Here is a 55,397-nt window from a genome sequence, read left to right as displayed (position 1 = left end):
TCGCGGGTCAGTCGAGGTCTTCCTTGGCCTTCTGGGCTCCGCCCTGGCTGCGGATGATGGCCCGCACCAGGAATCCGAAGCCGATCGCCATGACCAGCGGCGGCACGATCGCGCTGACGTAGTCCATCAGGTCACTCCTCCTCGGTCTTCTCCGCCGTCACGGCGGAAGCCTTCGCCTCCGGCTTCACCAGCGGGAAGAGCACGGTCTCCCGGATGTTCTTGCCGGTCAGCAGCATGATCAGGCGGTCCACCCCGAGGCCGAGGCCACCGGTCGGCGGCATCGCGTACTCCAGGGCCCGCAGGAAGTCCTCGTCGATCTGCATCGCCTCGACGTCGCCGCCGGCCGCCAGCAGGGACTGCGCGGTCAGGCGGGCGCGCTGCTCGACCGGGTCGACCAGCTCGGAGTAGGCGGTGCCGATCTCGGTCCCGAAGATCACCAGGTCCCACTTCTCGGCCACGCCCGGCACCGAGCGGTGCTGGCGGGTCAGCGGGGAGACCTCGGTCGGGTAGTCCTTGATGAAGGTCGGCCGGACGGCGTTCTCCTCCAGCAGGCGCTCGACCATCTCCAGCACGATCTGGCCGTGGCCCCAGTCCTTCTCGAACGGGATGCCGTGGTCGAAGGCCAGCTTGCGCAGCTCCTCGACGCCGGTCTCCGGAGTGACCTCGACGCCCAGGTGGGCGGAGATGCCCGGGTACACGGAGACCTCCTCCCACGGCTCGGCCAGGTCGATCTCGTGCTCCACGCCGTGCGCGTCCACGCCCTTGATGACCGTGGTGCCCAGCGCGTCCCGGGCCGCGTTCACGATCGTCTCGCGGATCAGCTCGGCCTGGGTGTCGTAGTCGCCGTACGCCTCGTACGACTCCAGCGAGGTGAACTCCGGGTTGTGGGTGGAGTCCGCGCCCTCGTTGCGGAAGTTGCGGTTGATCTCGAAGACCTTCTCGGCGCCGCCGACCACCAGCCGCTTGAGGTACAGCTCGGGGGCGATGCGCAGGTAGAGGTCGATGTCGTACGCGTTGATGTGCGTCTTGAACGGGCGCGCGTTGGCACCGCCGTGCACCGGCTGCAGCATCGGGGTCTCGACCTCGATGTAGCCGCGGTCCTCGTAGGTGCGGCGGATCGAGCGGACCACCTTGCTGCGCAGGTGCAGGATCTCGCGGGCCTCGGGGTTGACGATCAGGTCGACGTACCGCTGGCGGACCCGGGCCTCCGGGTCGGTCAGGCCCTTGTGCTTGTCCGGCAGCGGGCGCAGGCACTTGGCGGTGAGCTCCCAGCGGTCCACCATCACCGACAGCTCGCCGCGCTTGGAGGTGATCACCTCGCCCTCGACGCCGACCTGGTCGCCCAGGTCGATGTCCGCCTTCCAGGCCGCCAGCCGCTCCGCGCCCAGCTTGTCCAGGGAGAACATCACCTGGAGGTCGCCGGTGCCGTCGCGCAGCGTGGCGAAGCAGAGCTTGCCGCCGGTGCGGGAGAGGATCACCCGGCCGGCGACGCCGGCCCGCTCGCCGGTCGCGGTGTCGGGCTCCAGGTCCGGGTGCTTGGCGCGCAGGTCAGCGATGGTGCTGGTCCGGGGGAAGCCGACCGGGTAGGGGTCGACACCGGCCGCCCGAAGCCGGTCCAGCTTCTCGCGCCGGACGCGCATCTGCTCGGGAAGGTCGTCGGTCGCGGGGATGGGGCTCTGATCGCTCACCCCACAAGGGTAGCCAGCCACACACCGTGCTCCGCCACGGGATAACGCAAGAGGGGAGACCGCGTCGGCGGTCTCCCCTCACGGGCGGGGGCGGCTCAGCCCGTGCCGGTGGCGAGTTCGATGTCGTCGGGGGCCGGGGTGGCGGGGGGCGTGGGGTGGGTGGGGGGCTTGGGGCGGCGGCCGAAGAGTTCGGCCGGGGTGGGCATCCGGCGCGTCCGGGGCGGGGTCTGGGGGGCGGCGGGCCGCTCGGCGGGGGAGTCGGTGCTGCTCATCGTGATCCGTCCTCCAAGAGGGGTGGGGAAACTGCTCGGGGGTGCGGCGGGGCTCGGTACGGCGACGAGGTGGCGGTGCTGCCCGGTGGTGAGGGCGAGCCGCTCGCGGACGGCGGCCTCGGCCAGCGCGTGGCAACGGCCGGCCAGCCGGGAGCGGCGGGCGCGTTCGCTGTGGCCGCAGGGCTGGCGGGTCAGCCCGCGCAGCGCGGTGAGGTCCTCGGGGCCGGGCAGGTAGCCGTCGGTCACGGCCTCCTCCAGACGCTCCAGGTAGCCGGGGGCGCTGCCGGGCAGGGCGGCCCGGTAGCGCCCGAGGTCGGCGAGCAGGAAGGCGCGCAGTCGGCCGCCCTCCTGGACGGCCTCGTCGATCGCCTCGGTCAGACGCAGCGCGTCCTGGACGTCCTCCGCCCACAGCTCGGCGCCCGGACCGGCGAACACCGGACGGTCGGGCCCCTGGAGGTGGACGGGGACGGCGGGGTGGAGGGCTTGGGCGAGGGCGCGGCGCAGCACGCGGACTTCGTCGGCGCTGAAGGCCATGCCGCCGCGCGATCCGTGTGGCGTAGGCATGGGCTGACACTACGTGAGGAATATCCGATTTGTCGGTAACGTCACGCCGACGCCCCGCGTTCGGCCCGGTGGAATCGGCCGCCGGAGTGGGAGGACGTCCTGGGGCGGGGGTCCTGAGGCCTGCTCAGGTGGTGGGGCGGTTGCGCTCGTAGACCAGGCGCAGGCCGATCAGGGTGAGCCAGGGCTCGTGGACGTCGATGGTGGTGGCCTCGCCGAGGACCAGCGGGGCCAGGCCGCCGGTGGCGATCACCTGGACGTCGTCCGGGTCCTTGGCGAGTTCCTTGGCCATCCGGTCGACCAGGCCGTCGACCTGGCCCGCGAAGCCGTACAGGATGCCGGACTGCATGCCCTCGACGGTGTTCTTGCCGATCACGTTGCGCGGCCGGGCCAGCTCGATCTTGCGCAGCTGGGCGCCGCGGACGCCGAGCGCCTCCACCGAGATCTCGATGCCGGGGGCGATCGCGCCGCCCACGTAGTCGCCGCGGGCGTTGACGGCGTCGAAGGTGGTGGCGGTGCCGAAGTCGACCACGATGCACGGGCCGCCGTACAGGTGGTTGGCGGCCAGCGCGTTCACGATCCGGTCGGCGCCGACCTCCTTGGGGTTGTCCATCAGGACGTGCACCCCGGTCTTCACGCCGGGCTCCACGATCACCGCGGGGACGTCGCCGTAGTAGCGGCGGGTCACCTCGCGGAGCTCGTGGAGCACGGCGGGAACGGACGAGCAGATTGCCAGGCCCTCCACCGAGGCCTCCCGCACCGCGGTGTGGTTGCCCATCAACCCCTGCAGCAGCACCGCCAGTTCATCGGCCGTGCGGCGCGGGTCGGTGGAGATCCGCCAGTGTTCGACCACTTCCTCGCCGTCGAACAGGCCGAGCGTGGTCTGGGTGTTGCCGACGTCGATGGTGAGGAGCATGGGGCGCTTTCTGCGAGTCGGGACGAAGGTCAGGCGCGCAGGTCGAGGCCGATGTCCAGGATCGGCGCGGAGTGGGTGAGCGCGCCCACGGCCAGGTAGTCGACACCAGTCTGGGCGACCTCGCGCGCGGTGGCCAGGGTCAGACCGCCGGAGGCCTCCAGCTTCGCCCGCCCGGACACCAGCTCGACGGCCTCCTTGAGCTGCGCGACGGGGAAGTTGTCCAGCAGGATCAGGTCGGCGCCGGCCTCCAGCACCGGCGGGATCTGCTCCAGGGTGTCGACCTCGACCTCGACCGGCAGGTCGGGGTAGGCGGCCTTGACGGCCCGGAACGCCTCGGCCACGCCGCCGGCCGCGACCACGTGGTTGTCCTTGACCAGGGCGGCGTCGGACAGCGCCATCCGGTGGTTGGCGCCGCCGCCGCAGCGCACCGCGAACTTCTCCAGCGAGCGCAGGCCCGGGGTGGTCTTGCGGGTGTCCCGGACGACGGCGCCGGTGCCCTCCAGGGCGTCCGCCCAGGCGCGGGTCGCGGTGGCGATGCCGGACAGGTGGCAGAGCAGGTTGAGCGCGCTGCGCTCGGCGGTGAGCAGGTCGCGGGTGCGGGAGCGGACCGAGAGCAGCACCTGGCCGGCCTCGACCCGGTCGCCGTCCTGGACGTGCCGCTCGACCTCGAACTCCTCCTCGCAGACCAGCGAGACGACCGCCTCGGCGACCCGCAGGCCGGCCACCACGCCGGCCTGGCGGGCGGTGAAGTCGGCGGTGGCGACGGCCTCGGCGGGCACGGTGGCCACCGAGGTGACGTCCTCGCCGCCGGCCAGGTCCTCGGCCAGCGCCAGGGTGGCGATGTCCTCGACCTCGATCGGGTCCAGTCCGGCCTGCTCCAGCAGCTCGGCCAGCTGCGGGTCCAGGCCGGTCTCGTAGCCCTCGCCGTCCCCGCAGGCGCAGCCGTCGCCGCAGCCGCCCTGGTCGTCGGCCAGGGGGAGTTCCTCGTGGGAGTGGGTCATGGTTCTACTGCTCCTCAGGGGTGCTGACGGGGTCGCCGGAGGCGGTGAGGGTGGTGATCAGGTGGCGCCGCCAGTGGGCGTCGTCGCGCTCGGGGAAGTCCTCGCGCCAGTGGCAGCCGCGGGTCTCCTCGCGCTGCGCGGCGGCCGCGACCAGCGCGGTGGCGACCAGCAGCAGGTTGGCGGCCTCCCAGGTCTCCACCCGCGGGTCGGCCGGCTTCTCCTCGGCCACGTGGAAGTGGGCCTGCTCGGCGAGCATGGCCAGCCCGGCGGCGGTGTCGGCCATCGAGGCGGCGGAGCGCACCACGCCCGCGCCGCGCGACATCAGCCGCTGGATCTCGGCCCGGGCCTCGGACGGCGGCAGCGGCACCGCCTGCGCGGCCCGCGCCGTGGCGACGTCCACCGTGCGCTCGGGCAGCTCGCCGGCCGTGTGCCGGCCGGCCAGGTCGGCGGCGATCCGCTCGGCGAAGACCAGGCCCTCCAGCAGCGAGTTGGAGGCCAGCCGGTTGGCGCCGTGCACCCCGGTGCAGGCGACCTCGCCGCAGGCGTACAGGCCCGGAACGCTGGTGCGGCCCCGAGGGTCGGTGCGGATGCCGCCGGAGGCGTGGTGGGCGGCCGGGGCGACCGGGATCGGTTCGGTGACCGGGTCGATGCCGTGCGCGCGGCAGGAGGCGAGGATGGTGGGGAAGCGGTGCTCCCACATCTCGGCGCCGAAGTGCCGCCCGTCCAGGTACATGTGCTCGGCGCCCTGCTCCTGCATGCGCCGGGTGATCGCCTTGGCGACGATGTCGCGCGGGGCCAGCTCGGCCAGCTCGTGCTGCCCGACCATGAAGCGGACGCCGTCCGCGTCGACCAGGTGGGCGCCCTCGCCGCGGACCGCCTCGGAGACCAGCGGCTGCTGGCCCTCGGCGTCCGGGCCGAGCCAGAGCACGGTGGGGTGGAACTGGACGAACTCCAGGTCGGTGACGGCGGCGCCGGCCCGCAGGGCCAGGGCCACGCCGTCGCCGGTGGAGACCGCCGGGTTGGTGGTGGCGGAGAAGACCTGGCCCATGCCGCCGGTGGCGAGCACCACCGCGCGGGCCCGGACGGCGCCGACGCCGTCGCGCTGGCCCTCGCCCATCACGTGCAGGGTCAGCCCGGCGGCGTGGCCCTCGGCGTCGGTCAGCAGGTCGAGGACGAGCGCGTGCTCGATCAGCTCGATGTCGGGGTCGGTGCGGACGGCGGAGACCAGGGCGCGCGATATCTCGGCGCCGGTCGCGTCCCCGCCCGCGTGGACGATCCGGCGGCGGTGGTGGCCGCCCTCGCGGGTCAGCAGGATCTCGCCGTCCTCGCCCCGGTCGAACAGGGCGCCGGTGGCGATCAGCCGGCGGACGGCGTCCGGGCCCTCGGTGACCAGGGTGCGGACGGCCTCCTCGTCACAGACCCCGGCGCCGGCCACCAGGGTGTCGTCCAGGTGCTGCTCGGGGGAGTCCCCCTCGCCCAGGGCGGCCGCGATGCCGCCCTGGGCCCAGCGGGTCGAGCCCTCGTCCAGCATCGCCTTGGTGACCACCATGGCCCGCAGGCCGGCCTTGCGGACGTTGAGGGCGACGGTGAGACCGGCCACCCCGGAGCCGACCACGACCACGTCGGTGGTGGCGGTCCAGCCGGGGGCGGGGGCGGTGAGGCGATGCGTGGCGGACATGACGTCAGTGGCTCCTTCAGCGCGCGGCGGTCGGGGCCGCGCCGTTGCCGTCACCGTACGCCTTGTCGCCGCGGAGCAGTCCGGTGCCCTCCGCGGCCTCGGCCGGGTCGCCGCCCAGGCCGGTGATCCGGTTCCGCTCGTCCACGAAGACGATCCGCGGCTCGTAGCCCTTGGCCTCGGCCGTGTCCATCTGCCCGTAGGCGATGAGTATGACGAGGTCGCCGGGGTGGACCAGACGGGCGGCGGCGCCGTTGATGCCGATCACGCCGGAGCCGCGCGGGCCGGCGATGGTGTAGGTCTCCAGCCGGGCGCCGTTGTTGATGTCGACGATGTGGACCAGCTCGCCGGGGAGCAGGTCGGCGGCGTCGAGCAGGTCCTCGTCCACCGTGACCGAGCCGACGTAGTGCAGGTCGGCCTGGGTCACGGTGGCCCGGTGGATCTTGGACTTGAGCATGGTGCGGAGCATGGGGTCACGCCTCCTGTGAGTGCATGCCTGGGGGAACGAGCTGCCGGACGACGGTGGGGACGGGGTCCCGGCGGACTAGCGGACGATGATGCGGACGTTGTCGATCAGGCGGGTGGTGCCCACCGTCGCGGCGACGGCCAGCACCGCCTCGCCCTGGAAGTCCTCCGCCGCCTCGGTGAAGGCGTGCGGGTCGATCAGGGCGAGGTAGTCAAGGGTGACACTCTCGGCCGCGTCCAGGACCGCCGAGGCGGCCTCGCGGACGGCCTTGGGGCCCTGGGCGGCCGCGTCCCGGCCGGCGAACAGGGCCTTGGAGAGGGCGAGGGCCTGCTCGCGCTCCTCGGCGGAGAGGTAGCGGTTGCGCGAGGAGCGCGCCAGCCCGTCCTCCTCGCGGGCGGTCGGCACCCCGACGATCTCGACGTCGAAGTCCAGGTCGGCGACCATCCGCTGGATGACCGCCAGCTGCTGGGCGTCCTTCTCGCCGAAGAAGGCGAAGTCCGGGTCGGTGATGTGCAGCAGCTTGGCCACCACCGTCAGCACGCCGTCGAAGTGGCCGGGGCGGGTGGCGCCCTCGAAGCGCTCGCCCATCGGGCCGGCCGACAGGCGCACCTGCGGCTCGCCGTTCGGGTACACCTCGTCGACGGAGGGCGCGAACACCACGTCGGCGCCGTTCTCCTCGGCCAGCCGCACGTCCTCGTCCAGGGAGCGCGGGTAGCGCTCCAGGTCCTCGGCCGGGCCGAACTGCAGCGGGTTGACGAAGACCGTCACCGCCACCCGGCCGTCCTGGCCGACCTGCTTGCGGGCGGCCCGGATCAGGGCGGCGTGGCCCTCGTGCAGCGCGCCCATGGTCATCACGACGGCGTTGTCGACCGGTCGCTCGTCCGGCCAGAACGCGGCCTCGAAGTCGTCCACGGTGTGGGTGACGACGGCCCGGTGGACCTTCGGCGCCCGCTGGGGCTTGCTTCGCTGGGCCTTGCCCGCCATTCCTGCACTCCTTCGCTCATCGGCTGCGCGAGGTTCCGCCGCCTTGTTGCGCTCCGTCCCGTGCGGTGACGCACCGGGCAGGGCTTGTCCGTCATGAGGCCGCTCCGGCGGCCGGGTGGGAAGCCCGGTCTCGGCCGGGGCGGAGTCACTGGCGTTTCTCCTCGTCGAGGGCGTCCAGCACGGCGGCCGCGGAGTCGGTCGAGAGGGTTCCGTTCGCCACCGCCCGCTGGGCGGTGGCGCGGGCCATCGCCCGGTAGGCCGCCGGGATGTCCGGGGACACCGTACTGAGCTGCGCCAGGTGGCGCCGTACGGTCCCCGCGTCGCCCCGGGCGACCGGTCCGGTGAGGGCCGCGTCGCCGGAGCGCAGGCTGTTGTCCAGGGCGGCGCCGAGCAGCGGGCCGAGCAGCCGGCCGGGCTCGGCGACGCCGGCGGTGCGCAGCAGGTCCATCGCCTGCGCGACCAGGGTGACCAGGTGGTTCGCGCCGTGCGCGAGGGCCGTGTGGTAGAGCGGGCGGACGTCCTCCGGCACCCACTCCGGCTCGCCGCCCATCTCCACCACCAGCGCCTCGGCGACCGGCCGCAGCTCCTCGGGGGCGGTCACCCCGAACGGGCAGCCGGCCAGCCGGTCCAGGTCGACGGAGGTGCCGGTGAAGGTCATCGCCGGGTGCAGCGCCAGCGGCAGTGCCCCGGCCAGGGTGGCGGGCTCAAGGATGCCGACGCCGTGCGCGCCGGAGGTGTGCACCAGCAGCTGCCCGGGGCGGACGGCGCCGGTCGCGGCGAGGCCGGCCACCAGGTCGGCCAGCGCGTCGTCCGGCACGGTGAGCAGCACCAGGTCGGCGGCGGCCAGCACCTGCGGCGGGGTGACGATCCGCACCCCGGGCAGCAGCGCCTCGGCGCGGCGGCGGGAGGTGGTGGACACCCCGGAGGCGGCGACCACGGTGTGCCCGGCGAGGCGCAGGGCGGCGCCCAGCGCCGGGCCGACCCGGCCGGTGCCGACCACGCCGACGGCCAGCCGGGCCGGGCGGTTGCCGGGGTCGCCCGGGTCGCCGAAGCCGTCGGCGAGCGGGGCGAAGTCGCCGTAGGCGGCGCGGTCGGCACTGTCGGACGTGTTCACGGCCCGGCCCTCGTCCTTAACTCCTCGTTCCGGTCCTCTTCGGGTACCGGACGTACCGCGCCATTCTACGGGCGCTCAGCCGGTCCTCGACGGGTGCTCAGTCCGTCGCCCCGGCCCGGATCAGCCCGGCCTCGTAGGCGAGCACCACGGCCTGGACCCGGTCGCGCAGGCCGAGCTTGGCCAGGATCCGGCCGACGTGGGTCTTCACGGTGGCCTCGGAGAGCACCAGCCGGGCCGCGATCTCGCCGTTCGACAGGCCTTGGGCGACCAGCAGGAACACCTCCCGCTCGCGCTCGGTCAGCGGGCCGAGGACGTCCTGGCCGGGCGCGTTCTGCGGGGTGGGCAGCACCTCGGCGAAGCGGTCGATCATGCGGCGGGTGGTGGTCGGCGCGACCACGGCGTCCCCGCCGTGCACCGCGCGGATCGCGGCCACCAGCTCGGTCGGCGGCACGTCCTTGAGCAGGAAGCCGCTGGCGCCGGCCTTGAGCGCGGCGAAGGCGTACTCGTCCAGGTCGAAGGTGGTCAGGATGAGCACGTGCGGGGCGTCGGGCAGCGGGCTGCCGTCCTCGGCCAGGCAGATCCGGCGGGTGGCCTGCACCCCGTCCAGGCGCGGCATCCGGACGTCCATCAGGATCACGTCCACCTGGGTGTGCCGCAGCCGTTCCAGGGCCTGGGCGCCGTCGCCCGCCTCGGCGGCGATCTCGATGTCGCCCTGCGACTGCAGGATCATCCGGAATCCGGTGCGCAGCAGTTCCTGGTCGTCGACGAGCATCACGCGGATGGTCAAGGTGGCTCCTTCGGGGGGCGTCGGGGCGACGGAGGGGGGTTAGTGGGCCGCCTTGAGCGGCAGGACGGCGCGGATCCGGAAGCCGCCGCCGGGGCGGGGGCCCACGTCGAGGCTGCCGCTGACCATGCCGACCCGCTCGCGCATGCCGATCAGGCCGTGGCCGAGGCCGTCCACACCGCCGGTGGCCAGCTGCTCGTCGGTGCTGCCGCGGCCGTCGTCCTCGACCAGGACGGCCAGCTCGCGCTCGCCGAAGTCGACCGCGACCCGGGCGTGCACGTCGGGGCCGCCGTGCTTGCGGACGTTGGTCAGCGCCTCCTGGACGATCCGGTAGACCGTCAGCTCGACGCCGCGCGGCAGCTCGCGCGGATGCCCGGAGGTCGCGTAGTCCACCTGCAGCCCGGCCGTGCGGACCTGCTCCAGCAGCTCGGGCAGCTCCTCGACGCCCGGCTGCGGCACGTACTCCTCGGCGGTGTCGGCGGTGCGCAGCACGCCCAGCAGACGGCGCATCTCGACCAGCGCCTGCCGGCCGGTGGACGCGATGGTGCTGAGCGCCTCCTTCGCCTGCTGCGGCGAGTTGTCCAGCACGTACGCGGCGCCGTCGGCCTGGACGATCATCACCGAGACGTTGTGCGCGACGACGTCGTGCAGCTCGCGGGCGATCCGGGCGCGCTCGGCGGCGACCGCCACCTTGGCCTGGGCGTCCCGCTCGCGCTCCAGCCGGGCGGCGCGGTCCTCCAGCTCGGTCAGGTAGGCGCGGCGCACCCTGGTCAGCCGGCCCCACGCCCAGCACAGGATGAACGGGGTGGTCATCAGCAGTGCGTAGACCGCCGCCTCGCTGAAGGTGTACGGGCGGGTGTGGAAGTCCCCGTTGCCGCTGGGGACGGTCTTCTCCGGGTGGATCCGCCAGAACGCCAGCGGCCCGGCGGCCAGCCCGGCGACCAGCGCCAGCCGGGACGTCCACTTCTGGCCGAAGGCGGCGCCGGTGTAGGCGAAGACCAGGTAGGCGAGGGAGGAGGCGGCCGGGTCGACGTCGGCGGCCACCTGGCCCAGTCCCACCCCGGTGGCGGCGGCCACGGTGACGTCGGGGAAGCGTCGGCGGACGACCATCAGGGCCGGCAGCAGCACCGCGATCAGGATCTGCGCGTCGAAGCGCCAGCCCTCGGGGAAGTTGTCGTTCGGCAGCAGGCCGAGGAACAGCACGATCGCTGCCCAGGCGGCGTCGACCACCATGGGGTGACGGCGGAGCCAGGCGTTGAGTCGATGCACAACTCCAGCGTAGGCAGTCACGCGGTGTACCCAGGTCCGCCGGTAGGGCGATCCGTCCTACTCCGTAGGTCGGAGACGCACCGTACCGGTGGGGAGGGCCCGCCCGGCTCCGGGTAGCGTCGCGCGCTATGACTTGGATGCGGTGGGCGCCCGCCATGGCACAGGCCCTGTACGACCCGGACAGCGGCTTCTACCGCAGGCCGGAGGGCCCCGCCGGGCACTTCCGCACCTCGGTGCACGCCTCGCGACGGTTCGCCCGTGCGGTGGCCGGACTGCTGCTGGAGGTTGACGCGGCCCTCGGCCGTCCGGAGGAGCTGGCCTTCGTCGACGTCGGGGCCGGGCGCGGGGAGCTGCTCACCGGGGTGCTGGCCGAACTGCCCGCCGGGGTGCTGGCGCGGCTGCGCCCGTACGGCGTGGAGATCGCCGACCGCCCAGCGGGCCTGCCGTCCACAGCCCTGTGGACGGACGAGGTGCCGCGGGGCCTCACCGGGCTGCTGTTCGCCAACGAATGGCTGGACAACGTGCCGCTGGACGCGGGCGAGGTGGACGAGGAGGGGGTGCTGCGCTACCGGGAGGTGGACACCGCGACCGGCGAGGAGCGGCTCGGCGAGCCGGTCTCGGCGGCCGACGCGGCCTGGGCCGGGCGCTGGTGGCCGGCCCGCGAGCCCGGGGACCTGGTCGAGTTCGGCGCCCCCCGGGACGCCGCCTGGGCGCGGGCCGTCGCCGGGCTGGACCGCGGCCTGGCCGTCGCCGTCGACTACGGGCACACCGCCGACCGGCGCCCGCCGTTCGGCACCCTCGCCGGTTTCCGGGACGGCCGAGAGGTGGCCCCGGTGCCGGACGGCTCCTGCGACGTCACCGCGCACGTCGCCCTCGACTCCGCCGCCGTGTCCGGCCTCCACAGCCTGTGGACAACCCAGCGGGACGCGCTGCGCGCCCTCGGCGTGAGCGGCGCCCGGCCGCCGCTCGCGCTCGCCTCCACCGACCCGGCCGGCTACCTGCGGGCGCTCGGCGGCGCCGGCGAGGGCGCCGAGCTGACCGACCCGGCCGGACTCGGCGGCTTCGGCTGGCTCGTCCAGGCCGTCCGTACTCCGGTACCGGAAAGCTTGGAATCCATGCCGGGATGGCAGACTCTGACCTCATGAGGGAGACCACGGTCGGCATCGGGGCGGGAGCCGAGAACTTCACCGGCGAGGCGGGCACCACCGACATGGTGCTCAACATCGGCCCGCAGCACCCCGCCACGCACGGCGTGCTGCGGCTGCGGCTGGTGCTCGACGGCGAGCGGATCATCACCGCCGAGCCGGTGATCGGCTACATGCACCGGGGCGCGGAGAAGCTGTTCGAGGCCCGCGACTACCGGCAGATCATCATGCTGGCCAACCGGCACGACTGGCTCTCCGCCTTCGGCAACGAACTCGGCGTCGTGCTCGGCGTCGAGCGGATGCTCGGCATGGAGGTCCCCGAGCGGGCGGTGTGGATCCGCACCCTGCTCGCCGAACTCAACCGGGTGCTCAACCACCTGATGTTCCTCGGCTCCTACCCGCTGGAACTCGGCGGCATCACCCCGATCTTCCACGCCTTCACCGGCCGCGAGGACCTCCAGCACGTCATGGAGGAGGCCTCCGGCGGTCGGATGCACTACATGTTCAACCGGGTCGGCGGCCTCAAGGAGGACCTCCCGGCCGGCTGGCTCGGCCGCGTCCGCACCGCCGTCGCCACCGTCCGCTCCCAACTGCCGGTCTTCGAGGACCTCGTCCTCGGCAACGAGATCTTCCGCGCCCGCACCGCCGGCGTCGGCGTCCTCACCCGGGCGCAGGCCGAGGCGTACGGCGTCAGCGGCCCGATCGCCCGCGCCAGCGGCCTCGACCTCGACCTGCGCCGCGACGAGCCCTACCTCGCGTACGACTCCGACGAACTGCGGCAGGTGCTCACCGTGGTCACCCGCGAGGAGGGCGACTGCCTGGCCCGCTTCGAGTGCCTGCTGGAGCAGACGAGCAACTCGCTGGACCTCGCGGAGGCCTGCCTCGACAAGCTCGCCACCCTGCCGCCCGGCCCGGTCAACCAGCGGCTGCCCAAGGTGCTCAAGGCCCCCGAGGGCAGCACCTACTCCTGGACCGAGAACCCGCTCGGCATCAACGGCTACTACCTGGTCTCGCGCGGCGACAAGACGCCGTGGCGGCTCAAGCTGCGCTCGGCGTCCTTCAACAACGTCCAGGCGCTGACCGAGCTGCTGCCCGGGACGCTGGTCGCGGACATGGTGGCGATCCTCGGGTCGATGTTCTTCGTGGTCGGGGACATCGACAAGTAGCCGACACGGAGCAGCCGGGCCCGGTTCGGGCCCGGCTGCTCCCGGGTTGTGCGTGGGCTGTTGCGGTCCGTTGGTGGGGTCAGGCCTTCTTGGGCCGCTTGACCGGGTCCGCCGGGTGCGGGGCCACCTTGCGGTCGCCCTTGGTGGCGATCCGCTCCGCGCACAGGCCGGCCAGCACGTCGTACGCGGCCCTGCCCATCAGCTCGGTCAGCTCGGGGCGGTAGCTGACGTACACCGGGTCCGGCCCCTGGTGCGCCGCCGGGCTGCCGGTGCACCACCAGTGCAGGTCGTGGCCGCCCGGGCCCCAGCCGCGGCGGTCGTACTCGCCGATCGAGACCTGCAGGTAGCGGGTGTCGTCAGGCCGGTCGATCCAGTCGTAGGTGCGGCGGATCGGCAGCTGCCAGCAGACGTCCGGCTTCGTCTCCAGCGGCTCCCGGCCCTCCTTGAGCGCCAGCGCGTGCAGGGCGCAGCCGGCGCCGCCCGCGAAACCGGGGCTGTTCACGAAGATGCAGGCGCCGCCCACCCGGCGGGTCTGGCGGTCGCCGTCCTCGTCGAGCATGGTGACGCCGCCGTCGGAGGTGATCCGGCCCTTGGCGTCGGTGCCGTGCGCGAAGTTCTCCCACAGCTCGGGGGTCAGCCGCGCCGCGTGCCCGAGGACGCGCTTCTCGTCGTCCTCGTCCGAGTAGTGCGCGCCCAGCGTGCAGCAGCCGTCCGACTCGCCGCGGCCCTCGCGGATGCCGTGGCAGCCCTGGCCGAAGACGCACGACCAGCGGGAGGTCAGCCAGGTGAGGTCACAGCGGAACACCTGCTCCTCGTCGTCGGGGTCGGCGAACTCGACCCAGGCCCGCGGGAAGTCGAGCGGGACCTCGTCGCGCGGGATCCCGCCGAGCGGGGCCGCGCCGCGCAGGGTCGGCATCGCCAGGTCGACGGGGGCGGGGGAGGCCTTGGACTTCTTCTTGGACGTTTCTGCTGGTGCCACCCGGCAAGGGTAGAGCCTTCGGGGCGCTGCCGACCGCCCGCGGCCGGGGCGTTTACGGCGATTCGGCCGGGCCGGCTCCGGCGGAGCCGGCCCGGGCGGTCGACGCCTTGCAGCGGGCGCTACTCGGCGGCGGACGGGACGGTCTTCGACGACCCGGAGCACTGGTGGGCCGTCATCGTCGAGCAGCCGGGGGACGGACCGCCGTGAGCCGGGTGCCGCGACCCGTCCGGGTGATGTGGGGTGCGGCGCGGAGACGATGGCCGGCCGGGTCGGCGCAGGGTGAGGGGAACCGGGCGGCACTGCCGGGCGGTCAGATCGGTTTGATGATCCCGTACTGACTCGTATGTGATTCCTCCGACACCGAAGCAGGAACCGAAGCAGGAGCTGGAGCACCGAGCCGTGACCGCCTCGCCCCGCGCCGCCCAGACGGCCGTCCTCGCCGCCCTCGCGGTCCTGGCCGCCGGGTGCGCCTCCGCACCCGCGCTGCGGGCCCGGTCGGCCGCCGCCCCGCCGCTGTGCGACACCCCGGTGGTGGTGGGCCACCGGGGTGCCCCGCGCAACGCCCCCGAGAACACCATGGCCTCCTTCGAGACCGCCCTCGACCAGGGCGCCGACTGGCTGGAGACCGACGTCCAGACCACCCGGGACGGCGTCCCGGTGCTGATGCACGACCCCACGGTGGACCGCACCACCAACGGCAAGGGCGCCATCGGCGACCTGACCGCCGCCCAGATCGCCGCCCTGCGGGTGACCGTCGGCCCCGGCCCCGCCGAGCCCGTCCCGACCCTGCAGGAACTGCTCAAGCGCCTCTCCGACAGCAACGCCACCCTGCTGATGGAGATCAAGTGGCAGCGCGCCGAGGACGTCACCCGGATCGCCCGGATCGCCGCCGCCAGCAGCGCCCGGGTCGTCCTCTACTCGTTCTCGGCCGAGCACCTGCGCCAGGCCCACGCCGCCGCGCCCGCGCTGCCGGTCGTGCTGATCCAGGGCTCCGCGATCGCCGAGGACCCGGGCGACCTGCCGCTGCGCGGCATCGCCCTGGACGCGGCGCTGGCCAGCGCCTCCCGGATCGCCGCCGAGCGCAAGGCGGGCCGCGAGGTGTACGTCTGGACGCTCGACGACGAGGAGTCCTGGCAGTTGATGTCCGCCCGGGGCGCCGACGGCCTGATCACCGACACCCCCGGCCCGGCCCGCCGCTGGGTGGACGCCAACTGCCGTACCGAGCGCCGGGCCGGTCCGCGCGGCCACTGAGACGCACGGGTACGGCCGGTGAAACGGGCGGTACGGCCGGTGAAAGGGACGGCACGAGCGGCGAAGCGCACGGTACCGGCGGGACCAGCGTGAATACCGTCGTGACCGGTCTCGCCCGGGGCCGGATCGCGTAGCGTGGAGAGTTATGCGACTCGGTGTACTCGACGTAGGTTCCAACACGGTCCACTTCCTCGTGGTGGACGCCCATCCGGGTGCCGCCCCGTTGCCCGCGTACTCGCACAAGGCCGAACTGCGCCTGGCCGAGCTGCTGGACGACGACGGCGCGATAAGCGGGGCCGGCATCGAGCGGCTGGTCGGCCACGTCGCCTCGTCGCTGCGGGTCGCGGAGGACAAGGGCGTCGTCGACATCCTGCCGTTCGCCACCTCCGCCATCCGGGAGGCCGTCAACGGCGAGGAGGTGCTGCGCCGGGTCGCGGCGGAGACCGGGGTGGAGCTGCGGGTGCTGTCCGGGCAGGACGAGGCCCGGCTCACCTTCCTGGCCGTCCGCCGCTGGTTCGGCTGGTCCTCCGGCCGACTGCTCAACCTGGACATCGGCGGCGGCTCGCTGGAGATCGCCTGCGGCCTGGACGAGCAGCCCGACGTCGCCTGCTCGCTGCCGCTGGGCGCCGGCCGGCTCACCGCGCGCTGGCTGCCCGGTGACGTCGCCGACCCGGACGAACTGCGCGAGCTGAGGCGCCACATCCGCGCCGAGATCGCCACCGTCGTCGGCGAGGTCGCCCGGCTCGGCCCGCCGCAGCACGCGGTCGCCACCTCCAAGACCTTCAAGCAGCTGGCCCGGATGACCGGCGCCTCCCCCGCCGACGCCGGCCCGTACACCGACCGTCGGCTCACCCGCACCGGGCTGTCCGCCTGGCTGCCCCGGCTGTCCTCGATGACCGTCGACGAGCGGGCGCAGATCCCCGGCGTCTCCGAGGGCCGCGCCAAGCAGCTGCTGGCCGGGGCGCTGGTCGCGGACGCCGCGATGGACCTGTTCGGCCTCGACGAGCTGGACGTCTGCCCGTGGGCGCTGCGCGAGGGCATCATCCTGCGCCGCCTGGACGCCATGGACAGCCCCGCCGACCGCCGCCACCCGGCGCTCACGCCGTAAGGCCTGTCTGCACGTCGCCACGCAGGCGGGCGTTTGAGGACCGGCCCTGGGGCCGTGGGGGTCCGTCCGGGGGCTCCGGCCGGGGTCGCCCGGGATCCGTCCCCGTTCGGGGCGCGGTCCGCTTACGCTGTCTCCCGTGGTGCAACCAGCGGGTGAGGACGGGACGCGGGAGGGCCGCGCTCCCGGGGACGGGCAGCCGCGGCCGGACAGCCCGCGCCGCAAGCTGGGCAAGGCGGTCAAGGGCGCCACCGGGGCGCAGGCCGCCAAGGTCGCCAAGGCGGCCCAGCGCACCGGGCGGAAGGCCACCGCACGGAAGGCCGCCGAGAAGCCGGCCGAACCCGCAGCGAAGCGGCCCGCGCCGACCGACCCCGGCGCCAAGAAGGCCGCGTCCGCCGAGCGCGCACCGGAGAAGCCCGCACCGAAGCCGAAGAGGCCCGGCGCGAAGCGGCCCGGAACGCGGAAGGCCGCCGCGACCGCCGCCCCCCGGGAGACCCGTACGGCCCGGGCCGCCGGCGCCGCCAAGGCCGCCGTCCAGTCGGTCCGCTCGGTCAAGGCCGCCCGGCGCGACGCCGCCCGCCCGCCGCTGCTGCGCACCACCGACCGGCTGGTGCTGCCCTCCCACCCGGCCCTGCACATCCCCGACACCAAGGTGGTCCTCTCCACCGCCTCGGTGTACCCGGCGAGCACCGCCGTCGCCTTCGAGCTGGCCGCCAAGCTCGGCTACGACGGGGTCGAGGTGATGGTCTGGAACGACCCGGTCAGCCAGGACGTCGAGGCCCTGCGCCGGCTGTCCGACGCCCACCAGCTGCCGATCCTGGCCGTGCACGCGCCCTGCCTGCTGATCACCCAGCGGGTGTGGACCACCGACCCGTGGACCAAGCTGGTCCGGGCCCGGGCGGCGGCCGAGAAGCTCGGCGCGAGCGCCGTCGTCGTGCACCCGCCGTTCCGCTGGCAGCGCCAGTACGCCCGGGACTTCGTGACGGGCATCAACCGGATGGCGGGCGAGACCGACGTCCGGTTCGCGGTCGAGAACATGTACCCGTGGCGCTACCGCGACCGCGAGGTGCTGGCCTACGCGCCGGGCTGGGACGTCACCGAGGAGGAGTACCGGCACTTCACCATCGACCTCTCGCACGTCGCCACCTCCCGGATCGACGCGTTCGAGATGGTCGAGCGGATGGGCGACCGGCTCGCCCACATCCACCTCGCCGACGGCAGCGGCTCCGGCAAGGACGAGCACCTGATCCCGGGCCGCGGCAAGCAGCCCTGCGCCGAACTGCTGGAACACCTGGCCCGGACCGGCTTCGACGGCCACGTGGTGCTGGAGGTCAACACCCGCCGCGCCGCGTCCCCCGCCGAACGCGAGGCCGATCTGGCCGAGGCACTGGCCTTCACCCGCTTGCACCTGGCCACCCCCTCGCGCGTACGCTGAGGAGCCGTGCCCGGCTGGGCGCGAACTTCCTTGCGGAGGGGGATAGATGACGGACGAGCAGGACTTCCGGAAGATCGCCGAGAGCTTCGGCGGGGTCGCCCCCGAGTACGACCGGGGCCGCCCCGGCTACCCGGACGAGCTGTTCGACGCGCTGGAGCGGCTGTCCGGTCGCGGCCTCAAGAACGTCCGGGTGCTGGACGTCGGCGCGGGCACCGGCATCGCCAGCCGGCTGCTGGCCGCGCGCGGCGCCGACGTCGTCGCGGTCGAGCCCAACGCGGGCATGGCCGCCCAGTTCCTGGCCTCCTCGCCGGGCCTGCCGCTGGTCCGGGCCGGCGGCGACGACCTGCCCTTCCACGACGACTCCGCCGACCTGGTCACCTACGCCCAGTCCTTCCACTGGACCCACCCCGAACGGGCCGTCCCCGAGGCGATCCGGGTGCTGCGGCCCGGCGGCGCCCTCGCCACCTGGTGGAACGTGCACGACGAGACCGTGCCCTGGCTCCGGGCCCGGGTCGAGCGGCTGAGCGCCGCGCTGCCCGGCTACCACGGCTACGGCCGGATCGCCGAGTTCATCGGCCAGCTCGCCCCGGCCGGACTGACGGTCGACCGCGCGGTGCTGCGCTGGGAGCGGCGGATCACCGTCGAGCACGTGCTCACCGACCTCGTCTCCCGCTCGTTCATGGCCTCCCTCAGCCCCGCGGAGCGCGAGCCGGTGCTGGTCGCCGAGCGGGCGGCGATGACCGCCGAGTTCCCCGACGGCTGGGTGGTCGAGCCCTATGTCCTGGAGCTGGCGGTGGGGATCGCCCCGGCCTGACCCGATGGCACGGACGGCCCGCGCGTCCGGCCCGCGCCGGACGCGCACCCGCCCGTCCGGCCGGCACCGCCGACGGCCCGCCCGCCTGCCCGCATCGCGGACGGGCCGTCCGCCGCCTGGACGGCGGGCGTAGGCTCGGTAGCCACAGCGGCCCCCGCACCTCCTACCAGCGGGGCGCCGGCGAGAGCCCCGAAGGAGTGGAGCACAGTGCCCGAGCTGAGGTCCCGTACGGTCACCCACGGTCGCAACATGGCAGGCGCCCGGGCGCTTCTCCGGGCCGCCGGCGTAGCCCGTGAGGACTTCGGCAAGCCGATCATCGCGGTCGCCAACTCCTTCACCGAGTTCGTCCCCGGCCACACCCACCTGCAGCCGGTCGGCCGGATCGTCTCCGAGGCGATCAAGCAGGCGGGCGGCATCCCGCGCGAGTTCAACACCATCGCGGTCGACGACGGCATCGCGATGGGCCACGACGGCATGCTCTACTCGCTGCCCTCGCGCGACCTGATCGCCGACTCGGTCGAGTACATGGTCAACGCGCACTGCGCCGACGCGCTGATCTGCATCTCCAACTGCGACAAGATCACCCCCGGCATGCTGATGGCCGCGCTGCGCCTGAACATCCCGACCGTCTTCGTCTCCGGCGGGCCGATGGAGGCCGGCAAGGCCACCCTGGTCGACGGCACCGTGCGCAAGCTCGACCTGATCGACGCGATCTCCCAGGCGGCCAACGAGAACGTCTCCGACGAGGACATCGCGATCATCGAGGAGAACGCCTGCCCCACCTGCGGCTCGTGCTCCGGCATGTTCACCGCCAACTCGATGAACTGCCTCACCGAGGCCATCGGCCTCTCGCTGCCCGGCAACGGCTCCGTCCTCGCCACCCACACCGCCCGCCGCGCCCTGTACGAGCGGGCCGGGCGGACCGTCGTGGAGATCGCCGACCGGTACTACGGCCAGGACGACGCCTCGATGCTGCCCCGCGCGATCGCCACCCGCGCGGCCTTCGAGAACGCCATGGCCCTGGACATCGCCATGGGCGGCTCGACCAACACCATCCTGCACCTGCTCGCCGCCGCGCAGGAGGCCGAGCTGGACTTCGACCTGCGGGCCATCGACGCCATCTCCCGCAAGGTGCCCTGCCTGTCCAAGGTCGCGCCCAACGGCTCGTACTACATGGAGGACGTGCACCGGGCCGGCGGCATCCCCGCCATCCTCGGCGAGCTGTACCGCGGCGGGCTGCTCAACGAGGACGTCCACACCGTCCACGCCGACTCGCTCGCCGAGTGGCTCAAGACCTGGGACGTGCGCGGCGGTTCGCCCTCCGCCGAGGCCGTCGAGCTGTGGCACGCCGCACCCGGCTGCGTCCGCTCCGCCGAGGCCTTCTCCCAGTCCGAGCGCTGGGAGTCGCTGGACACCGACGCCGCCAAGGGCTGCATCCGCAGCGTCGAGCACGCCTACTCGGTCGAGGGCGGCCTCGCCGTCCTGCACGGCAACCTCGCCGAGGACGGCTGCATCGTGAAGACCGCCGGCGTCGACGAGTCGATCTGGACCTTCAGCGGCCCGGCGGTGGTCTGCGAGTCCCAGGAGGACGCCGTCGAGGCGATCCTGGCCAAGCGGATCAAGGAGGGCGACGTCGTCGTCATCCGCTACGAGGGCCCCAAGGGCGGCCCGGGCATGCAGGAGATGCTCTACCCGACCTCCTTCCTCAAGGGCCGCGGCCTCGGCAAGTCCTGTGCCCTGATCACCGACGGCCGCTTCTCCGGCGGCACCTCCGGCCTGTCCATCGGCCACGCCTCCCCGGAGGCCGCCTCCGGCGGCACCATCGCGCTGGTCGAGGACGGCGACACCATCGCCATCGACATCCCCGGCCGGACGATCTCCCTGGAGGTGCCCGCCGAGGTCCTGGCCGAGCGCCGCCGCGCCCTGGAGGCCGGGACCGGCTACCGCCCGAAGAACCGGGACCGCCAGGTCAGCCAGGCCCTGCGTGCCTACGCCGCGATGGCCACCTCCGCCGACAAGGGCGCCGTCCGCGACGTCACCAAGCTCGGCTGAGACCCACCGCGCAACCGCAGGACACCTGCGGTGCACCCGCACCACCGGAGGAGCCGTCCCGCAGGCCGGGACGGCTCCTCCGTCGTACGCGGACGGCTCCTCCGTCGGACCGCGGCCCCGGGTGATAATCGTCCTCGTGAGCGAGCAGCCCCCCACCCCCGCAGCCAAGCCCGTCGGCGCCCCCGAGCCCGAGCCGATCCGCTGGTTCGGCACCAGTTGGGTGAACCGGGACAGCGGCTACTGGCCGCGCCGCGTCGCCGTGTCGGCCGGCGCCCTGGTCACGGCCGCCGCCGCCGTGTTCGTGCTGCGCCTCGGCGTCGAGGGCGTCGCCCTCTCCGACAACGGCGGCTACCTCAACGCGCTGCTGACCGCCGCCATCGTGGTCTGCTCGATGATGGCCGTGCGGCGCAGCTGGAAGGTGTTCACCGAGGGCAAGGACCAGCTGACCGGCTGGATGGCCGAGGACCGCTCGCTCGGTGCGGTCTGGATCATCGGCGGGGCCGGCGCCCTGCTCACCTACTTCGTCCGCAGCCTCGTGGAGGCCCCCGGCGAGGCGCTCAAGCGCTCCGCGTACGAGCGGGCCGTCGCCCAGTGCGAGAAGCGCCAGGCGGGCCGCAGCGGCCGGCCCGACGCCAAGGCGCCGGGCCGGGGCAAGCGCAAGCGCTGACCGGTCAGTAGCGGCTGACCGAGCCGCACTCCCCGCCGTCGGTCGACAGGTCCTCGCGGCGGTCGTACGGATCGGTCGCGGGGCCGGTCGGCCGGGTGCCCGGGGCTTCGGGCCGGTCCGTGGCGAACTGGTCGAACTGCGGGTGGTAGTAGCCGTCGTAGACGCCGCAGGCCGCGTTGGCGGAGTCCGATCCGCCGCCCTCGCCGAACACGAGCCTCTTCGGGTCCACCCGGTAGCGGGCCGGGTCGTAGAAGCGGAAGGTGTCGACCCGGCGCACGACCGTGCGCGTGGTCCAGGTGTCCCCGGCCACGTCGTCCGCCGGCACCAGCAGGCCCACCGGCTTGGCCGTGCCGTCCTGGGGCGCGGCCGGCCTCGTCGGCTGCGGCACGCCCGCCGGCGGCGGGGGCGACGCGGCCCGCTTGGCGGCGTCCGGCCCGGGGCGCAGCGGGTACACGTAGCTGAAGTCGGTGTGCACCAGGACGCCCTTGTCCCCGTCGCCCTCGACGGTGATCCGGCCCTGCACCTTGACCACGTCGCCCACCAGGATCGCCTCGCGCTGGTCGAAGCGGCTGAACCAGCCGGTCGGGTCGGTGTCCTTGGACGGGTTCGTCAGCGCCTTGGTCGCACGGTCCCGCTCCTCCCGGTCCAGCAGCGCCAGGGCGGCGTCCGGCCGGCCGCCCGCCAGCACCTTCGGGTCCAGGTTGGCGGCGATCAGGTAGTTCTTGACCGACTGCAGTTGGGCGGCCACCTGGTCGGCGGAGAAGACGCCGATGGGCCGGGCGTCCGGGAGGACGAAGGCCTCGGTGCCGTTCGGCCAGCCCTCGGCGGGCGAACCGGCCCACGGGTGGTCCACGGTCGGCTGCTGGTCGTCGACCTTGGGCGGCGCGGTGGTCGGCTTGGCCGTCTCGGGCGCGACGGTGGGCACGGGGGTGTGGGCCGCGCTGCCACTGTCGCCGTGGCGGCCGGCGTACCAGCTGCGCAGCCCGTCGATGTTCAGCGCCGCGAGCAGCACCGCGATGGTCAGCGCGACGTACAGCGGCGCGCGCCACTCCAGCCGGCGGCGCGGGCGCGGGTTGCCCCAGGGGTCGACCGGCTGGGCCTTCGGCTTCCGGCCGAACCGGCGCCCGGCCTTCGCCGGGCCGTCGTTGACCGAGCGGCGGCCGCCCGGGTCGACCGGCGGGGTGTGCTTCCACCGGGCGGCCAGCATGCGGGTGCGCCCGGACTGTTCCTGGACGGTCGCGCCCCTGACGAACTCCTCGTCCAGGACGAGGTCGGCGAACGGGTCCTTCCCGCCCGCTTCGGACGGGTCGGACCCGCCCGGCTCACGGCCCGCTGCGGGGCGTGGTTCCGGATCTTCGGCTATCGGCATCGCGCCAGTATGCCGACGGGGTGTGACGATTCGTCGATCGGGGGCACACCTTGTGGTGAACCCGTGCGCAGGGCGCGGTGATCCGTCCTGGTCCGGGCTGGGTCGCCGGGTCGCTCAGCCCTTGTCGCGGGCCTGCTTCACCGACCCCACGACCCCGGCGACGGCCAGCAGGATGCCGGCCGGCAGCAGCGCCAGGAAGAACGCGCCGAACAGGCCCGCGTCCCCGAGCAGCAGCTGCGCCAGCATGTCCAGCACCAGCAGCCCGCCGGCCGCCGGGAGGGCCGACTGCCACGGGTGCTCGTTCGCCCAGCGGCGCAGCCGCCGGTCGGAGGTGTCGCGGCGCAGCTGCCCGCCCAGGGTGCCGACCAGGAAGAAGAAGAACAGGGCCCAGCCGGCCGGTCCGGCCAGCATGCTCAGCGACCAGCTCCCGGTGATCGCGTCGATCCCCAGGGCGGTCGCCCCCACCACCGCACCGACCCCCGCGGCCGTCCGCCACGGGCCCACCGTCGCCGAGGCGGCGGCGAGTTGCCGGTTCTCACGTCGGGACATTTCGTCGTGTGCCATGACTCCACGGTGCTCCCACGCGGCGTCGGAGGCCATAGGGGAGAACCCCGAGATTCTCCCTAGGGACGAGACCGGACGGCCGGACGCGTGGACGGGACGCGTGGAGGGGGCGCGCCCGTCGCCCACGGGCTGGACGGTCCCGGCGGGTGCCCCCGCGCGGTGCGAGGATGGCCGCAGTACCGAGGTAAGGAGCGGCCATGGGCGCCAGCGCAGCACACGGACAGAAGATCGCCTTCCTGGGCACCGGCAAGATCGGCGAGGCCCTGCTCTCCGGCCTGCTGCGGGCCGGCAAGGATCCGGCGGACGTCCTGGTGACCGCCCGCCGCCCCGAGCGCGCCGCCGAACTCGCCGCCCGCTACGGCGTGGTGGCCGCCTCCAACGCCGAGGCCGCCAAGCTCGCCGACACCCTGATCCTCGCCGTCAAGCCGCAGGACATGGGCACCCTGCTGGAGGAGCTGGCCCCGCACGTCGGCGCGGACCGGCTGGTGATCTCGGCCGCGGCCGGCATCCCCACCGCCTGGTTCGAGGAGCGGCTGGCGGCCGGCACCCCGGTGGTCCGGGTGATGCCCAACACGCCCGTCCTGGTGGACGAGGGGATGAGCGTCATCTCCGGCGGCTCGCACGCCACCGAGGAGCACCTGGAGCGCGCCGAGGAGATCTTCAGCTCGGTCGGCAAGGCGCTGCGGCTGCCCGAGGCCCAGCAGGACGCGGCCACCGCGCTCTCCGGCTCCGGCCCGGCCTACTTCTACTTCCTGGTCGAGGCGATGACCGACGCCGGCATCCTGCTCGGCCTGCCCCGGCAGGTGGCGCACGACCTGATCGTGCAGTCCGCGATCGGCGCCTCGGTGATGCTGCGCGACTCCGGCGAGCACCCGGTGAAGCTGCGCGAGGCCGTCACCTCGCCGGCCGGCACCACCATCGCGGCCATCCGCGAGCTGGAGAACCACGGGGTGCGGGCCGCGCTGCTGGGCGCCCTGGAGGCGGCCCGGGACCGCTCCAGGGAGCTGGCCTCCGGGGGCAGGTAGCCCACTCGGTAGGCTCGGCGGCATGGCCTACGACCTGGTGATCTTCGACAACGACGGCGTCCTGGTGGACAGCGAGCCGCTCTCCAACCGGGTGCTGGCCGAGTACCTGACCGAACTCGGCTACCCGACCACGATCGAGGACTCCTACCGGGACTTCATGGGCTGCGCCGCCCACCGCATCCACGACGTGATCGCCGAGCGGTACGACGGCGCGACGCTGCCGGAGGGCTTCGACGAGCTGTTCCACGGCCGGGTCTTCGACGCGTTCGGCGCCGAGCTGACGGCCGTCCGGGGCGCGGAGCAGCTGCTGAAGGAACTGCGGCAGCGCTCCGTGCCCTCCTGCCTGGCCTCCTCGGCGCACCACGTGTGGATCCGCACCGCGCTCGACGTCACCGGCCTGCGCGGGTACGTCGCCGAGGAGCGGATCTTCAGCGCCCAGGACGTCGGCGTGGGCAAGCCCGCGCCGGACCTCTTCCTGCACGCCGCCCGCACCCTCGGCGTCGACCCGGCCCGCTGCCTGGTCGTCGAGGACAGCCCCAACGGCGTGCTGGCCGCCCGGGCCGCGGGCATGGACGTGTACGGCTACACCGCGCTCACCGACCCGGCGAAGCTGACCGCCGCCGGGGCCACCGGGCTGATAGCCGACCTCGCCGAGGTCTCCGCCCTGCTCTGACCCCGCACCCCGGGGCCGCGGAAAACCCCTGCGCAACCCCTCCCGCAATCGCGGTGCACCGCCTACGCTCTCGCCAACATCGTCGTACCGGCCAGTAGCGAGGTCCGCCATGAGTGCCGCGTCACCCGCGATCCCCCCGCCCGGCCTGCGCGCCGGGCGGGCCGCGCTCGCCGTCAGCTTCCTGCTCCAGGGCACCACCTTCGCGCTGCTGGTCACCTGCATCCCGGAGATCCAGCACCGGTACGGGCTGAGCGACGCGCTGCTGCCGCTGTTCCTGGCCGCGGTGCCGATCCTCGCCGGGGTCGGCTCGATCACCTCCGAGCAACTGGTCAAGCGCACCGGTGCGCGGGCCGTGCTGCGGGTCGTCCAGCCGCTCGTCTGCCTCAGCCTCGCGGGCGTCGGGCTCGGCGACACGCTCTGGCAACTGGCCATCGCGCTCGGCGCGTTCGGGCTGCTGGTGGGTGCGTTGGACGCGAGTATGAACATGCTCGGGGTGGGCCTGCAGCACCGCTACGGCCGCTCGATCATGATCGGCTTCCACGCCGCGTTCAGCCTCGGCGGCATCCTCGGCGCGGCCCTCGCCGGCCTCGGCTCGCACTACGACCTCGGCCTGCCGGTGCTGTTCGGCACGGCCGCGGCGGTGATCGCCCCGCTGGCCCTGCTGACCGGGACCCGCTTCGCCGGCCCGGCCGAACTCGGGGACGCCGTCCGGGAGGCCGCCGAGGCCGCCGCCCGGTCCATCCCCTGGCGGCCGCTGCTGCCGCTCTGCCTGGCGATGGTCTTCGCCTACATCGCGGACTCCTCGGTCTCCAACTACAGCGTCAAGTACCTCACCGACGGCCTGGGCAGCCCCGAGGACCTCGCCAAGCTCTCCTACCTCGGCTACATGGTCGCGATGCTGCTCGGCCGCGCCCTGGGCGACCGCGCGGTGCAGCGCTTCGGCGCCGTCCCGGTGGTGCGGGCCGGCGCCGGGCTGGCCGCGCTCGGCTTCGCGCTGGCCGCCGCCGCGCCCGCCGCCTGGGCGGGCATCGCCGGGTTCACCGTGCTCGGCTTCGGCATCTGCGCGATCATCCCGCAGGTGTTCGCGGCCGGGGGCCGGCTCTTCCCGGCCGACTCGGACGCCGCCGTGGCCCGGCTCAACCTCTTCAACTACGTGGGCTTCCTGATCGGTTCGCCGCTGGTCGGGGCGATCGCGGACGCGAGCTCCTACCGCTGGGCGCTGCTCGCCCCGATGCTGCTGGTGCTCGCCGTCCTGCCGCTGGCGGACCGCTTCGCCCCGGCGCCCGTGCTCGCTCCCGCCGCCGTGTGACGGCCGCGAGCACGGGCGCCGCTCGAACGGGTTCGGAGGTCAGCCGATGACGGTGGCCAGCTCGGGCAGGCCGTTGGCCCACAGCTGGTCCTTGGCGCCGCTCGCCTGGTCGTACTCGTAGTAGACGTACGGCGCCCAGTTCAGGGTGTACGGCCCGGTCCAGGTCGGGGCCGAGGTGATCTGGACGGTGAGCGCGACGGTGCGGGTCTCGCCGGGGGCGATCGGCGCCCGGAAGTGGAAGTTCGCGTTGTTCCCGTTGACGGCGCAGTCGGTGGAGTCGCCGGAGCACCCGGTGACCGTGAACGCGCCGGCCTCCTGGTTGGCGGGCCAGATCGGCTGGATGAACTCGTAGGCGAAGTAGATGTCGGTGCTCTCGGTGTTGGTGAGAGACAGCGTCAGGGTCAGCTGATCACCCGGCGCCGCCGTCTTCCGGTCGACGGCGAACGAGGATCCGCTGACCGCGGCGGAGGCCGGCTGGGCGGCAAAGAGCAGGCCAAGTCCCAGTAATGTGGCGAGAATGACACCAAGGCGTTGCACGCTGAATGGCTTCATGGCGGAGAGGATATGGAGGCGTGAAGGTTCTGTCTGCAGGGCCTTCCCGGCCGCCGCCCGGCCCGCCCCCGGCGCGCCCTGGCGGAGGCCCGGCAGCCGCCACCCGCTACGGTGGAGGCCATGCCCGAAGCCGAGCGTGACACCCCCTGCGGCCTGCACCTCTTCTGGGACGAGGCCGTCACCGCCTACGACTTCGGCCCCGGCCACCCGATGGACCCGACCCGGCTGGCGCTCACCATGCGCCTGGTCGAGACCCTCGGGCTGGACGCCGGGCCCGGGGTGACCGTCCGGGCCGCGCCGCCGGCCGGCGAGTCCACCCTGCGGCTGGTGCACACCCGGGAGTACGTGGAGGCGGTCAAGCACGCCGCGGCCCACCCCGACGAGTCGGACCCCCGGCACGGGCTCGGCACCGACGACAACTGGTCCTTCCCCGCCGTCCATTCGGCCTCCGCGCTGATCGCCGGCCAGTCCGTGGCCGCCGCCGAGGCGGTCTGGCGCGGCGAGACCCCGCACGCCGTGAACTTCGCCGGCGGACTGCACCACGCGATGCCTGACAAGGCCTCCGGCTTCTGCGTCTACAACGACCCCGCGCTGGCCGTCGCCCGGCTGCTCGAACTCGGCGCCGAGCGGGTCGCCTACGTCGACGTGGACGTCCACCACGGCGACGGCGTCCAGCAGGCGTTCTGGAACGACCCCCGGGTGCTCACGATCTCGCTCCACGAGCACCCCGCCACGCTCTTCCCGCAGACCGGCTGGCCCACCGAGACCGGCGGTCCGGACGCCCCCGGCACCGCCGCCAACCTGCCGCTGCCGGCCGGCACCGGCGACGCCGGCTGGCTGCGCGCCTTCCACGCCGTGGTGCCCGAACTGCTCGCCGCCTTCCGCCCGCAGGTCCTGGTCACCCAGCACGGTGCCGACACCCACCTGGAGGACCCGCTCGCCCACCTCGCCGTCACCGTGGACGCCCAGCGGCTGATCGCCGAGGAACTGCACGACCTCGCCCACCGGCTCACCGGCGGCCGCTGGATCGCCACCGGCGGGGGCGGCTACGCCATCGTGGACGTCGTCCCGCGGACCTGGACCCACCTGGTCGCCACCGCCGCCGGACGGCCCGTCGACCCGGCCACCGAGACCCCCGAGCCCTGGCGCGCCGAGGTCTACCGCCGCACCCGCCAACCCGCCCCGCTGCGGATGACCGACGGCGCCCGGCCGGTCTGGCGCGACTTCGACGCGGGTTACGATCCGGCCGACCGACTCGATCAGGCCATCCTCGCCACCCGCCGCGCGGTGTTCCCCCACTTCGGCCTACTGGCCTGAAACCGGCCCCCCGGGCCGGGCGCGGCGGGGCGGTGCGTACGCCGACTCCGGCGATCCGCCGAGTGACTACGTACTGCAACAGTCCTATCTCTCACCGTACGAGGACTGCACCTCCCCTCTTCCCACTGGTACCACCCATAACTACTCTGGGGATACACGTGTGCCGGTGGAGTCACCGGAGGGGAAGCCGGTGCCTTGCACACGGGTAAGGGTCGGGTGATGGTCATGAGTTCCGGCGAGCGCCCCCTGCAGGAAGTCGTCTTCCTGACCGTGGCGGAGGTTGCCTCGGTCATGCGGGTGTCCAAGATGACGGTGTACCGCCTGGTGCACAGTGGAGAGCTGCCGGCCATCCGGGTCGGGCGGTCCTTCCGGGTGCCCCAGCAGGCGGTCCACGAGTACCTCAAGGAGTCCTACGTGCGGCTTGAGAGCGCGTAGCTCCGGGCGGGCAGGGGTGGGGTCCGCACGTGGATCCCGCCCCTGTTTGCCGCAGATTCTCCGCGAGTTTCCCGGTCACGGGGAGCACGATTACGGCCCAGGCGTCGGTGACGGTAGGCTAGGCCGTCCGTCAGTCGTATGGACTCCGTCTCTCACGGGCGAGAGTCTCAGTGAGCGAGGGTTGTTCCGTGGGCTCTGTCATCAAGAAGCGTCGCAAGCGTATGGCCAAGAAGAAGCACCGCAAGCTTCTGAAGCGGACTCGCGTTCAGCGTCGCAACAAGAAGTAAGCGTCCCCGGGCCGCGCCTGGCGCGCCCAGCGCTTCCACCGCCCGTCCAGGCCCTCGCGGCCTGGGCGGGCGGTGTCGTTTCACGGCCCGGTACGGCGGCGCGGTACGGTGCACGCAGGCCGCTCGGGTCAAGGGAATGGGGTGCACACCGTGGGCGTGGTCGTGCTCGTCACCGGCGTGGCACGCCATCTCGGTGCCCGCTTCGCCGCCGAGGTCCGCCGCCGTCCGGGCGTGGACCTGGTGGTCGGCGTGGACGTGCAGCCGCCCCGGCTGCCGGTCGAGGAGCCGGACGGCCCGGCCGCCGAGTACCGCTTCCAGCAGCTCGACCTGCGCCGCCCGGCGGTCTCCCGGGTGATCGCCGAGCACCGGGTCGACACCGTGGTCCACCTCAGCGTCAGCGCCACCGGGCTGGGCTCCACCAACCGCTCCGCGGTGAAGGAGTCCAACGTCATCGGCACCATGCAGTTGCTCGGCGCCTGCCAGAAGGCGCCCGGAGTGCGCCGGCTGGTGGTGAAGTCGACCACCGGCGTCTACGGCTCCGCGCCCCGCGACCCCGCGGTGTTCACCGAACGGATCCAGCCGAAGAACCCGCCCGGCGGCGGCTTCGCCAAGGACGCGGCGGAGGTCGAGGGCTACGTCCGCGGCTTCGCCCGGCGCCGTCCGGACGTCGCGGTGACGGTCCTGCGCTTCGCCAACATCGTCGGCCCGGGCGCGGACACCCCGCTCAGCGAGTACTTCGCGCTGCCCGTGCTGCCGACCGTGCTCGGCTACGACCCGCGGCTGCAGTTCGTGCACGAGGACGACGCCGTCGCCGTGCTCTGCCGGGCCGCCGGCGAGGCCGAGCCGGGCACCGCCAACACCGGGACCTTCAACGTGGCCGGGGAGGGCGTCCTGCTGCTCTCCCAGTGCGCCCGCCGACTCGGCCGTCCCACCCTGCCGCTGCTGCTGCCCGCGGTCAGCTGGATGGCCGGGCTGGCCCGGCAGACCCGGCTGGTGGACGTCTCGCCGGAGCAGCTGCGGCTGCTCACCCACGGCCGGGTGGTGGACACCACCCGGCTGCGCGAGATCTTCGGCTACCGTCCGGCGTTCACCACCCCGGAGGCCTTCGCCGACTTCGCCGCCGCGCAGGGGTCCGGCCTGCTGCCACCCGAGCGGTTGGCCGCCGTCACCGACCGGCTGGCCGCCCTGCTCGGCCCGGAGCGGGCCCCGGCCGCCGACGCCCGCACCGCCCTTACCGACCGCCCCCGCCGACCGAGGAGCTGAACCCGCGATGAGTGCCGCAGCCGAGAACGCGCCGGGCGAGGCCAGGGTCATCCCGATCGAGTCCGCCCCCAGCTGGACCTCGCCCGACCGCCCCGGGCTGGCCGACCGGCTCGCCGACGCCGTCGGCGTGGCGCTGTCCGGGCAGCTCGGACCGGCGACCACCCGGGTGTTCGGCAAGGGCTGGGAGGGCCGGGCCGCGGACGGGCTGGCCTTCCTGCGCCGCCGGATCACCGGCGACTACGAGGTGGACGAGTTCGGCTTCGACCGGGAGCTCACCGAGGAGGTGCTGCTCTCGCTGCTGCGCCCGCTGGCCGAGAAGTACTTCCGGATCGAGGTGCGCGGGATCGAGAACATCCCGGCCGAGGGCGGCGCGCTGATCGTCGCCAACCACTCCGGGACGGTCCCGCTGGACGCCCTGATGACCCAGGTCGCGATCCACGACCACCACCCGCACCACCGGCACCTGCGGATGCTCGCCGCCGACCTGGTGTTCGTGCTGCCGGGCGTGAACGAGCTGGCCCGCAAGGCCGGCCACACGCTGGCCTGCAACGAGGACGCCCAGGCGCTGCTGGAGCGCGGTGAGGTGGTCGGCGTCTGGCCGGAGGGCTTCAAGGGGATCGGCAAGCCGTTCGCCGAGCGGTACAAGCTCCAGCGGTTCGGGCGCGGCGGGTTCGTCTCCTCGGCGCTGCGGGCGCGGGTGCCGATCGTGCCGTGCTCGATCGTCGGTGCCGAGGAGACCTACCCGATGATCGGCAACGTGAAGACGCTGGCCCGGCTGCTGGGCCTGCCGTACGTGCCGATCACGCCGACCTTCCCGTGGCTGGGGCCGTTGGGCGTGTTGCCGCTGCCGACCAAGTGGACCATCCAGTTCGGGGAGCCGATCGCCACCGACGGGTACCCGTCGGAGGCGGCGGACGATCCGATGCTGGTCTTCGACCTGGCCGACGAGGTGCGCGAGACGATCCAGCACACGCTCTACAAGCTGCTGATGCAGCGGCGCTCGGTGTTCTTCTAGCCCTCGTCAGACGCGCCCTGGCCCTCGTCCGGCCGGAACGACGAAGAGCCCCGGCGTGGATCGCCGGGGCCCTCGACCTCGTCCGGTCAGCCGCCGAGGATCCGCAGCCCGGGCAGCAGGCCGGGGATCAGCGGGGGCACGTCGACGCCCTGCGGCTGGCCGCCGGGCGGGGCGCCGGGCGTGCCGGACGGCGGCCGCGGCGCCTGCTGCTGCGGGGCCGGCTCGGCGCTCGGCGAGGCCTTGGCCCCGGTGAGCCCGCTGGTGAGGTCCCCGACGAGCCCGTTGACGGCGTCCGGGGCGCTGGTGGGCAGGGTGCTGGGCAGACCGCCGCCCTTGGCTCCGGAGCCGTTGGGCGTGCTGGTGCCGGCGGGGGCGTGCTCGGTGCTGCCGGGGCGGTTGCCGCCGTTGCTCGCGCCACTGGCGCCGCCCTGGGCCGGGCCGGCGCCGGGCGCACTGCCGGTGCCGTTCGCCGGGGTGCCGGCGGGGGTGCCGCCGGTGGCCGGGCCGGCCGTGTCGCCGCCCGCCCCGGTGTCGGCCGGGCCACCGCTCTTGGCGGTGGGCTGGGCCAGGCGCAGGGGCGCGACGTCCTCGCTTATGTCGTCGAAGAGCTGGTCGACCAGGTGGGCCTGCTGGGTGAGCTGGACGGGCAGCTGGCCCACCAGTTCGGTCCAGCGGCCGTCCTCGTCCTGGGCGAAGCCCGCCAGGGCGCGCATCGGGTCGAGCGAGCCGTTGCTGCGGTAGACCGAGCGGAGCAGCTCGCGGCCCTTGAGGGCGTCGGCGTGCATGTCGTCCAGCGCGCGGCGGACCCGTTCGACGGTGCCCTGGCTGAGCACGTCGGCCGGGCCGGTGTGGCCGACCAGGGTCTTGGCCTCGCCGAGCCGGGTGGCGGCGTTGTCGAGCAGCAGCTCGCCGCGTTCGGAGTCGGAGTCCGCGAGGCCGAGCCGAAGCCCTTCGAGACCGCGCTTCATGCCGTACAGCGTGTCCCCGGGCAGGGCGTTGGAGCTGGCGGCGGCGGCGCCGGCGAGGCTGCCGACGGCGAGCCCGGCGACCAGTCCGCCGATCGCGAACCGGCGACTCCAGCGGCCGCGCGGCGCCGTCCGGATCGCGCGGTGCCGGCGTTGGCGGGGCACTGCGGCGCCCGGTCCGCCGGCGAAGGCCTGCTCGAACGCGGCCATCAGTTGGGCGCGTTGGACGGTTCGTACCTCCCGGTCCAGCGCCGGCCCAGGCACCGCACACAGCGCGTCGGTCAGCCCGACCAGTTCTGCCATCGCGACCGAACCGGCGCCGGTGGCAGCGGTGTTGGCCGATCCAGCGTCGTCCTCGCCGCGCTGCGCCGCCTGGCGGACCTCCAGCGCCTCGGCGAAGGCCTTCGCCCGGCGGTGTTCCAGCACGTTTGCCGTCACGGGCCACACCTCCCTTCGTCGTTGTCGACACCCCGGCCTGCCGGACGGTTGCCTCGGCGGGCCAAAGCCACTCCATCGGGTGACAGGTCGCAATTCGGCTTGACCGCACGCCTGGTGGGGACTTGCACGCTGGCCAACGAGTGGCGAGGGCGGTGGGTTACGCGCGGCTGATCATCGGATCGACCGTTCACCCGGACGTGTCGATCGGGCACGGATGGTGACGTCCCGCCGGGACGCCCACCGGCTATGCCGCCCCCGGTCACCGTCGCCTCACCGCGCGTCCGGCGGCAGCAGCCGGGCCAGGGTGCGCACGGCGCGGTACTGGAGGGTCTTGATGGCGCCCTCGTTCTTGCCCATGATCCGCGCGGTCTCGGCCACCGAGAGCCCCTGCAGGAAGCGGAGCGTGACGCACTCCTGCTGCTGCGGGTTGAGCCGGCGCACCGCGTCCAGCAGGGCGGCGTTGGAGAGCGACTCCAGCACCGACTCCTCCGGGCTGCGCTCGCACTCGTTGGAGTCGAGCATCTCGCCGGTGGTGACCTCCAGCCGGAAGCGGCTGGACTTGAAGTGGTCGGCGACCAGGTTGCGGGCGATGGTCACCAGCCAGGCGCCGAAGTCCCGGCCCTGCCAGGTGAAGGTGCCGATCCGGCGCAGCGCGCGCAGGAACGTCTCGCTGGTGAGGTCCTCGGCGGTGGCCCGGCTGCCGACGCGGTAGTAGATGTAGCGGTAGACGGTGTCCGCGTAGTGGTCGTAGAGCCGGCCGAAGGCCTCGCTCTCGCCGGCCTGGGCCCGTTCGACCAGCTCCATGATCGGGTTGTGCTCGGTCTCGTAGCCGGGGCTCGGCGCGGTCCGGGTCCGGCTGCGGCCGACGCCGGTGGTGCCGGTGCGGCCGCGCGAGCCGGTGCCGGTCGAGCCGGCGGCGGTGGTGCGCAGCGCCAGGCCGGTGCCGTGCGAGTGGCCGAACGGGGCTCCGGCGGGCACGAGTTGGGGCGAGGCGGCGAGCTGGCTGCGGAGCAGGGTGCGCAGCAGGTCCAGGCCGGTGGAGATCTGCCGGTCGGCGACCGGGCGGCCGCGGATGCCGGTGCGGGGGCGCAGGGGCGCGGACGACGGGCGGGAGGGTGCAGGCGCGTCGTTCCGGACGGGTGGGTACACGGGACTCCCAGAGGCAGAACTGTGGACGGATCACCTCCGCCTGCGCGGAGAGCACTCCCGCGCCGCCCGTTCGAGCGAGACGCGTGGTGACGTGCATCCAGGAGAGAATAACGCTTTGTGCAATGACAGCTACACCGTGTGGTCGAAGTGGTCGTTTGGGATCCATTCACCGCGCATATTCGTCGGACGCCGACCGGACCTGTCATCGTTCATCCGGCCCAACGTGACCGATCGGGTGCTCAGGGTGACCAATTCGGTGGTCTGGCGGGTGGTTTCCCTGACTTGAGGCCCGGCAACCCCTGGCTTTCCCGGTCTGACGAACGATCAGAACCGGTCACTGGCTGACAGGTTCGCTCACTAGGCCGGAAAGCCGTACGGGTAGCGGGAGTTCGCCCGTACGAGGGGGCAGGTCAGAGCCCCGGTTGACGTCCGGTCACCCGCCCAGGGGAGCCGGGGCGGCGGGGTGGACCGGGGCGGCGGGAGCCCGTCAGGCGCAGCGGCGGCGGCGGTTCAGCGCCACCCCGGCGGCGGCCGCGCCCGCGAGCACCCCGAGCGCGGCGGCCGCCGGCAGCCCCACCCGGGCCGCCTTCCGCCCGGTCCGGAAGTCCCGGACCCGCCAACCCTGGGCCCGGGCGTGGCGGCGCAGCGCGCCGTCCGGGTTCACCACGTAGGGGTGGCCGACCAGCGAGAGCATCGGGATGTCGTTGGCCGAGTCGCTGTACGCGGCGCAGCGGTCGAGGTCCAGCCGCTCGCGCCGGGCCAGCGCGCGCACCGCGGCCGCCTTGGCCGGGCCGTGCAGCAGCTCGCCGACCAGCCGGCCGGTGTACCGGCCGCCGTCGGCCTCGGCGATGGTGCCGAGCGCGCCGGTCATGCCGAGCCGGCGGGCGATGATCCGGGCCACCTCCAGCGGGGCGGCGGTCACCAGCCAGACCCGCTGGCCGGCGTCTAGGTGCATCTGGACCAGGGCGCGGGTGCCCGGCCAGATCTTGTCGGCGACGACCTGCTCGAAGATCTCCTCGCAGATCGCCTCCAGGTCGGCGGTGGGCTTGCCGGCGACGATGCCGAGGGCGGTGTTCCGGGCGTCCGAGATGTGGTCCGGGTCCTCGGCGCCGTGCAGCCGGAACCAGGCCTGCTGCCAGGCGAACCGGGCGATGTCGCGACGGGTGAGGAAGCCGCGCCGGTAGAGGCCGACCCCGAGGTAGAAGATCGCGGCGCCGCGCAGGATGGTGTTGTCGCAGTCGAAGAACGCGGCGGCGCGCGGATCGTCCGGCTCGGGGGTGTGGTTCTCAGCCGGGGCCTTGGGCGCCTTCCCGGCCTTGCCCGCGGCGGGGGCGGCGGCGCTCTCCCCGGTGGTGCCGTCCAGGGGGCCGTTCGCCGCAGGGGCGGTGTCCGGTGCCGGCTCGGCCCGCAGCGCGGCCTCCGCCGCCTCGGCGGCGGCCTCGCCCGCCAGGGCGCTCCGCCCGGTGGTGGAACGCTTCGCCTGGGTGAGCCTTCGGAGCACGGCCATGCCACCGAGCATAGCCAGCCGGGCGCGGAGCGGCCGTGACGGCGGCGTGCCCGCGCGGTGAACACCGGGCGGCCCCGGGCCCCGGCGGGGCGGGTGCGGGGCAGGCGGACAATGGCCGGGTGAGCCCACTGCTGCGACGTGACAAGAGCCCCCGGCCCGCGCCGGCCGACCGCACCGTGACCCTGGTCGGCAAGCCCGGCTGCCACCTGTGCGACGAGGCCCGGGAGGTGATCGTCCGGGTGACGGGCGAGCTGGGCGCGACCTTCGAGGAGAAGGACATCACCCAGGACGAGGAGCTGTACCGGCGCTACTGGGAGCAGATCCCGGTGACCCTGATCGACGGCCGTCAGCACGACTTCTGGCGGGTCGACGAGCGCCGCCTGCGCGCCGCCCTCGGCGGCTGACGGGCCCGCGCGCACCCTCCACCGCCCCCGCCACTCGGCGGGGGCGGTTCGCCGAATCGTTGCCAAAGACACCCCGTTCCGGCTTGAGCCGGGGCCGGTTGGTCGGCTTACGATCGAACGCGTTTGCGCCCGTGGGGGGCTGAGCACACGAGGAGTGCCGCCATGCTTCCCCGCCCGACCCCTGGGACGCCCGAAGCCCCGCACGGCGCCCGGGGCTTCGCCGTGGTGGACGTGGAGGCGACCGGCCGCAGCCCGTGGCGGCACCGGGTGGTCGAGGTCGCGGTGGTGCTGCTGGACGAGCGGCTGCGTCCGGAGGGGGAGTTCGCCACCCTGCTCGACCCGCTGGGCCCGGTCGGCCCGACCCACGTGCACCGGATACGCCAGGCGGACGTCGAGGGCGCCCCGCGCTTTCGGGAGATCGCCCCGCGACTGCTGGAGCTGCTGGCCGGCCGGGTGCTGGTGGGCCACCACGTCAGCTGCGACCACGCCTTCCTGGATCGCGAGTTCGCCCGGATCGGGGTGTCGCTGCCGCCCGTCCCGCTGCTGTGCACGATGCGGCTGGCCCGCGCCCACCTGCCGGAGGCCGGCGGCCACGGCCTGGCGGCCTGCGTGGCGGCGGCGGGCCTGGGCTGGTACCCGGCGCACACCGCGCTGGGCGACGCCCGGGTGACCGCCGAGCTGCTGCGGCACTGCGTCGGCGTCCCGTCCTGCCCGCCGGACGACTGGGCTGGCCCGCTGCGCGAGGCGGCCCGGGTGCCGTGGCCGCGACTGGGCCGGGCCCGGTCCCGCCCGTCCGGTACGCCGGTTCCGCTGGTGCGCCGGGAGACGTTGTTCGGTCCGTGGCTTCCCGACGCCCCGGCCCCGGAGGTACTACTGACACAGGCCGGTGCTATGGGTTCGTCGGCGTGATGCGCATCACTGTGCGGGGACAAAACGGACACCATCTTTGTGCACACGTTCACAAACGCATAGCCTGGCTGCCAAAGCCCAGCTTCACCCACAGGAGCACCGTGGCAATCGGCCGATCACCACAGAGCAGTTCGCAGACGCCCGACCAGGGCGCCGCGCGCCGACCCTCGCGTGCCCGGGGCATCCCGGAGGCGACCGTCGCCCGCCTGCCCCTCTACCTGCGCGCGCTCACCGCGCTCTCCGAGCGCTCGGTGCCGACCGTCTCCTCCGAGGAGTTGGCCGCCGCCGCCGGCGTGAACTCGGCCAAGCTGCGCAAGGACTTCTCCTACCTCGGCTCCTACGGCACCCGCGGTGTCGGCTACGACGTCGAGTACCTCGTCTACCAGATCTCCCGCGAGCTGGGCCTGACCCAGGACTGGCCGGTCGTCATCGTCGGCATCGGGAACCTCGGCCACGCCCTCGCCAACTACGGCGGCTTCGCCTCCCGCGGCTTCCGGGTGGCGGCCCTGCTGGACGCCGACCCGAACGTGGTCGGCGGCAGCGCGGCCGGCCTGCCGGTGCGGCACATGGACGAGCTGGAGTCGATCGTCGAGAGCCAGCACGTCTCGATCGGCGTGATCACCACCCCGCCCGGCGCCGCCCAGCAGGTCTGCGACCGCCTGGTGGAGGCCGGTGTCACCAGCATCCTCAACTTCGCCCCGACCGTGCTGACCGTCCCGGACGGCGTGGACGTGCGCAAGGTCGACCTCTCCATCGAGCTGCAGATCCTGGCCTTCCACGAGCAGCGCAAGGCCGGCGAGGAGCCGGACCGCACCGAGTCGGTGCTGGACCGCGCCCCGGGCCCGGTCCGGGCGGCGGCGGCCAAGCTGCGCCGTGCGGCCGGCGGCAACGGCAAGGGCCGCGGCACCGCCGAGACGGCGGCCAAGGACCAGGCCGAGCAGGGCAAGTCCGGCAAGGGCGGGGATGGCGATCTCCCCGCGGTGATGCCCGCATGAGTACGGATAACCGTGGGACCAGGGGGCGGGCATGAGTCTTCTCGTCGTTGGACTGAGCCATCGAACGGCGCCGGTCGGCGTGCTGGAGCGCGCCGCGCTGACCGGTGAGGTGCCGACCCGGCTGCTGCACGACGCGGCCGCCACCGCGACCGTCGCCGAGGCCGCGCTGCTGAACACCTGCAACCGGATCGAGCTGTACGCGGACGTGGACAAGTTCCACGCCGGTGTCGCCGAGCTGTCTCTGCTGCTCGCCCACCACAGCGGGGTGGACCTGGAGGAGCTGACCTCCCACCTGTACGTCCACTACGAGGACCGCGCCGTCCACCACCTGTTCTCGGTGGCCTGCGGCCTGGACTCGATGGTCGTCGGCGAGGGCCAGATCCTCGGCCAGCTGCGCGACGCGCTGGCCACGGCGCAGGAGGAGCACACCGCCGGGCGCGGCCTGAACGAGCTGTTCCAGCAGGCGCTGCGGGTCGGCAAGCGGGCGCACAGCGAGACCGGCATCGACAAGGCCGGCCAGTCGCTGGTGACCTTCGGCCTGGAGCAGGTCGCGGTGGGCGCGGGCGAGATCGCCGGCAAGCGGGCGCTGGTGGTCGGCGCGGGCTCGATGAGCTCGCTGGCCGCCGCCACCCTGGTCCGCTGCGGCGTCACCGACCTGCTGATCGCCAACCGGACGCCGGCCCGCGCCGAGCGCCTGGTCGAGATCCTCGGCTCCGACGTGGCCCGCACCCTGGACCTGGCCAAGGTGCCGGAGGCGCTGGCCGACGTCGACCTGGTGATCTCCTGCACCGGCGCGGCCGGCGTGGTGATCAAGGCCGAGGACGTGGCCGCCGCGGTCGCCGCCCGCAGCGACGCCCAGCGGTTCCGCCGCGGGGCCGACCAGCCGCTCGCCCTGCTCGACCTGGCCATGCCGCGCGACGTCGACCACGCCGTGCACGAGCTGCCCGGCGCCCTGCTGGTGGATCTGGAGAGCCTCTCCCACGCGCACGCCGCCACCCCCGGCGCCGGCGACGTGGACCAGGTCTCCCGGATCGTCGCCGACGAGGTGACCGCCTTCGGCGCCGCCCAGCGGGCCGCCCGGATCGCGCCGACCGTGGTCGCGCTGCGGGCGATGGCCTCCGACGTGGTCGCCGCCGAACTGGTCCGGCTGGACTCCCGGCTGCCCGACCTGGACGAGCGCTCCCGCGCCGAGATCACCCAGACCGTCCGCCGCGTCGTCGACAAGCTGCTGCACGCCCCGACCGTCCGGGTGAAGCAGCTGGCCGCCGAGCCCGGCGGTGCCTCCTACGCGGACGCCCTGCGCGAGCTGTTCGACCTCGACCCGGCGGCCGTGCACGCCGTGTCGGGCACACCCGTCGGTGGCCCCCAGCCTTCGGGCGGGGGCGCCAGATGAACCGTCAGCCATCCCACGAGTACCACCGGGACGATCACCTCATGAATGGTCAACCGATCACGGAGCAGGCCCCGGCCGCCACCGCGACCCTGCGGCTCGGCACCCGGCGCAGCGCGCTCGCCATGGCCCAGTCGGGCATGGTGGCCCGCGAGGTGACCCGGGTCACCGGGCGCCCCGTCGAGCTGGTCGAGATCACCACCTACGGCGACACCTCCCGGGAGGCGTTGGCGCAGATCGGCGGCACCGGCGTGTTCGTCTCCGCGCTGCGGGACGCACTGCTGGAGGGCCGGATCGACTTCGCCGTGCACTCGCTCAAGGACCTGCCCACCGCCGCACCGGAGGGTCTGGTGCTGGCCGCCGTCCCCGAGCGCGAGGACGTCCGGGACGCCCTGGTCGCCGCCGAGGGCCTGACCCTGGACGAGCTGGTGGAGAAGCTGGCCGGCGCCGGTCGCCCGGCCCGGATCGGCACCGGCTCACCGCGCCGGATGGCCCAGCTGAACGCCTGGGCCAGGGCCCGCGGCGCCGCGCTGGAGACCGTCGCGATCCGCGGCAACGTGGACACCCGGATCGGCTACGTCACCAACGGCGAGCTGGACGCGGTGGTACTGGCCACGGCCGGCCTCAACCGGCTCGGCCGGTCCGCCGAGATCTCCCAGCACCTCGACCCGGAGCTGATGATCCCGGCCCCCGGCCAGGGCGCGCTCGCGATCGAGTGCACCGCCGCCGACACCGACCTGACCGCCGCGCTCGCCGCCCTGGACCACACCCCCACGAGGGTCGCCGTGGCCGCCGAGCGCGCCCTGCTGGCCACCCTGGAGGCCGGTTGCTCGGCGCCGGTGGCCGCGCTGGCCACCTGGGTCCGGCCGAACGAACTGCGGCTGGAGGGCGTGGTCGGAGACCCCGACGGCGCCGCCCTGCTGAAGATGTCCGCCAACGGTCCGATCGTCCTCGACGAGACCGCCGAGCAGCACGCGACGGCCCTGGGCCGCACGCTGGCCGCCCGGCTGCTCGACGCGGGCGCGGCCACCCTGATGGGGGAGCGAGCCCGATGAGCCCCACCGCCGCCACCGAAACCCCGTTCCCGGGCGGCCAGTCCGCCACCGGACGGTGCACCTTCCTGGGCGCGGGCCCCGGGGACCCGGGGCTGCTGACCCTGCGGGCGGTCGAGGTGCTGTCCTCGGCCGACGTCCTGGTCGCCGACCCGCTGACCGCGGCGGCCGTGCGCACCCACTGCCCGACCGGCGTGCAGGTGCACACCCCGGCCGCCGAGGGCGCGGACTTCGACCTGGCCAGGCTGGTCGCCGAGGCCGTGCGGGCCGGCAAGCACGTGGTCCGCACCGTCGACGGCGACCCGGGCCTGGACGGCTGCGCCGCCGAGGAGATGCTCCGCTGCGCGGGCGACGGGATCCCCTTCGAGGTGATCCCGGGCGTCGCCCAGTCGGTCGGCGTCCCGGCGTACGCGGGCGTCCCGCTGCGCGGCGCGGCCGGCACCGACGTCCGCTTCGTGGACGGCACCGCGCTGCTCGCCGGCAGCCCGGTGGACCTGGGCGCGCCGGAGACCACCCTGGTGGTCCGGACCACCCTGGGCCAGCTGCCGGCCACCGCCAACGCGCTGGTCGCCAACGGCCGCAAGCCGGAGTCGGCGCTGAGCGCGACGCTCTCCGGCACCACCACCCGCCAGCGGACCTTCACCTCCACCCTGTCCGCCATCGCGGCCGACCTGAAGGCCGCCCGGGTGCTGCCCTCGCCGGTCTCCGCCCCGGTGGATCCGGCGACCTCGGTGATAGCCGTGGTGGGCGAGCAGGTCGCCCACCGGTCCTCGCACTCGTGGTTCGAGACCAAGCCGCTGTTCGGCTGGAACGTGCTCGTGCCGCGCACCAAGGAGCAGGCCACCGGCCTGTCCGAGCAGCTGCGCTCGTACGGCGCGGTGCCGCAGGAGGTGCCGACCATCGCGGTCGAGCCGCCGCGCACCCCGCAGCAGATGGAGCGGGCCATCAAGGGCCTGGTCACCGGCCGCTACGAGTGGATCGCCTTCACCTCGGTGAACGCCGTCCGCGCCGTCCGGGAGAAGTTCGAGGAGTACGGCCTGGACGCCCGCGCGTTCGCCGGGATCAAGGTCGCGGCGGTCGGCGAGACCACCGCCCAGGCCCTGGTGGACTTCGGCGTGAAGCCGGACCTGGTGCCCTCCGGGGAGCAGTCCGCGGCCGGGCTGCTGGAGGACTGGCCGCCGTACGACCCGGTCTTCGACCCGATCGACCGGGTGCTGCTGCCGCGCGCCGACATCGCCACCGAGACCCTGGTGGCCGGCCTGGTCGAGCTCGGCTGGGAGGTCGACGACGTGACGGCGTACCGGACGGTGCGCGCCTCGCCGCCGCCGGCCGAGACCCGCGAGGCGATCAAGGGCGGCGGCTTCGACGCGGTGCTGTTCACCTCGTCCTCGACCGTCCGGAACCTGGTCGGCATCGCCGGCAAGCCGCACAACGTGACGGTCATCGCCTGCATCGGCCCGGCCACCGCCAAGACCGCCGAGGAGCACGGCCTGCGGGTCGACGTGATGGCTCCGGCGCCGTCGGCGGCCGCGCTGGCCCAGGCCCTGGCAGACTTCGGAGCCAAGCGCCGCGACACCGCCACGGCCGCCGGCGAGCCGGTCTACCGGCCCAGCGAGCGCCGCCCGGGATCGCGCCGCAAGGCCCGCTGACACCCTCGGGACCGGGGGCGGCGATCCGTCGCCCCCGGCACTGCACAACCGTTCGGAGAGAGAAGCCGTGTCCGCTGAATTCCCGTACGTTCGCCCCCGCCGGCTGCGCCAGAGCCCGGCGATGCGCCGCCTGGTGGCCGAGACCCGGCTGCACCCGGCGGAGCTGATCCTGCCGCTCTTCGTCCGCGAGGGCGTCAGCGAGCCCGTCCCGGTGAGTTCGATGCCGGGCGTGGTCCAGCACACCCGGGACACCCTGCGCAAGGCCGCGGTGGAGGCGGCCGAGGCGGGTCTGGGCGGCCTCATGCTGTTCGGCGTCCCGGAGGTGCAGGACGCGATCGGCAGCGAGGGCACCAACCCGGACGGCATCCTCCAGCAGGCGATCCGGGACGTGGTCTCCGAGGTCGGCGACTCCCTGGTGGTCATGTCGGACCTCTGCCTGGACGAGTACACCGACCACGGCCACTGCGGCGTGCTGGCCGCCGACGGCAGCGTGGACAACGACGCCACCCTGGAGCGCTACGCCGAGATGGCGCGGGTGCAGGCGGACGCCGGCGTCCACCTGGTCGGCCCGTCCGGCATGATGGACGGCCAGATCGCGGTGGTCCGGAGGGCGTTGGACGAGGCCGGGCACCAGGACACCGGCATCCTCGCCTACACCGCCAAGTACGCCTCGGCGTTCTTCGGCCCGTTCCGCGAGGCCGTCGGCTCCTCGCTCAAGGGCGACCGCAAGAGCTACCAGCAGGACCCGGCGAACGCCCGCGAGGCGCTGCGCGAGCTGGAGCAGGACCTCGCCGAGGGTGCCGACCTGGTGATGGTGAAGCCGGCCATGGCCTACCTGGACATCCTGCGCCAGGTCGCCGACGCCTCGCCGGTGCCGGTCGCGGCGTACCAGGTGTCGGGCGAGTACGCGATGGTCGAGGCGGCCGCGGCGAACGGCTGGATCGACCGGGAGCGGATGATCATGGAGACGCTCACCTCGATCCGCCGGGCCGGGGCCGAACAGATCCTCACCTACTGGGCGGTCGAGGCCGCCGCGATGCTCAAGTAGCGTCCAGCGCACGGCGGAAGGCCGGGCCCCTCCCCCTGGGAGCGGCCCGGCCTTCCGGGTTCTACTTCCAGCCGTTGATGTGCGCGAAGCCCTCGCCGCCACCGATCACGTCGGTGGCGGTGGCGGCGCCGCCACCGAAGCCGCCGGCGATGACGTCGCTGGTGTGGCCGACGCCCCAGCCCGCGCCGGCCACGAACGGCTGGTCGCCCGAGGCGACGAACCCGCCGCCGCCCGCGAGACCGACGTGGGCGAACGCCGGGGTGGCGGCACCCGCGAGCGCCAGCGCGGCGGTGGCGGTCAGTGCGGCCTTGGCCAGCTTGCTCTTCATGGAAATGCCCTCTCTTTCGGAGCGCCGCGGAGGGCGCTCTGCCTCTGACGCGTGATCACATCCGGTCGTTCGCGTCGGCACCTCGCGCGCCGGTCCCGAACGCCCGGTCACCCGGCCGGTCCGCACCAGTTCGGCGGCCGACCGGACACCTTGCCCGTAGCGCCCGGAGGGCCCGGGGAGGCGTACCTCCCCGGGCCCTCCGTCCGTGCGGTGCCCCTTGATCAGCCGATCAGGTGCGAGACGCCCGCGTCGCCCGAGGACTGGGTGTTCTGGCCGACGTTGCAGATCTGCTTCGGGGTGCTGTTCAGGATCGGCACCTCGATCGGAACCGCGGCACCGGCAACGGCGACGGCGATGTTGTGGACCTCGGGCAGGCAGATGTTCGGGTTGTCCAGGGTGTGGAAGTTCGGGCTGCCGTTGCCGTGGGTGCCGGTCTGGTTGGTGCCGCCGTTGCCCTGGACCGTGGTGGCGGCGCCGTCCGAGTCGACGATGGCGGAGGCCGAGCCCGCGGACATCGCGATGGCGGCGGCGGCCAGGCCGGCGGCGGCGAGGGACTTCTTGATCATTTCCGGTTTCCTCTCGGGGATGAATCGGGGAGCGATGCGAAGGGTGGTACGGGGGAGTACAGCTGGGGAACGGTCAGCCGACCAGGTGGGACACGCCGGCGTCGCCGTGGCTCTGGGTGCCCTGGCCCTGGGTGCAGTACTGCCTGCCGCCGCTGTTGGCGATCGGGACCTCGACCGGGATGGCCAGACCGACCCCGCTCACGGCGATGTTGTGGATCTCGGGCAGGCAGATGTTCGCGTTGTCCAGGAAGTGGAAGTTCGGGCTGTTGTTGCCGACGGTGCCGGTGAAGTTGGTGCCGCCGTTGCCCTCGATGGAGGCGGCGGCGCCGTCCGCGTCACCGATGGCCGAGGCGGGCGCGGCGGCGGCGGCCAGCGCGGCGACGGCCAGGCCGGCGGCGGCGAAGGACTTCTGGATCATGGGGAGATCCCTCTCTGAAATGCTCTTGGTTTCCGTGCGTACAACGCGTAGAACGCTCAGGCCCGGTCTGCAGTCACTGACGTCCAGATCAAAGAATGACGGCACGGAAGGTTACGGGGATTTCTGAAAAGAGTCCGTGAGGCGCGTCGTCGGATGGTTTACGGTCGGATTATTGGGCCGAACCGGTTAACCGCCGCAATCCGCACTCGCGGTCACTCGTTGAGGCAGATTGCTTTCCGGCTGCGCCCCGCAGCCCCTCCTTTCAGAGATCTCCAGTACGGACAGGCGGAACGGTGAAAAGCATGAAGTTCTCCAAGCGGGCCGGCGCGATGCTGTTGGCGGTCGGTGCGGGCATGCTCGCGTCCCAGGGAGCGGCCTCCGCCGCCCCGATCGGCCCCGACCGGGTCGGTGCCCTGGAGGACAAGCTGGCCACCCAGCAGGTCCCGGCGGACGTGCCGCTCACCCCGCTCGGCAGCCACCTCACGGCCGGCATCCCGACCTCGTTGATCATGCCGCCGGCGCCCGGCCGCACCACCAGCACCGAGCTGATCCCGGACCGGCTGGTCCCCGAGCTGCACACCGGCAAGGTCGGCCCGAGCGCCAAGGCCCAGCTGCCGCTCCCGCTGGTCGACCAGGGCGCCGACCTCGGCCAGGTGCTGCTGGAGTCCCCGGCCGCGCCGCTGCACGCGGACACCCCCGGCCTGGCCCTCGGCAAGCCGCTCGCCCTCGTCCAGGACGGCACCGGCCAGCTGGCCGACGGCCGGCTCAAGGTGGACGAGGTGGACCCGCGGCTGGTCACCGGAACCGTGCAGGCCGTCCCCGGGGCCACCGCCAGCCTGGGCGACGACGACCACCGGATCTCGGTCACCGACGAGGTGGGCGACCTGGCCGCGCCGACCACCGCGACCACCACCGGCGTGGTGCAGCAGACCGGCCTGACCGACCTGACCCAGCTCTGAGCCCAGCGGCTCCGGGCGTGGCGGAGCCCGGCACCCCGGGTACGACCGGGGTGCCGGGCTTTCGTCCGGGCCGGCGGCTCAGCCCGGCAGGACGCCGGTCAGCCCGCCGACCAGCGGGAGGTCCCGGACGCCGCCGCCCGCGCTCAGCGGGCCGGTCAGCCCACTGGTGCCGACCGGGGCCAGGCCCTGGTCCGGCTGGACGGTCGCGCCGTTGTTGAGCACGTCGGCCGAGGAGTTCGCCCACGGGTCCAGGCGCAGGTCCTTGACCGGCGCGAGCCCGTAGCCGAGCCCGGAGGTCGTCCCGTTCAGCGCCTGGCCGACGTCCGTCTTCGCCAGCTTGGCCGGGCCCGACTCAGGGGCCGGGCCGGTCGCGGGGGCGGCCTGCGCGGAGCCTGCGCCGAACAGCATCGCGGCGCCGACGGCGGCGACCAGACCGGCCCCGCTCTTCTTCGAAACCATGCGGAATCACCCTTCGGTGGATCGGGGTCCAGGACGGCCGCCGGCCGCCCGGGGATGCCGAACAGCCCCCCGGCCGGTTGGTCGGGGGGCAGTTCGGCCGGAACGCGTGCCGATCCGGGATCAGCAGTCGTCCGCGGGCTTCGGGTGCGCCTCCACGTTGGCGCAGCTGTTGCCGAAGGCCGGGTTCAGCAGGCCGACGGCGTTGATGGAGTTGCCGCACAGGTTGACCGGGATGTGCACCGGGACCTGGATCTGGTTGCCGGAGACGACACCGGGGGAGCCGGCGGCCACGCCCTCCGCGCCCGAGCTGGCGGCGGCGGAACCCGCCGCGCCCAGCACCAGGCCGGCGGCGGCGGCGGACAGGACGGCGGCCTTCTTCACGTTCTGCATGGGGGTTGATCTCCTCGATCACACACGGGTGGAGCGCGTCGCACCCCGGCGCTGCGGGGCGCGGCACGGGCTCGGTGAATCAGCGTCGCCGGGTCGGCGACCGCCGGTTCAGCCGGCGTTGAGGCAGCTGTTGCCGAGCGCCGGGTTCAGGATGCTGACGATGCCGATGGAGTTGCCGCACACGTTGACCGGGATGTGCACGGGGATCTGGATCTGGTTGCCGGAGAGCACGCCGGGGGAGCCGGCGGCCACGCCCTGGGCGCCGGAGCTGGCGAACGCGCCTCCGGCGGCACCGAGGACCAGGCCGGTGGCGGCCAGGGACAGGGCGGCGGCCTTCTTGACGTTGCGCATGTCTTTCCTCTGATTTCTGCCCGACGGATGGGAAATGTCGGGGGCCGGGCGAGCACGAATACTCACCCGATGGATTCTGGGATTGCCGTGATGGTCACTCCGGCGGCGTACACCGGCGTGTTTCGCCCATGGCTCGGGCGTCGACGCAGCCGCCGCGTTTCTCCAGCGCCCCGCCGACCTTTCCCGCACGGCCGGGAACGGTTCGGGCAAAGGCGCGACCAGGGAATTCCCGGTCAGGCGCTGAGGCAGTTGTTGCCGAACGCCGGGTTCAGGAGGCCCACCACGTCGACCGAGTTGCCGCACACGTTCAGCGGGATGTGCACGGGCACCTCCACCGAGTTGCCCGAGACCGCACCGGCCGAGCCGGCCGCGACACCCTCGGCGGACGCGCCGTGCAGGTGGTGGGCGGACGCGACGCCGGCACCGGCGGCGAGCAGAGCGGCGCCGGCCGCGGTGCCGACGACGCCGTGGGCGAGCTTGCGCATGAGCGGTACTCGATTCGTGTTGGAGGGGCCGGATGGTGTTCCGCCAGAGAGAACGAGGCGCCGCGCGAGGGGAAACGGTCCGGTCCGCTGATCACCCGAATGCCGGTCGCCGTCGCCGTTGGGCCAGACGGGTGGCAGTGTGCGTACCGTCGCAACCGGTCCGAGTGGGTCTCGTTCTAGATGTCGCACTCCCCGTGCATCTCTGTTGAACAGTCAGGAGGCTCGTATGAGCATCAAGAAGACCGCCGCCGTCGGCGCGGCCGTGGTGGGCATCGTGGCCGCCGGCGCCGGCACCGCGATGGCCAGCTCCGGCGCCGAGGGTGTCGCCGCGGGTTCCCCCGGTGTCATCTCGGGCAACCAGATCCAGGTTCCGGTTCACGTTCCGGTCAACCTGTGCGGCAACACCATCGACGCCGTCGGTCTGCTGAACCCGGCGTTCGGTAACCACTGCGCCAACCTGGGCTGAACCAGCTCCCGGTTCGGCCGGTGAGAGCCGCCGTTCCGCGCTTCCCTCCTGGGGCGCGGGGCGGCGGCTCTCAGCATGTCCGGAGCTGTGCCGTGGCGTCAGTGTCCGGCGTTGCCACAAGCCTTGTTGCATTACTTGTCAGTACCTAGGATGTGAGACCTGCTCACCTTTCTTGCTCCGCGCCGCTCGGCGCCCCCGGCCGGGCGGCTCCCACCCCCCCCGCAAGGAGTCGCGTGTGATCAGGTCCCGAATACCAGCGGCCCGGCGCCCCCGGACGGTGGCGCGCCGTTCCCCGTACGCCGCGCTGCTCGCCACCGGCGTCCTCGTCGCCACCCTCGGCCTGGCCGGCGCCCCCGCCGCGCTGGCCGACCCCGCCCCGACGGCCGGCGCCACCCGCCCGGCCGCGATCGTCGCCCTCGGCGACAGCGCCATCTCCGGGGAGGGGGCCGGCACCGACACCGGTGACGGCTACTTCCCGGAGACCGACAGCCCCACCAACTACTGCCACCGGCACCCGAAGTCGGAGATCTTCGTCACTGACATCCCCGGGGTCACCCCGATCGACCTCGCCTGTTCCGGCGCCCAGACCGGCGACCTGGTCAGCGACCCGGAGCTCGCCAAGATCACCGGCTCCGGCAGCGGCGACTTCGGTGAGCCCAAGCAGGACGTCAAACTCGCCGACACGGCGGGCAAGTACGACGTGAAGATGGTCGTCGTCACGATCGGCGCCAACGACGACTTCGACTTCAGCGGGATCATGATGAACTGCCTCGCGCAGTACTTCCCGATCCCCAAGAGCCAGGGCTGCCGCGACACCATCGGCAGCGACGAGATCGTCCAGCGCGCCAAGCGGGTCCAGCCGAAGGTGGTCGCGGCGCTCCAGAACATCCGGCAGACCATGCGGAAGGCGGGCTACGCCGACTCCTCGTACCAGCTGGTCTACCAGTCGTACTTCAATCCGATCACCCCGGACATCCGGCGCAACGACTACCTCGGCAAGATCACCGACGGCTGTCCGGCCTTCCCCGAGGATCTCGCCTGGGGCCACAACTGGGTGGTGCCGACGTTCAGTGACGCGCTGCGCGGGGCCGCCGAGCAGGTGCCCGGCGTGCGCTACCTCGACCAGCGGCGGGTCGCCTTCGGGCACGAGGTCTGCGCGGAGTGGACCAGCTCCCCGTACGAGTACACCAACGGGGACGTCATCAACCTCTCCGAGTGGGCACGCAACGGCTGCGACTCGCAGATCGGCATCCCCGGCCTGTGCATGAACATGATCCGCCAGTCGTACCACCTGCGGGTGGCCGGCTACCGCGGCGAGGGCGTCTGCCTCGGCCAGTTCTTCGCCAAGCCCGAACTGGCGCAGGCCTACTGCACGCTCAATCAGCAGAACACCACCGCCATCCAGCCCCTCACCCCCGGGCAGCCGTTCGGGGACGTCCCCGAGGACGGCTCCTGGTACCAGCTCACCAACGCGGCGTCCGGCACCGTGCTCGACCTCACCGGCGGCGGCACCTACGGCGACTCCACCGACGGCCGGGCCGCCATCACCTATCCGGCCACCGGCGGGCTCAACCAGTCCTTCGTCCTGGAGGCCAAGGACGGCGGCAGCTACGAGCTCGACTTCAGCGGCAACCGGGGCATGTGCCTGGACGCCAACGCCGCCTCCACCGCCACCGGCACCCGGATCCAGCAGTGGCGCTGCAACGGCGGCGGCAACCAGCACTGGGTCCTCAAGCCGGCCGGTGGCGGCCGCTACAAGATCGCCGACTCCCAGGACCCGACCAAGGTGATCGCCCCCGGCACCACCCTCGACGCCAAGGGCAACCCCTACGCCGAACTCGCCACCGACACCGGCGCCCCCGCCCAGCTCTGGCAGCTCACCAAACTCGGCATCGTCTACCTCCACAGCTGACCCGCCTCACCCCGTCGCCGCCCCCACCCGGGCGGCGACACCCCCACCCACCGGGTACGGCGGCGCCACGGGGTTTCGGGGATGGGCGGCCGTTCGCGGGGCTGGTGGGGGTGTGCCGTAGGCTCACCTGAAAAATCGCTGCGCCGTAGCCGCGCGGACCACCAGCGGGGCGGGGAGTACCCAGAGCAGATGAGCACGGCATCGAGCACCGAGTCGTCCAGCACCGATCCCGGTCTGCCCGCCGCGCCGGAGGCGGAGCGGCCCGAGCAGGCGGAGGGCCGGGCGCCCGGGCGGTTCGGCGCCCTGGTGAACCGCTTCGCGCCCGCGCTCGGCGCGTACGCGGTGGTCAAGGCCACCGGCCTGACGGTCTTCATGATGCTGCTGTCGCACACCGGGGACTACCTGAAGAAGCAGCCGGGCCGCGGCGGCGGCGCCCAGCCGTGGGACGTCCTGGGCACCTGGGACGGCGTCTGGTACCAGCGGATCGCCGAGAACGGGTACGACCCGCAGCTGATCCCGCTGCACGGCTGGCCGCTGGCCACCTACTACGAGAACTCGGCCGCCTTCTTCCCGCTCTACCCGTGGCTGATGCGGCTGGTCGGCGCGGTCACCGGGCTCGGCCCGTACGGCTCCGGGATCGTGGTCTCGGTGGTCGCCTCGCTCGTCGCGGCGGCGGGGATCTTCGCGGTCGCCGAGCGGCTCGGCGGCTTCCGGGCGGGCGTGATCGCCGCGGTGATCTGGGGCCTGTTCCCGGGTTCGGGCGTGGAGTGGGCGGTCTACTCGGACTCGCTGTTCGTCGCGCTGTCCGCCTGGGCCTGCTACTGCGTGATGACCCGCCGCTGGCTGGCGGCCGGCCTGCTGGCGCTGGTGGCCGGCCTCAACCGGCCGACCGCCGCCGTGCTGATCGCCGCCGTCTCGATCGCCGCGCTGGTGGCGCTGATCCGGCGCACCGACGGGGTGGCCAGGCCGCTGACCGCGATGCTGATCACCCCGTGGGGCCTGATCGGGTACGTCGCCTGGGTCGGCTACCGGATGGGCGACTGGGGCGGCTACTTCAAGCTGCAGCGGGGTGCCTGGAACCGGTACTTCGACGGCGGTGCCTCCACGGTCCGGACGGTCATGGACGTGATCACCGGGCACTGGGACTTCTGGCAGTCCAACCCCGTCCCGGACCTGATCGCGATCGCCCTGCTGATCGCCCTGCCCGGCCTGCTGGTGCTGCTGTGGCGCGCCCGGCCGCCGCTGGTGCTGGTGGTCTACACGGCGCTCACCATCGCCACCGCGCTGAGCAGCAACCAGATCTTCGGCAACATCTCGCGCTACCTGCTGCCGGCCTTCCCCCTGTTCATCGGCCTGGCGGTGGCGCTGCGCCGGGTGCGGACGTCCTCGCTGGTCGGGTTGTTCGCGATGCCGGTGCTGGCGGCGGGTTGGTACGCCGGGTATGCGCTGTTCGAGTTGGGCATCCCGTAGACCCGGCGTTGGTTGGCAACGGGATCATCCGACAGTGGACGGCCGTTGCTAACCTCGGACGTATGACGACGACCCCGCCCCTGCGCCAGATCAGCGACCTCTCCGGCCTGCTGGACCACGCGAGCCACGTCCTGGCGACCCGGATGGCGGCCGCCTTCGCCGAGCTCGGGATCACCCCCCGCGCGTACTGCGTGCTGTTCCACGCGCAGGAGGCCGAGCGCACCCAGATCCAGCTGGCCGAGCTGTCGGACCTGGACAAGACCACCATGGTGGTCACCGTGGACGAGCTGGAGAAGGCGGGCCTGGCCGAGCGCCGCCCGTCCGCGACCGACCGCCGGGCCCGGATCATCTCCGTCACCGAGGCCGGTGTGCGCGCCGTCGAGCAGGGCACCGCGATCGCCGACCGGGTGCACCGGGAGGTGCTGGAGTCGCTGCCGGGGTCGGAGCGGGAGGCGTTCGTGTCGGCGCTGACGCGCCTGGTGGACGGGCATCTGGCGGAGCCGGTGGAGAGTGAACGGACGGTGCGGCGGGCGCGTCGCGCCCGGGGCTGAGCCACGCCCGGAAGTTGCTCCTGAGATAGATAGTCCCGAACAAAACAATCTGATAGCGTCTCACCCGGTACTCGACGAACCGGGAGACCCGCCATGACCACGCACGCCCCGACCGCGCCCGCTCCGGCGCCCTCGGCCCCCGCCCGCTCCCGCACGCTCGCCCTGGTGGTGCTCTGCGCGGGAATGCTGATGATCGTCCTGGACGGCTCGATCGTCACCGTCGCCCTGCCGGCCATCCAGCAGGACCTCGGCTTCTCGCCCGCCGGCCTGACCTGGACCGTCAACGCCTACCTGATCGCCTTCGGCGGCCTGCTCCTGCTCGCCGGACGGCTCGGCGACCTGATCGGCCGCAAGAGGATCTTCGTCACCGGCCTCACCGTCTTCACCGCCGCCTCGCTGCTGTGCGCGGTCGCCCCCGGCCCCGGCCCGCTCATCGCCGCCCGCTTCCTCCAGGGCGTCGGCGGCGCGCTGGCCTCCTCGGTCAGCCTCGGCATGATCGTCACGCTCTTCCCGGAACCGCGCGAACGCGGCCGCGCGATCGGCGCGTTCAGCTTCGTCGGCGCGGCCGGCGCCTCGATCGGCCAGGTGCTCGGCGGCGTGCTCACCGAGGCCCTCGACTGGCACTGGATCTTCCTGATCAACCTGCCGCTCGGTCTCGTCGCCACCCTGCTCGCCGTCCGGGTGCTGGACGCCGAACGCGGCCCCGGCCTGCGGGCCGGCGCCGACGCGGCCGGCGCCGCGCTGATCACCGCCGCCCTGATGCTCGGCGTCTACGCCATCGTCGGCACCGGCGAGCACGGCTGGGCCTCCGCCCGCACGCTCGGCCTCGGCGTGCTGGCCCTCGGCCTGCTGGCCGCGTTCCTGTTCCACGAGTCGCGGGCCGCGCACCCGCTGCTGCCGCTGCGGATGTTCCGCTCCCGCAACGTCTCCGGCGCCAACCTGGTCCAGATCCTGACCATCTCCGGGATGTTCGCGTTCCAGATCCTGGTCGCCCTGTACGCGCAGAACGTGCTCGGCTACGGCGCCGCCGCTACCGGCCTCGCGATGCTGCCGGCCGCGGTCGCCATCGGCGCGGTGTCGCTGCTGCTCTCCGCCCGGCTGAGCGCCCGCTTCGGCGAGCGCGCCGTGCTGCTCGCCGGCCTCGCCCTGCTGGTCGCGGCACTCGGTCTGCTGGTCCGGCTGCCGACCGACGCCGACTACGCCGTCCACCTGCTGCCGACCATGCTGCTCATCGGGGGCGGCGGGCTGGTGCTGTCCACGCTCGCGGTGCTGGGCATGTCGGGCGCCGGACCGGCGGACGCGGGCGCCGCCTCGGGGCTGTTCAACACCAGCCAGCAGATCGGCGGCGCACTCGGCGTCGCCGTCCTCACCACCCTCGCCAACGGCCGCACCGCCGTCCTGGCCGCCGCCGGACACTCCACCGCGGACGCCCTGACCGGCGGCTTCCGGCTCGCCTTCGCGACCGCCGCCGGCCTGCTCACCGCGGCGCTGCTGCTGGCGGCGGCGGTCCTGCAGCCGGCGGCCCAGCGCGGGTGACGCCGCGTCAAGTCTCCTTGCCCCGGCCAACGTTCAGCGGTCGGGGTGAAGGGCGTGCGGCTCGGGGCTCGAAGCCCGGAACTCAGGGCCAGACCAGGCAGTACAGCTGGTGCCCGGCGTCGTGCAGCCGGTTGGCGAAGTCCTGCCACTCGTGCAGCATGCTGTAGATCACGAAGGCGTCGCGCGGTCCGCGCCGGTCGGGGACGGTGGACCAGATGAAGGCCGCGGCGCCGAGCTCGGTCTCGTCGGCCTTGCGGAGCGGCTCGACGACGTTCTGCGGGAGCTGGACGACGGCGTAGTCGGGGTGCAGCACGACGAGTTCCAGCGGCGGCACCTGGTGCAGCGGGACGCCCTGGATGCCGGTGAGGACCATGGCGCTCATGGTCTCCGGCTTGATCTTGGTGGAGAGGTGGCCGTTGGGGGAGCCGCTGGTCTCCATCAGGTCGCCCAGCCGCCCGAGCGAGCCGAGTTCGCCGGCGTCCAGGCCGAGCCCGCCGGGGCCGAGGGCGGTGGGGACTCTGGCGGCGGTGGCGCGGTCGGGTGCGCCGAAGTACTTGTACGTCACCCCCACGCGTCCCTCACCCCGCCTCTCGCCGCCGCGGCGGCCACGACCCGTACCCGCTCCCGTACCCCCGCGTCCGGCTTCGGTGGGCCTGCGGGAGCCCCCCGCGGCCTCGTCGTAGCCGTCCTGCGCCTCGGACACTCGGACCATCCTCACCGGAATTCGCCGGAATCGACAGACCCCCGCACGTCCGGCATCCCGCCGGACGTGCTCCTTACCCGTCATGCGCCGCCGTACCCACCCGCGGTACGCGGCAGTCCTCTCCACACCCCTGCACACAACCGGAGCACCTGCGCACTCTGAGTACACAGTCTGACTGGTCCGTGCTCCGGAGCAGTCAGCGGCCCCTTCCCTATGGACAACCGTACAGACAACGGTGCCCGGATCATCGTTCCAGATGATCGGGTCCGACATGCAGAGCTCAAGGACACGATTTGAGACCATGTCTCCCGTGAGCTACCCCTACGAAGCCCCCAAGTCCCAGTCGCTGTTCGACCGCGCCTCCGTCGTGACGCCCGGCGGCGTCAACTCCCCGGTGCGCGCCTTCCGCGCGGTCGGCGGCACGCCGCGCTTCATGGTGTCCGGCACCGGCCCCTACCTCACCGACGCCGACGGCCGCGAGTACGTCGACCTGGTGTGCTCGTGGGGTCCGATGATCCTCGGCCACGCGCACCCCGCGGTGATCGACGCCGTCCAGCAGGCGGTCACCCGCGGTACCTCCTTCGGCACGCCCGGCCAGGGCGAGGTCGAGCTGGCCGAGGAGATCGTCGGCCGGGTCGCCCCGGTCGAGCAGGTCCGCCTGGTCTCCTCCGGCACCGAGGCCACCATGTCCGCGATCCGGCTGGCCCGCGGCTTCACCGGCCGCGCGAAGGTGGTGAAGTTCGCCGGCTGCTACCACGGTCACGTGGACGCCCTGCTGGCCGCCGCCGGTTCCGGCGTGGCCACCTTCGGCCTGCCGGACACCCCGGGCGTCACCGGCGCCCAGGCCGGCGACACCATCGTGCTGCCGTACAACGACCTGGCCGCCGTCGAGCGGGCCTTCGCCGCCCACCCGGGCGAGATCGCGTGCGTGATCACCGAGGCCTCGCCCGGCAACATGGGCGTCGTCCCGCCGCTGCCCGGTTTCAACGCGGGCCTGGCCCGGCTCTGCCAGGCGAACGGCGCGCTGTTCATCTCGGACGAGGTGATGACCGGGTTCCGCGTCTCCAAGGCCGGCTGGTACGGCCTGGAGGCGGCGAACGAGGGCTGGGCGCCGGACCTGCTGACCTTCGGCAAGGTCATGGGCGGCGGCTTCCCGGCCGCGGCCTTCGGCGGGCGCGCCGACGTGATGGCCCACCTGGCCCCGGCCGGCCCGGTCTACCAGGCGGGCACCCTGTCCGGGAACCCGATCGCCACCGCGGCCGGCCTGGCCCAGCTGCGCGGCTGCACCGACGAGGTGTACGCGACCGTCGACAAGGTCGCCGCCGAGGTCTCCGGCCTGGTGTCGCAGGCACTCACCAAGGAGGGCGTGACGCACCGGCTGCAGACCGCCGGGAACATGTTCTCGGTGTTCTTCACCGAGGCCGCCGTCACCAACTACGACGAGGCCAAGACCCAGGAGGCGTACCGTTTCACCGCCTTCTTCCACGCGATGCTCGCCGAGGGCGTCTACCTGCCGCCGTCCGCCTACGAGTCCTGGTTCGTCTCGGCGAGCCACGACGAGCGGGCGATCGAGCGGATCGCCGCCGCCCTGCCGGCCGCCGCCCGCGCGGCCGCCGCGGCCACGGCCTAGTCCATCCCTGCGAGCCCCAGGAGTACTGAGAAGTGAGCGCCAAAGAGATCACCGTCGTCCATCTGATGCGGCACGGGGAGGTGCACAACCCGGAGGGCATCCTGTACGGGCGCCTGCCGGGCTACCGGCTGTCCGAGCTGGGCCGGGAGATGGCCGAGCGGGTCGCCGAGGACCTGGCCGGCCGGGACATCACCCACGTGGTGGCGTCCCCGCTGGAGCGGGCCCAGGAGACCGCCGGGCCGATCGCCAAGGCACTCGGCCTGGACGTCGCGGCGGACGAGCGGCTGATCGAGGCGGACAACATCTTCCAGGGCAAGACCTTCGGCGTCGGCGACGGCTCGCTGAAGAACCCGGGCTACTGGAAGTACCTCACCAACCCGTTCAAGCCCTCCTGGGGCGAGCCGTACCTCGACCAGGTGGTGCGGATGATGGGCGCGCTCGGCGCCGCCCGGGACGCCGCGCGCGGGCACGAGGCGGTCTGCGTCAGCCACCAGCTGCCGATCTGGGTCGTCCG

Annotated in this window: 56 protein-coding genes (1 of these 56 only partly in view); 31 read left to right on the top strand and 25 right to left on the bottom strand. The window is 73.5% G+C overall.

The genetic code is table 11. From position 1 onward, the window contains the following. Positions 1-131 precede the first annotated feature (131 nt). The 10 genes from lysX to P3T27_RS07400 form a co-directional block, all read right to left on the bottom strand. A complete protein-coding gene (lysX, locus tag P3T27_RS07445; protein WP_280675504.1) occupies positions 132-1,688 on the bottom strand; it encodes a bifunctional lysylphosphatidylglycerol synthetase/lysine--tRNA ligase LysX in 1,557 nt (518 codons plus the stop codon). 95 nt (positions 1,689-1,783) lie between these two features. After that, on the bottom strand, positions 1,784-2,524 hold the full coding sequence (locus P3T27_RS07440) for a hypothetical protein (RefSeq protein ID WP_280675502.1): 741 nt from the start codon (positions 2,522-2,524) through the stop codon (positions 1,784-1,786). 124 nt (positions 2,525-2,648) lie between these two features. Then, positions 2,649-3,437 (bottom strand): type III pantothenate kinase, encoded by a 789-nt coding sequence (locus P3T27_RS07435; protein ID WP_280675500.1) that lies wholly within the window; start codon positions 3,435-3,437, stop codon positions 2,649-2,651. Between the two features lie 29 nt (positions 3,438-3,466). Further along, positions 3,467-4,438, bottom strand: a complete 972-nt coding sequence (gene nadC / locus P3T27_RS07430; RefSeq protein ID WP_280675498.1) for a carboxylating nicotinate-nucleotide diphosphorylase — start codon at positions 4,436-4,438, stop codon at positions 3,467-3,469. 4 nt (positions 4,439-4,442) lie between these two features. Next, positions 4,443-6,116, bottom strand: coding sequence for an L-aspartate oxidase (locus P3T27_RS07425; protein WP_280675496.1), 1,674 nt, complete (start codon positions 6,114-6,116; stop codon positions 4,443-4,445). A 16-nt stretch (positions 6,117-6,132) separates the two neighbouring features. After that, the gene (gene panD, locus P3T27_RS07420) at positions 6,133-6,582 is read right to left on the bottom strand and encodes an aspartate 1-decarboxylase (protein WP_280675494.1); all 450 of its coding nucleotides are present in this window, start codon (positions 6,580-6,582) and stop codon (positions 6,133-6,135) included. A gap of 75 nt (positions 6,583-6,657) precedes the next feature. Then, positions 6,658-7,563, bottom strand: coding sequence for a pantoate--beta-alanine ligase (gene panC / locus P3T27_RS07415; protein WP_280675492.1), 906 nt, complete (start codon positions 7,561-7,563; stop codon positions 6,658-6,660). A 145-nt stretch (positions 7,564-7,708) separates the two neighbouring features. Then, a complete protein-coding gene (locus P3T27_RS07410) occupies positions 7,709-8,575 on the bottom strand; it encodes a DUF2520 domain-containing protein (protein WP_280675799.1) in 867 nt (288 codons plus the stop codon). 199 nt (positions 8,576-8,774) lie between these two features. Further along, complete coding sequence (locus tag P3T27_RS07405) at positions 8,775-9,464, bottom strand: response regulator transcription factor (protein ID WP_280675490.1); 690 nt, start codon at positions 9,462-9,464, stop codon at positions 8,775-8,777. Between the two features lie 39 nt (positions 9,465-9,503). Beyond that, the gene (locus P3T27_RS07400; RefSeq protein ID WP_280675488.1) at positions 9,504-10,730 is read right to left on the bottom strand and encodes a sensor histidine kinase; all 1,227 of its coding nucleotides are present in this window, start codon (positions 10,728-10,730) and stop codon (positions 9,504-9,506) included. Positions 10,731-10,858: 128 nt separating this feature from the next. On the opposite strand from P3T27_RS07400, the gene P3T27_RS07395 reads away from it, so the two are divergent. Beyond that, positions 10,859-11,875: an SAM-dependent methyltransferase gene (locus P3T27_RS07395; RefSeq protein ID WP_280675486.1), complete on the top strand. Its 1,017-nt coding sequence runs from the start codon at positions 10,859-10,861 to the stop codon at positions 11,873-11,875. After that, positions 11,872-13,041: an NADH-quinone oxidoreductase subunit D gene (locus P3T27_RS07390; RefSeq protein ID WP_280675484.1), complete on the top strand. Its 1,170-nt coding sequence runs from the start codon at positions 11,872-11,874 to the stop codon at positions 13,039-13,041. The genes P3T27_RS07395 and P3T27_RS07390 overlap by 4 nt, the downstream gene beginning before the upstream one ends. Before the next feature lie 79 nt (positions 13,042-13,120). Here P3T27_RS07390 and P3T27_RS07385 read toward each other — a convergent pair whose 3' ends face one another. Next, positions 13,121-13,957 (bottom strand): hypothetical protein, encoded by an 837-nt coding sequence (locus tag P3T27_RS07385; protein ID WP_280675797.1) that lies wholly within the window; start codon positions 13,955-13,957, stop codon positions 13,121-13,123. A gap of 462 nt (positions 13,958-14,419) precedes the next feature. Between P3T27_RS07385 and P3T27_RS07380 the strand changes: the two genes are divergently transcribed. The 6 genes from P3T27_RS07380 to P3T27_RS07355 all read left to right on the top strand — a co-directional run bounded on the left by P3T27_RS07380 (position 14,420) and on the right by P3T27_RS07355 (position 21,344). Then, positions 14,420-15,271 carry a glycerophosphodiester phosphodiesterase gene (locus P3T27_RS07380; protein WP_280675482.1) on the top strand — a complete coding sequence of 284 codons (852 nt, stop codon included), beginning with the start codon at positions 14,420-14,422 and terminating at the stop codon, positions 15,269-15,271. A 145-nt stretch (positions 15,272-15,416) separates the two neighbouring features. Then, positions 15,417-16,379, top strand: a complete 963-nt coding sequence (locus P3T27_RS07375; RefSeq protein WP_280675480.1) for a Ppx/GppA phosphatase family protein — start codon at positions 15,417-15,419, stop codon at positions 16,377-16,379. 628 nt (positions 16,380-17,007) lie between these two features. After that, on the top strand, positions 17,008-17,811 hold the full coding sequence (locus tag P3T27_RS07370) for a sugar phosphate isomerase/epimerase (RefSeq protein WP_280675795.1): 804 nt from the start codon (positions 17,008-17,010) through the stop codon (positions 17,809-17,811). Positions 17,812-17,857: 46 nt separating this feature from the next. Further along, entirely contained in the window at positions 17,858-18,625 is a 768-nt protein-coding gene (locus P3T27_RS07365; protein WP_280675478.1) for a class I SAM-dependent methyltransferase, read from the top strand. A 207-nt stretch (positions 18,626-18,832) separates the two neighbouring features. Next, positions 18,833-20,677 carry a dihydroxy-acid dehydratase gene (ilvD, locus tag P3T27_RS07360; protein ID WP_280675476.1) on the top strand — a complete coding sequence of 615 codons (1,845 nt, stop codon included), beginning with the start codon at positions 18,833-18,835 and terminating at the stop codon, positions 20,675-20,677. 136 nt (positions 20,678-20,813) lie between these two features. Next, positions 20,814-21,344 carry a hypothetical protein gene (locus tag P3T27_RS07355; RefSeq protein WP_280675474.1) on the top strand — a complete coding sequence of 177 codons (531 nt, stop codon included), beginning with the start codon at positions 20,814-20,816 and terminating at the stop codon, positions 21,342-21,344. Positions 21,345-21,348: 4 nt separating this feature from the next. Here the strand turns inward: P3T27_RS07355 and P3T27_RS07350 are convergent, their stop codons facing one another. Next, the gene (locus tag P3T27_RS07350) at positions 21,349-22,713 is read right to left on the bottom strand and encodes a hypothetical protein (protein ID WP_280675473.1); all 1,365 of its coding nucleotides are present in this window, start codon (positions 22,711-22,713) and stop codon (positions 21,349-21,351) included. Between the two features lie 114 nt (positions 22,714-22,827). Continuing rightward, positions 22,828-23,277 (bottom strand): hypothetical protein, encoded by a 450-nt coding sequence (locus P3T27_RS07345; RefSeq protein ID WP_280675471.1) that lies wholly within the window; start codon positions 23,275-23,277, stop codon positions 22,828-22,830. A gap of 197 nt (positions 23,278-23,474) precedes the next feature. Between P3T27_RS07345 and proC the strand changes: the two genes are divergently transcribed. The 3 genes from proC (at position 23,475) to P3T27_RS07330 (ending at position 26,284) form a co-directional block, all read left to right on the top strand. After that, entirely contained in the window at positions 23,475-24,302 is an 828-nt protein-coding gene (gene proC / locus P3T27_RS07340) for a pyrroline-5-carboxylate reductase (protein WP_280675469.1), read from the top strand. A 22-nt stretch (positions 24,303-24,324) separates the two neighbouring features. Then, positions 24,325-24,975 carry an HAD family hydrolase gene (locus P3T27_RS07335; protein WP_280675467.1) on the top strand — a complete coding sequence of 217 codons (651 nt, stop codon included), beginning with the start codon at positions 24,325-24,327 and terminating at the stop codon, positions 24,973-24,975. 109 nt (positions 24,976-25,084) lie between these two features. Then, a complete protein-coding gene (locus P3T27_RS07330; RefSeq protein ID WP_280675465.1) occupies positions 25,085-26,284 on the top strand; it encodes an MFS transporter in 1,200 nt (399 codons plus the stop codon). Between the two features lie 39 nt (positions 26,285-26,323). On the opposite strand, the gene P3T27_RS07325 is transcribed toward P3T27_RS07330, so the two are convergent. Then, the gene (locus P3T27_RS07325) at positions 26,324-26,836 is read right to left on the bottom strand and encodes a hypothetical protein (RefSeq protein ID WP_280675463.1); all 513 of its coding nucleotides are present in this window, start codon (positions 26,834-26,836) and stop codon (positions 26,324-26,326) included. Between the two features lie 120 nt (positions 26,837-26,956). Here P3T27_RS07325 and P3T27_RS07320 point away from each other — a divergent pair, with 120 nt between their 5' ends. The 5 genes from P3T27_RS07320 to P3T27_RS07300 all read left to right on the top strand — a co-directional run bounded on the left by P3T27_RS07320 (position 26,957) and on the right by P3T27_RS07300 (position 31,153). Beyond that, positions 26,957-28,153, top strand: coding sequence for an acetoin utilization protein AcuC (locus P3T27_RS07320; protein WP_280675461.1), 1,197 nt, complete (start codon positions 26,957-26,959; stop codon positions 28,151-28,153). A gap of 225 nt (positions 28,154-28,378) precedes the next feature. Next, positions 28,379-28,588, top strand: coding sequence for a helix-turn-helix domain-containing protein (locus P3T27_RS07315; protein ID WP_063351305.1), 210 nt, complete (start codon positions 28,379-28,381; stop codon positions 28,586-28,588). 188 nt (positions 28,589-28,776) lie between these two features. Next, positions 28,777-28,875, top strand: a complete 99-nt coding sequence (locus P3T27_RS07310) for an AURKAIP1/COX24 domain-containing protein (protein ID WP_003948845.1) — start codon at positions 28,777-28,779, stop codon at positions 28,873-28,875. Positions 28,876-29,025: 150 nt separating this feature from the next. Then, positions 29,026-30,138, top strand: a complete 1,113-nt coding sequence (locus tag P3T27_RS07305; protein ID WP_280675793.1) for an NAD-dependent epimerase/dehydratase family protein — start codon at positions 29,026-29,028, stop codon at positions 30,136-30,138. 7 nt (positions 30,139-30,145) lie between these two features. Continuing rightward, entirely contained in the window at positions 30,146-31,153 is a 1,008-nt protein-coding gene (locus tag P3T27_RS07300; RefSeq protein WP_280675457.1) for a lysophospholipid acyltransferase family protein, read from the top strand. Between the two features lie 86 nt (positions 31,154-31,239). On the opposite strand, the gene P3T27_RS07295 is transcribed toward P3T27_RS07300, so the two are convergent. From P3T27_RS07295 to P3T27_RS07285, 3 genes are all read right to left on the bottom strand, one after another. Continuing rightward, positions 31,240-32,556, bottom strand: a complete 1,317-nt coding sequence (locus tag P3T27_RS07295) for a DUF5667 domain-containing protein (RefSeq protein WP_280675455.1) — start codon at positions 32,554-32,556, stop codon at positions 31,240-31,242. A gap of 270 nt (positions 32,557-32,826) precedes the next feature. Continuing rightward, positions 32,827-33,630 carry an ECF subfamily RNA polymerase sigma factor, BldN family gene (locus tag P3T27_RS07290; protein WP_280675791.1) on the bottom strand — a complete coding sequence of 268 codons (804 nt, stop codon included), beginning with the start codon at positions 33,628-33,630 and terminating at the stop codon, positions 32,827-32,829. 562 nt (positions 33,631-34,192) lie between these two features. Continuing rightward, on the bottom strand, positions 34,193-35,212 hold the full coding sequence (locus tag P3T27_RS07285; RefSeq protein WP_280675453.1) for an HAD-IB family hydrolase: 1,020 nt from the start codon (positions 35,210-35,212) through the stop codon (positions 34,193-34,195). Between the two features lie 119 nt (positions 35,213-35,331). Here P3T27_RS07285 and P3T27_RS07280 point away from each other — a divergent pair, with 119 nt between their 5' ends. The 7 genes from P3T27_RS07280 to hemB all read left to right on the top strand — a co-directional run bounded on the left by P3T27_RS07280 (position 35,332) and on the right by hemB (position 42,659). Continuing rightward, entirely contained in the window at positions 35,332-35,616 is a 285-nt protein-coding gene (locus P3T27_RS07280; RefSeq protein WP_280675451.1) for a glutaredoxin family protein, read from the top strand. Positions 35,617-35,778: 162 nt separating this feature from the next. Next, positions 35,779-36,525 carry a 3'-5' exonuclease gene (locus P3T27_RS07275; RefSeq protein WP_280675449.1) on the top strand — a complete coding sequence of 249 codons (747 nt, stop codon included), beginning with the start codon at positions 35,779-35,781 and terminating at the stop codon, positions 36,523-36,525. A 107-nt stretch (positions 36,526-36,632) separates the two neighbouring features. Continuing rightward, positions 36,633-37,520 (top strand): redox-sensing transcriptional repressor Rex, encoded by an 888-nt coding sequence (locus tag P3T27_RS07270; protein WP_280675789.1) that lies wholly within the window; start codon positions 36,633-36,635, stop codon positions 37,518-37,520. Between the two features lie 31 nt (positions 37,521-37,551). After that, positions 37,552-38,913 carry a glutamyl-tRNA reductase gene (locus P3T27_RS07265; protein ID WP_280675447.1) on the top strand — a complete coding sequence of 454 codons (1,362 nt, stop codon included), beginning with the start codon at positions 37,552-37,554 and terminating at the stop codon, positions 38,911-38,913. A gap of 41 nt (positions 38,914-38,954) precedes the next feature. Continuing rightward, positions 38,955-39,965, top strand: a complete 1,011-nt coding sequence (gene hemC, locus P3T27_RS07260; protein WP_280675445.1) for a hydroxymethylbilane synthase — start codon at positions 38,955-38,957, stop codon at positions 39,963-39,965. After that, a complete protein-coding gene (locus P3T27_RS07255; RefSeq protein ID WP_280675443.1) occupies positions 39,962-41,611 on the top strand; it encodes a bifunctional uroporphyrinogen-III C-methyltransferase/uroporphyrinogen-III synthase in 1,650 nt (549 codons plus the stop codon). The genes hemC and P3T27_RS07255 overlap by 4 nt, the downstream gene beginning before the upstream one ends. A gap of 67 nt (positions 41,612-41,678) precedes the next feature. Next, positions 41,679-42,659, top strand: coding sequence for a porphobilinogen synthase (gene hemB, locus P3T27_RS07250; protein WP_280675441.1), 981 nt, complete (start codon positions 41,679-41,681; stop codon positions 42,657-42,659). 61 nt (positions 42,660-42,720) lie between these two features. Here the strand turns inward: hemB and P3T27_RS07245 are convergent, their stop codons facing one another. The 3 genes from P3T27_RS07245 to P3T27_RS07235 all read right to left on the bottom strand — a co-directional run bounded on the left by P3T27_RS07245 (position 42,721) and on the right by P3T27_RS07235 (position 43,971). Beyond that, entirely contained in the window at positions 42,721-42,987 is a 267-nt protein-coding gene (locus tag P3T27_RS07245; protein WP_280675439.1) for a hypothetical protein, read from the bottom strand. Between the two features lie 221 nt (positions 42,988-43,208). Continuing rightward, positions 43,209-43,553, bottom strand: coding sequence for a rodlet layer protein (locus tag P3T27_RS07240; protein ID WP_280675438.1), 345 nt, complete (start codon positions 43,551-43,553; stop codon positions 43,209-43,211). Between the two features lie 73 nt (positions 43,554-43,626). Next, the gene (locus P3T27_RS07235; protein WP_280675437.1) at positions 43,627-43,971 is read right to left on the bottom strand and encodes a rodlet layer protein; all 345 of its coding nucleotides are present in this window, start codon (positions 43,969-43,971) and stop codon (positions 43,627-43,629) included. 302 nt (positions 43,972-44,273) lie between these two features. Between P3T27_RS07235 and P3T27_RS07230 the strand changes: the two genes are divergently transcribed. Beyond that, positions 44,274-44,930, top strand: a complete 657-nt coding sequence (locus P3T27_RS07230; RefSeq protein WP_280675436.1) for a hypothetical protein — start codon at positions 44,274-44,276, stop codon at positions 44,928-44,930. A 78-nt stretch (positions 44,931-45,008) separates the two neighbouring features. Here P3T27_RS07230 and P3T27_RS07225 read toward each other — a convergent pair whose 3' ends face one another. The 4 genes from P3T27_RS07225 to P3T27_RS07210 all read right to left on the bottom strand — a co-directional run bounded on the left by P3T27_RS07225 (position 45,009) and on the right by P3T27_RS07210 (position 46,615). Further along, the gene (locus P3T27_RS07225) at positions 45,009-45,389 is read right to left on the bottom strand and encodes a hypothetical protein (RefSeq protein WP_280675434.1); all 381 of its coding nucleotides are present in this window, start codon (positions 45,387-45,389) and stop codon (positions 45,009-45,011) included. Between the two features lie 120 nt (positions 45,390-45,509). Next, positions 45,510-45,779 carry a chaplin gene (locus P3T27_RS07220; RefSeq protein ID WP_280675432.1) on the bottom strand — a complete coding sequence of 90 codons (270 nt, stop codon included), beginning with the start codon at positions 45,777-45,779 and terminating at the stop codon, positions 45,510-45,512. Positions 45,780-45,887: 108 nt separating this feature from the next. Continuing rightward, a complete protein-coding gene (locus P3T27_RS07215) occupies positions 45,888-46,130 on the bottom strand; it encodes a chaplin (RefSeq protein ID WP_280675430.1) in 243 nt (80 codons plus the stop codon). A gap of 233 nt (positions 46,131-46,363) precedes the next feature. Then, on the bottom strand, positions 46,364-46,615 hold the full coding sequence (locus tag P3T27_RS07210) for a chaplin (RefSeq protein ID WP_280675428.1): 252 nt from the start codon (positions 46,613-46,615) through the stop codon (positions 46,364-46,366). Positions 46,616-46,841: 226 nt separating this feature from the next. On the opposite strand from P3T27_RS07210, the gene P3T27_RS07205 reads away from it, so the two are divergent. The 5 genes from P3T27_RS07205 to P3T27_RS07185 all read left to right on the top strand — a co-directional run bounded on the left by P3T27_RS07205 (position 46,842) and on the right by P3T27_RS07185 (position 52,550). Further along, positions 46,842-47,081 carry a chaplin gene (locus tag P3T27_RS07205; protein ID WP_280675425.1) on the top strand — a complete coding sequence of 80 codons (240 nt, stop codon included), beginning with the start codon at positions 46,842-46,844 and terminating at the stop codon, positions 47,079-47,081. Between the two features lie 235 nt (positions 47,082-47,316). Then, positions 47,317-48,993 (top strand): RICIN domain-containing protein, encoded by a 1,677-nt coding sequence (locus tag P3T27_RS07200; RefSeq protein ID WP_280675424.1) that lies wholly within the window; start codon positions 47,317-47,319, stop codon positions 48,991-48,993. A gap of 189 nt (positions 48,994-49,182) precedes the next feature. Then, on the top strand, positions 49,183-50,463 hold the full coding sequence (locus tag P3T27_RS07195) for a glycosyltransferase family 39 protein (protein ID WP_280675422.1): 1,281 nt from the start codon (positions 49,183-49,185) through the stop codon (positions 50,461-50,463). 62 nt (positions 50,464-50,525) lie between these two features. Then, positions 50,526-51,014, top strand: coding sequence for a MarR family transcriptional regulator (locus P3T27_RS07190; RefSeq protein ID WP_280675420.1), 489 nt, complete (start codon positions 50,526-50,528; stop codon positions 51,012-51,014). 93 nt (positions 51,015-51,107) lie between these two features. Further along, the gene (locus tag P3T27_RS07185; protein WP_280675418.1) at positions 51,108-52,550 is read left to right on the top strand and encodes an MFS transporter; all 1,443 of its coding nucleotides are present in this window, start codon (positions 51,108-51,110) and stop codon (positions 52,548-52,550) included. Positions 52,551-52,632: 82 nt separating this feature from the next. Here P3T27_RS07185 and P3T27_RS07180 read toward each other — a convergent pair whose 3' ends face one another. Beyond that, a complete protein-coding gene (locus tag P3T27_RS07180) occupies positions 52,633-53,121 on the bottom strand; it encodes a hypothetical protein (RefSeq protein ID WP_218198242.1) in 489 nt (162 codons plus the stop codon). A gap of 433 nt (positions 53,122-53,554) precedes the next feature. On the opposite strand from P3T27_RS07180, the gene hemL reads away from it, so the two are divergent. Both hemL and P3T27_RS07170 read left to right on the top strand, forming a co-directional pair. Further along, entirely contained in the window at positions 53,555-54,883 is a 1,329-nt protein-coding gene (gene hemL / locus P3T27_RS07175) for a glutamate-1-semialdehyde 2,1-aminomutase (protein WP_280675414.1), read from the top strand. A 32-nt stretch (positions 54,884-54,915) separates the two neighbouring features. Continuing rightward, a protein-coding gene (locus tag P3T27_RS07170) for a histidine phosphatase family protein (RefSeq protein ID WP_280675412.1) crosses the window boundary here: on the top strand, positions 54,916-55,397 show its 5' portion. It continues 199 nt past the right edge of the window; 482 of the gene's 681 nt are visible here — the first part of the coding sequence; its start codon is at positions 54,916-54,918; its stop codon lies off the right edge, out of view.

Source organism: Kitasatospora sp. MAA19 (genome assembly GCF_029894125.1).
Classification (GTDB): domain Bacteria; phylum Actinomycetota; class Actinomycetes; order Streptomycetales; family Streptomycetaceae; genus Kitasatospora.
Note: the sequence above shows the minus strand (reverse complement) of the source record. Positions and strands in the feature narration are given on the sequence as shown.

Bases quoted from the DNA above. Each gene is read 5' to 3' on its own strand.
- P3T27_RS07235 (WP_280675437.1), bottom strand. From the start codon at position 43,971: ATGATCCAGAAGTCCTTCGCCGCCGCCGGCCTGGCCGTCGCCGCGCTG.
- P3T27_RS07240 (WP_280675438.1), bottom strand. From the start codon at position 43,553: ATGATCAAGAAGTCCCTCGCCGCCGCCGGCCTGGCCGCCGCCGCCATC.
- P3T27_RS07245 (WP_280675439.1), bottom strand. From the start codon at position 42,987: ATGAAGAGCAAGCTGGCCAAGGCCGCACTGACCGCCACCGCCGCGCTG.
- P3T27_RS07285 (WP_280675453.1), bottom strand. From the start codon at position 35,212: ATGGCCGTGCTCCGAAGGCTCACCCAGGCGAAGCGTTCCACCACCGGG.
- P3T27_RS07230 (WP_280675436.1), top strand. From the start codon at position 44,274: ATGAAGTTCTCCAAGCGGGCCGGCGCGATGCTGTTGGCGGTCGGTGCG.
- P3T27_RS07300 (WP_280675457.1), top strand. From the start codon at position 30,146: ATGAGTGCCGCAGCCGAGAACGCGCCGGGCGAGGCCAGGGTCATCCCG.
- P3T27_RS07335 (WP_280675467.1), top strand. From the start codon at position 24,325: ATGGCCTACGACCTGGTGATCTTCGACAACGACGGCGTCCTGGTGGAC.
- P3T27_RS07190 (WP_280675420.1), top strand. From the start codon at position 50,526: ATGACGACGACCCCGCCCCTGCGCCAGATCAGCGACCTCTCCGGCCTG.
- P3T27_RS07375 (WP_280675480.1), top strand. From the start codon at position 15,417: ATGCGACTCGGTGTACTCGACGTAGGTTCCAACACGGTCCACTTCCTC.
- P3T27_RS07345 (WP_280675471.1), bottom strand. From the start codon at position 23,277: ATGGCACACGACGAAATGTCCCGACGTGAGAACCGGCAACTCGCCGCC.
- P3T27_RS07195 (WP_280675422.1), top strand. From the start codon at position 49,183: ATGAGCACGGCATCGAGCACCGAGTCGTCCAGCACCGATCCCGGTCTG.
- P3T27_RS07205 (WP_280675425.1), top strand. From the start codon at position 46,842: ATGAGCATCAAGAAGACCGCCGCCGTCGGCGCGGCCGTGGTGGGCATC.
- P3T27_RS07220 (WP_280675432.1), bottom strand. From the start codon at position 45,779: ATGCAGAACGTGAAGAAGGCCGCCGTCCTGTCCGCCGCCGCCGCCGGC.
- P3T27_RS07390 (WP_280675484.1), top strand. From the start codon at position 11,872: ATGAGGGAGACCACGGTCGGCATCGGGGCGGGAGCCGAGAACTTCACC.
- P3T27_RS07255 (WP_280675443.1), top strand. From the start codon at position 39,962: ATGAGCCCCACCGCCGCCACCGAAACCCCGTTCCCGGGCGGCCAGTCC.
- P3T27_RS07325 (WP_280675463.1), bottom strand. From the start codon at position 26,836: ATGAAGCCATTCAGCGTGCAACGCCTTGGTGTCATTCTCGCCACATTA.
- P3T27_RS07350 (WP_280675473.1), bottom strand. From the start codon at position 22,713: ATGCCGATAGCCGAAGATCCGGAACCACGCCCCGCAGCGGGCCGTGAG.
- panD (WP_280675494.1), bottom strand. From the start codon at position 6,582: ATGCTCCGCACCATGCTCAAGTCCAAGATCCACCGGGCCACCGTGACC.
- P3T27_RS07185 (WP_280675418.1), top strand. From the start codon at position 51,108: ATGACCACGCACGCCCCGACCGCGCCCGCTCCGGCGCCCTCGGCCCCC.
- nadC (WP_280675498.1), bottom strand. From the start codon at position 4,438: ATGACCCACTCCCACGAGGAACTCCCCCTGGCCGACGACCAGGGCGGC.
- P3T27_RS07210 (WP_280675428.1), bottom strand. From the start codon at position 46,615: ATGCGCAAGCTCGCCCACGGCGTCGTCGGCACCGCGGCCGGCGCCGCT.
- P3T27_RS07435 (WP_280675500.1), bottom strand. From the start codon at position 3,437: ATGCTCCTCACCATCGACGTCGGCAACACCCAGACCACGCTCGGCCTG.
- P3T27_RS07395 (WP_280675486.1), top strand. From the start codon at position 10,859: ATGACTTGGATGCGGTGGGCGCCCGCCATGGCACAGGCCCTGTACGAC.
- P3T27_RS07315 (WP_063351305.1), top strand. From the start codon at position 28,379: ATGAGTTCCGGCGAGCGCCCCCTGCAGGAAGTCGTCTTCCTGACCGTG.
- P3T27_RS07215 (WP_280675430.1), bottom strand. From the start codon at position 46,130: ATGCGCAACGTCAAGAAGGCCGCCGCCCTGTCCCTGGCCGCCACCGGC.
- P3T27_RS07225 (WP_280675434.1), bottom strand. From the start codon at position 45,389: ATGGTTTCGAAGAAGAGCGGGGCCGGTCTGGTCGCCGCCGTCGGCGCC.
- P3T27_RS07320 (WP_280675461.1), top strand. From the start codon at position 26,957: ATGCCCGAAGCCGAGCGTGACACCCCCTGCGGCCTGCACCTCTTCTGG.
- P3T27_RS07275 (WP_280675449.1), top strand. From the start codon at position 35,779: ATGCTTCCCCGCCCGACCCCTGGGACGCCCGAAGCCCCGCACGGCGCC.
- proC (WP_280675469.1), top strand. From the start codon at position 23,475: ATGGGCGCCAGCGCAGCACACGGACAGAAGATCGCCTTCCTGGGCACC.
- P3T27_RS07385 (WP_280675797.1), bottom strand. From the start codon at position 13,957: ATGCCGACCCTGCGCGGCGCGGCCCCGCTCGGCGGGATCCCGCGCGAC.
- panC (WP_280675492.1), bottom strand. From the start codon at position 7,563: ATGGCGGGCAAGGCCCAGCGAAGCAAGCCCCAGCGGGCGCCGAAGGTC.
- P3T27_RS07265 (WP_280675447.1), top strand. From the start codon at position 37,552: ATGAGTCTTCTCGTCGTTGGACTGAGCCATCGAACGGCGCCGGTCGGC.
- P3T27_RS07330 (WP_280675465.1), top strand. From the start codon at position 25,085: ATGAGTGCCGCGTCACCCGCGATCCCCCCGCCCGGCCTGCGCGCCGGG.
- P3T27_RS07425 (WP_280675496.1), bottom strand. From the start codon at position 6,116: ATGTCCGCCACGCATCGCCTCACCGCCCCCGCCCCCGGCTGGACCGCC.
- hemC (WP_280675445.1), top strand. From the start codon at position 38,955: ATGAATGGTCAACCGATCACGGAGCAGGCCCCGGCCGCCACCGCGACC.
- P3T27_RS07440 (WP_280675502.1), bottom strand. From the start codon at position 2,524: ATGCCTACGCCACACGGATCGCGCGGCGGCATGGCCTTCAGCGCCGAC.
- P3T27_RS07365 (WP_280675478.1), top strand. From the start codon at position 17,858: ATGACGGACGAGCAGGACTTCCGGAAGATCGCCGAGAGCTTCGGCGGG.
- hemL (WP_280675414.1), top strand. From the start codon at position 53,555: ATGTCTCCCGTGAGCTACCCCTACGAAGCCCCCAAGTCCCAGTCGCTG.